The following is a 40,780-nucleotide window of genomic DNA, read 5'->3' as shown; positions in this document are numbered from 1 at the left end:
AGGAGTCAGTTTGGATATCGAAAATTATTGTACGTTAAGGTCGTTTTTTGACCTTCCTACTTTAGCTGGCCGCAGCCGACGAAACTTACCCGAAGCCGGTATCCGGTTGCTTTTCCAGATATAATCGCCTGTCAGATTGATGTGTTCCCAGCCTAGCGGGGACAAATGCGATAGCAGTTGCTCGTTGATCTTCATCCCTTTACGCTTCAGGGCATCGACCGCTCTTTCCATATAGACGGTATTCCACAGCGAGATAGCCGCCGTCAGCAGCGTCAGTCCGCTGGCGCGGTAGCTCTGATTTTCCGGTTTACGATCCCTGATTTCACCCAGACGGTGCAGGAATACCGCACGCGCCAGCGCGTTACGGGCTTCTCCTTTATTCAGTCCCGCTTGAACCCGCCGACGAAGTGCCGGATCGCGGAACCAGTCGAGCATAAACAGCGTTCGCTCAATACGGCCAATTTCCCTCAGTGCTTTGGCAAGTCCGTTTTGCTTGGGGTAGCTGGCAAGCTTTTTCAGCATCAGGGATGCCGTCACGGTTCCCTGCTTTATCGAGGTTGCCAGGCGCAGCACTTCACGCCAGTGAATTTCGATCTCTTTCAGATTCAGGCTGGTTGTTGATCTCAGTGATTGAAGCGCCGGGTATTGGTCTGCTTTCCCTTTGATAAACAGCTTCTTGTCGTGGAGATCCCTGATTCGTGGACAGAACGCAAAGCCCAGCAGATGCATCAGGGCAAAGACATGATCGGTGAAACCAGCGGTATCGGTGTAATGCTCCCTGATTTCCAGGTCGCTTTCGTGATACAGCAAACCATCGAGAACATGGGTTGAATCCCTGACCCGACTGATTATACAGGTGTAAAATGGACTGTATTGATCCGAAATATGGGTATAAAACTGACGTCCAGGCTCCTGCCCATATTTCGGGTTAACCTGCCCTGCGTAGCGGCCTGAGCTGCCTGTTCTGAAATTCTGTCCATCTGATGATGACGTTGTTCCGTCTCCCCAGAATGCCGCCAGTGGTCTTTTTCCCTGCGCATTTACCAGCTCAGCAAGAGCGGCTGAATAGGTTTCGTCGCGGATGTACCATGCCTGAATATCTTCGAGTGATGATTTGGTGCTGCCGGGGCAAGCTTCTGCCATTTTGGTCAGGCCAAGATTGATGCCATCCGCAAGAATTGTCGTAAGGAGCAGGCGGGTATCGGGACGGGTAATGTCATTTTTTATATGCGAAAAATGACGGGTAAACGTCGTCCAGCTGTTTACCTCGTCGAGAATTTCCGTGATTTTAGGTCGCGGTAGCATGCTGTAAACCAGTTCTGCCAGCGGTGAAACCTGTGCCGGAACGCAGTTATCCAGCGGAGAGACTTTTACGCCCTTGTCGGATATTTCCACATCGGGCAGTTCACCAAGGGCAGCCATAGCATTGACCTCTTCAAGTCTGGACTGAAGCAGAGTCATACGGCTGGCAATGTACTCATGATAATCAGCAGATACGGGCAGTGGCAGCGCCGGTGTGAGTTTGTCAAAGTCCCCTTCGGGAATGAGGTAATCATCAAAATTTTTGTAGCGGCGTGAGCCTTTAACCCAGATGTCCCCGGAGCGCAACGCTCCCTTAAGCTCGCTGAGCGCGCAAAATTCATAATACTGCCGGTCAATACCCGCAGGTGTAATCACCACCTTGCGCCAGCTTTCAGGGATAAATTCAAGCGGCGCAGTCGCCGGAACTTTACGTGACTGCTTCCGGTACATATCCTTGATCACAACCAGCGCATTAGCCAGAGGTTGTGCTGCCGGGGTTGCGACTAACTGTAAAGCGGACAACATGCGCGGGGCATATTTCCGTAATGTGCTGTATTTCTCAGTAATAATATGCAGCGGGTCAAAATTATTTTTTCTGGCGAGATGGCGTGTTTCCTCCAGACTGGCGACAAATTCAGGCCACGGGAGAATGTTTTCTATTGCGAGCCATGGATCGCCACCGGAGTCTCGGGCATCAGACAGCGCCTGACCAACATCGATGTACTGCCTCAGTTTGGACTGGATCAGCTTTCCGGTCTGCTGAAGGCGCTCAGCCTGTGTTCTTTTGGCTTTACTGAAAAGGCTGTTCAGCATTCGCTCATGCAGCTCAATCACTTCGTCTGTCAGTGTGGCTCTGGCTTCTTCCAGCACGCAGACCAGGATCGCATGACGGCGGGCTGCTGAAAATCGGGTCAAATCCCGGCTACTCATCTTTCGGCCTTCCCGCGCCAGTTTCAGCAACCGGTTCTGGTGAATGGTACGATCTATACCTTCAGGTAATGCCAGCGATTCAATGCTGCTGAGCCGATCAAGATGTTGCAGCACGTTCTTACCATTGATTTTACCCGGCGGTTGCAGAAGCCATGTCAGCCTGGAAGGCTGATTGTCCGATGACTCAAGTAAATGATCCAGGGCATCCCTGTGCGCCGGAGTTAACGGGGCATTCAGAGTCTGAAATACGACTTTATCTCCGCCAGCCATGGCCTCCGCACAGGTACGCTCCACGACATCAATCGCGGGAATTATCACGTTGTTCTGCCGAAGATAGACCAGTAACTCTTCGGCCAGGAGAATACCTTTATCGGTGCGCGTCGCCATCGACAACAGGTGCGTAATACAGTCCTGCTGTATTTTGCCGGTGAACGCCTTTACGCCAAGATAGCGGTACAGTTCGGTTAAATGCTCACGTCGGGTTGTATCTCTGCCGGAAAGGTAAGCAGGCCAGAGATCCCCCGCAAGCTTTAGCCTGCTGGCGATATGCTTCAGCAGCGCATCAGAGGGTGGGATTTTTTTATCCGGAGCAAAGCCGACATTTTTCAGGTAACAAAGAAGGACGGCAAAACCAAAACGGCTGGCCGGTTTACGGTGAACACTGATAAGTGCCAGATCATGCTCACTGAAATAGGCCATTCGGGTCAGAGTTAACTCATCATCTGGCAATGCCAATAATGATTCTCTTTCCGACAGAGAAAGAATCTGCCTCCTTGCCATATAGTTTCCCTCATAAATTATTCGATGCGGTATTTTTAACAAAAATGGTTATCGCATAAGGGTACACCCTGACGCCATAACCAAAACGTGACGGCACACGATGAATGACATAACCTATATGCGATAGATTAAATGCAATAACCTAAATGCGACAACGTGGTGAAAAAATGTTCATCAGAGCTTATTTGAGGGCATCGACGGAAGATCAGTTTGCCGATCGGGCAAAAGAGATGCTGGAGCAGTTTATTGAGGGGCGGGGACATAAAATAGCCAGTTACTACCGGGAGAACATCAGCGGGACAAAACTTGATCGCCCGGAACTGGGACGTTTACTGATGGACAGTCACCGCAATGATATTTTGCTGGTCGAGCAGATAGACCGCCTGACCCGACTGAGTAACAGCGACTGGATGACGCTGAAAAAGCAGATTGAACAACACGAGTTGCGGATTGTCAGTCTGGATGTGCCCACCTCATGGCAGGCGCTGTCAGATAAAGACCCTTCGCAGACTGACCCAATCACCCGCGCTGTGATAACCGCCATCAATAACATGCTTATCGACCTGATGGCCGCGATGTCGCATAAGGACTGGCTGAGCCGCCGACAGCGCCAGAAGCAGGGAATTGAGCGGGCGCATACATTGGGTAAATACCGTGGAAAGCAGGCCGATCATGAGCGGCATCAGAAAGTTCTGTACTACCGCCAGATTAAGAAATTGAGTATTCGTGAAACTGCAGATGCAACGGGCTACAGTGCTTCACAGGTTTGCCGGATACAAGCACTTTATAAAGATACTAAATCCTCCTGAAAGGTTGAATCACGTTGCTTATTTGCGGTCATGACCTAATAGTTAGGTCCTACAACCACTTTTAATTACTGGCGTTCTGATGAAGTCCACTTCGTGCCAGAAGAAGACGTTGCAAATTGAAGAGGGAAACTCCCTCTTTCCCTATGCCTTTATTTCTGAAGCCTCGCTGCTGCTTTGAAAGTTGCCTGCCGCCTTTTTTCAATAAATGGTGCAGCCTGTTCCTGTGCTTTTTTTAGCTGTTCTTCAGATGCTGTGCGGGGTGAGCCACAGGTAAAGGGAGGTGCGGGGTCGTATTCCATATGCAGCTGAATATTCTGAGCGATATCAGTTCCGTACATTTCTGACACGACGTTAAGAGCAAAATCTATACCTGAAGTCACTCCTGCGCCAGTTATACGGTTGCGGTCACGAACTACGCGCTCACTTACTGGCTCTGCACCTAACAAAGCGAGCTGATCCAGAGAAGCCCAGTGCGTAGTTGCTTTGTATCCCTTCAGAAGCCCTGCAGCTCCCAAAACAAGTGACCCAGTGCATACCGAAGTCACGAGCTTTGCTTGTTTACTTTGAGTACGGATAAACGAAAGGACTTCTTCGTCCTCCATCAGGTTTATCTGCCCTGGACCACCCGGGACACAAATTACATCCAGTTCGGGACATGCGTTGAATGTCGTAGTTGGCTGTATAGCCATACCACGATCAGAAACCACGAGGTCCAGGTTTTTCCAGATGAGATGAACCTTTGTGTTTGGCGCTCTTACGAAAACTTCATAAGGGCCGGTAAGATCAAGCTGAGTAAGAGCCGGAAACAGGAGCAGCCCGATTGATGTGCATGCAGAATCACTCATAAAAAATCCCTTTAACTTAAAAGGATATAATGTCTTTTCCTGCAACAAAGGCAACCATTTGTTTAGCGAATGGAAGTGCGCCTACTGAAGACTATGCTTAATCCAGCTGTATTTCAGTAGCGTTAAAAATTTTATTACCAGTCCGAACCAAGATGACTAATGGTAAAACGTCCGCTCCTCGCTCAAAGCTGCCTGTCAACGTGGTCGATCTCCCTTATCGCAGCCTGGCAGTACAAAAAACAACCTTAACGTACAATAATTTTCGATATCCAAACTGACCCCATCAAGGAGAATTTGGTAGCGGTGAAGCCTGATGCATTTTTTCCGTTTGCAGTAGCTCTTTATATCGGCGTGCCGGTCAACCCGGTTTTCTTCTATCTCCCCCTCAGAATGAACCAGCACATGACGGATTTGCTCCACCTTAAGCATATCCTCCCAGACTTCCCAGAGTATATCTCCCGGCTTCATATCGAACCCCGCTTCACGCCGTAGAAATCTCCGGTAGCTTTTAATGCAGACGTCACGAAAATACTTAGCGCTCATGTCTGCCGGAAGCAGCCTGTTGACCTCAATGCACAGTGTTTTTATCTGATGTTCAAAAAAGTTGTATAGCGCGATCACCATCGACTTACGGTGGATCGAGGGATATATGTCACCAAATTCCTGGAACTCACTGCTGAAGCTGCAAATGATCTCATCATGAGCACTTTCATCGTTTTTTTTCAGCAGGAGGCCTATATGGTTATCCACGTCTAATTTGCTTTTCTGTATATTTCCTTCCGCGTACTTATCATAATCAGCATAATTTAACAGGTCATTAGTTGTAAAATGACAGATGTGACAGAGAGTTGTGCCAAAGAAATCTATAATATTAGGATACATAAATTCCATATCTGGTTCCATCTTCAACTCCTGAGAAGCAAAGTAAATATCAGGCCATTAATCTAACTGAACAGAAATACAACCCTGTCCAGTCAGATAAAAACAGGCATGAAAATAAATAGGTAACCTCTTATTTTTAAGGGTAAAACACATCTATTACGCAGTCTCGGATAAAGCCAGGTTCGATGTGCCCGACTTCCATATGCATTGACTCCCCATCAATTCTGAAAGGTATATCCCTTCCTTCTTTAGTTGCAAACCCTCGCTTATTTAGCGGATAAAATAGTGCAATCCTGTATTCTGCCTCATGGATGAAGCAATGGGGCTTTACGAAAACAAGTTCATCGGGTAAGAAAGTTCCGGGAGGCGTCCCCGGATGATAGTAAATAATATCCTTACCCTGGAAGTAAATCCCAGGGAAGCGTTCTGACAAAAGCGCTAATCGCTCCTGTAGTTTTTCCACATCGAAGGCTATGCATATATCCGCCTGAAATTTATTATATAACTCATGATCATTTCCCCTACGCGTAAAACATACACAATAACAATGCCTTGGGAAAAGTGTAAAGTAAGGGTCTGATGTCATATTGTCGGGATTGATCTGAGTATCATTAATATGTATTGGGTAAAGATAACGATCTAAAGTGAATTTTTTCTCCATTTCATTATCACGCATCTCCTCATTTTCCATACGAGAGTAATGTGACAAATCACTGAGTCGTATCCCTTTTTCCCCTCTGATTACTGGCTTAAGAAACTTTTTCTTACCATACATATAACGAATATTCAAAGCTATTCACTCCTTTAAATAAAAGTAAAATTATCTTTAACTAATACCATTCAACTAGAGTATATCTTTTTTTAATTGATTCAAGATCATCGCCAAACATTGAAGATAACAATTGGAAGTCTGGTTCAATTGTTTTTATCAAAGTATCAGTATAGACCTGCCGATCATTATTATATCTAATAACATTTTTACCAGACATTAATTTTGAAGTGTCGATATTACTTTCAGCTATATCAGGGAACGCTCTTACAAAAGAATCCATTTCCCTAATAACATGGTCAACGAGAGATATTGTCAACTCTGTCAGATCAATTAACTGTAATATTTCTTTATCGGAAAGGCAGGATTGTAGAACCGCTTCAAAACTGATGCTATTTGTGCTTTGTTTATTTTTTATGTAGTCATGTGCTTTTTTTCTGGCTTCGTCATCCATAACATTTCTTTTATCAATTTGATATATAATAGTGTTGTAATTGGATATCATGGCACTCAACCTTGACAAGTTTCGCCAAGATTTACCTAACTCTAACTTGCTTGGCTTTTTCACTTCCTTCCTGAAAACCCTATAGATTATGAATCTTTTTATTTTTTCATGTCTCGAAAAGTTGCAGGTTTGCACTTCTTTAATAAATGAAAAATCCGAAAGATCCATTGTAAGTCGGCTAGCTTTGAAGAGAATTTCCGGGAATTCCCAAAATCTTAAATATGGATTTCCTGTATCAATATGTCTATAATTAGCCTTAATAGTGACTAAATTATTAAGTGATTCAATGACTAAGAACATTAGCCTCATTGAATTATTGAACTTCTCCTTCTCAGACTTGTTAACTTCCTGTTTATTATTTATGCGCATGGCTATAAAACCACCCATAATCGCAGAAAAGAAGGAGATTGCAACAGGAAACAAATAGTCTTTGAATGGATTTTCTTGTTGATTAGCTTCAATGATTGATTTAACTAACAGGAGCGATTCTTTGTCCATGATATGCACCTAACTATTTAATAAATTCCGAATTATGATAGTAGTGTTTCTCTGCTAGGTTAAAAAAATCTTGTCAGGTCTAAGCATAAAATACTAAGTCAATTGATGTTGTAACGACAATTCATTCAGGCGTAACTTCTCGCTCTGCTTCACCGCACAGCTAATTGTGCCACGACTACAGCCCATGATCGTTTGCACCTGGCTCCATGAGCTGCCACTGGCAAGGAGTTTATTGATTGCATCGTACCGTGACTGGTTAACCTGACGCCCCCTGTACTTCCCTTCCCTTCTGGCCTTCTCTATACCCTGCTTCTGACGCACTTTGCGTTGCTCATAGTCTCTGCGCGCTACAGCGGCCAGCATATCGAGCAACATGTCATTTATGGCCGCAAACATGCGGCTGTCAAAATCATTCGCTGAAGAAGAAAGCCAGGTTGTAGGCACGTTTACGGCCACAACGCGGATATCCTTCAGTCGAATCATTTTCTTGAGGCTGTTCCAGTCCTCTCCTGTGAGTCGAGAAAGCCGATCCACATCCTCTACCAGCATAATGTCGCCAGACTGGCAGTCTTTCAGCAGCCGGAACAGTTCCGGCCGTTCCAGCCGGGAACCTGATTCGTTTTCAATGTAGTAGTTGCAGATACTCAGGTTACGTTCAGTAGCAAAGCTGTTAATCGTATCCAGCGCACGGGTTGCGTCCTGTTCTGTCGTCGAGGCACGAAGATAAGCCCTGACAAAGCCTTTCGGTACTGTTTGAGTCGTCATAGCGAACCAGTTCGGTTTAAGTTAACTGACCATAGCTATACAGTACCCGTTTTGGATGGTTCGCGGTAGGTATACCGAAACAGAACCAGCAAAAGGTGCCATAACGTGACATGGTCACAACGCATTTAAAGATAAAGAAACAGTAAAGATGATGTAAAGATGCCAATGTCTTTACATTGTAAATCATACATAAAGATACAGTTATCTTTATAAGCGCTTTACGATATAAAGATTTCAGCGTATAAAGATGATGTAAAGACAAGAAAAACTTTACATCGTAAAGACATCATAAAGACAACATAAAGAGAGGGTGCGGAGATGGGAAAAGCTTTACTGGTAGTTTCTGATAAAGGTGGGGTAGGGAAAAGCACCTACGTAGCCAATACGGGTTCAATGCTGGTCAACAAAGCCAGGACAGTCATTATCCTGAAAACTGATAAAAATCCAGACCTGTTGAGCTGGAACGAGAAGAGAATCGCAAACGGTTTACCAGCCATCCACGTCAGTGAGGCATACGGTAACGTCAGCAACGAAATTAAACGCCTTAAAAAGCTTTGTGACGTACTTATAGTGGATTGCCCCGGCCATGACAGCCAGGAGTTCCGTAGCGCACTTACAGTGTCAGATATTGTGATAACACTGGTTAAGCCGTCCTCTGATTTTGAAAGTGAAACGCTTACGAGCGTGACTGAAAAAGTCCGCACGTCGCAGAAGACGAATTCAGGCCTACAACCGTGGGTATTGTTCACCAGAATCAACTCTGCAAAACCGCGACACCGAAAGGCCGCTATCGACCTGGACAAACTACTCCGGTCAGACAGCATCTGGATACAACCACTTAAGACCCGAATCTCTGAGCTAGATGTTTTTGAAAGTTCCTGTAATGAAGGGGCTGGTGTACATGACGTAAGCCGCGCATCGAGCCTTTCAACAGCCAAGGCACAGATCGAACTTGTGGCGCAGGAAATCGGAATTATTTAGCGCATAAAGGGGGTATCTTTACATTATAAAGATAGTATAAAGATGATATAATCTTTATCAGTTAAATTAGACGTTTATGAGGTATATAAAATGGCTTTAAAACTTAATCGTCCGGTAGTCCAGGAATCACAGGAACCAGCAACAAGTGCTGAAACAGCCCGGTTTATATCCGGCGCAACCAGGAAGCCAGCGGCAAGCAAAGCCAGGTTATTCAATTTTCGACTGTCAGATACCTTTGATGAAATATTGGAGACAGAGTCAGTGAGGACAGGCCAAAGCAGGACGACGATTCTTAAGGCAGCGCTGGCCGCCTATGACAGCCTAGAAGAAAACAAGAAAACTCACTGGATTATGGAATCCGCGAAGCTTTAGAGGGAGATATGAATTAAGGAATGATGTTAAGGATGACTCCCAGAAAAACAGAAGGTAACTTCTTGAAGGTAAGAAAAATTGAAAAAAATATCGAAAGCGACCCTAATTGCGGCCATCATAATTATAACTTTCGTTTTTATGGGACGGTTTGAAAACAACTATATGATGGTTTTCGGTTTCTTACTAGCTTTACTATCGGGTCTTGGAACAATCGCTCTAACTATGAGTGCCAAATTACAAGCTATTAGGGCAAATTTTCAACCGACTCCTGAACCACGAATAAATAAATCTTCCAGCTTTAGAAACACTACAAATATGCGTAATTATGCTAATGATTTCGAGAGGGATTTTGAGTCAATACGTCAAGATATTAAGAATCTGCAAGAGGATACCAAAAGAACGGATTCGGAAATACAAATACTGAGACTTCATATGCGGATGTGCTTTGACTCTATCAGATACCATGAAGAAATGACGTTGCCGAAGGCTTTAGCTGGTCAGACGGGGTGGATTGTCAGCACAACTCTTTTAACCCTACTAGGTACTGCCCTAACTACTCTGCCTGAACTGTTTTACAACGTCGCCAGAAGCCTGTATGCCTGGTTATGATTGATAGATATGATTTTTTAACATTACCAGCTAATCAATCCCATTGTTTTTAGTCAAATAAAGAAGTTAGTTCTTCAACAAGCAGTAAATCACTTAAAGCTCTTAAAGAAACCACACCAATACCAGAATCAACAAGTAAAGCTTCTCCCGACACCTCACCGAAGCCGATAACCATAATCGGCTTTCTCTCTTTTAAATCAAAAATGACCAAAGGCAGAATGACGCTATTAATCGAGTCGAATTCCTTGAAAAATTCTTCAGAACCATAATTACTCTCAGGAAAAAGAATTTCACTTAATCTCACGCCATAAAATACATGGTGTTTTTCTTTTAAGTTTCCCCTTAAAATATTAATTGCCTTAGCATATTTGTCTTCTATAAATTCTTTTACTCTGAACTTCATAATTTTCTCCAAAAAGAACCGACTGTAGGTCACCGGGCAAATGCCGGAAAAGGGCGCGATAGCGTCATTTTACGGCGTTTGCCCTATCCTGCATCGCAGGTAAAATAACTGGCATCCTACACGTTGCAAAACCCATGGTAAAAGGCAAAAGGAACGAACATAGCTGGTCATTTAGACTCATCATGGGTGGCCTCGATGCTTGCGTCTTTCGCGTCAGGAACCAGTAGGCGATACCACGGCATTTTATTGTTCAGCAGCTGCATGAGCGGAGCAGCGAACAGGCTCAACCCCCACAAAGTAACGATAACTGGTATCGTGAAATTGTGAGGCGTCCAGAACTGGTGTTCAAGGTGAAACCAGGTGATCACGCAGAACAGGCCACCAATCCAGAATATCGCTTTGCTAAACGCAGCAAGGATAGCCAGTGCAACAACAGAAATGAAATGCATGAATCCCGCTGCAAGGAAACGTAGATAAAACCAACTCCACTTAATGTACTTCAGAACCGGGTGACCCGCTTTAGCGTTCAGCCGCTCTTTACTCTGACTTGCTATTTCTCTTTTGAGTCTCTGGCGGTCTGCACCTTGGGGGAATTCATAAACTTTAGCCATAGTTTACCTCATTTTTTTGAAGGTACATTCCTGTCAAATTCCTCAAGGAATTTAATTTCTTCTTCTTGCATATTTGCATCTTCATTTATAGAAAAATCAAACTTCAGCATATGAGCCATTCTACCTTTCTTACCAACGACAGAAAAGCTAACTTTTTTTATTTCTGTCTTATCAGTTATTTCTTTTATACTTTTACTTATTACATCACGAACAAAAAAAGAATACTTCGGATATTTGTAAACTTTTTCATCCCCATCGATAACATAGAGTCCCATTTCATCTTTGAGTTCATCCACTGATATTTCGAAACTTCTTTTTGAAACATTTTGACTATAATGCTTTCTGATCACTTGATATAAATTAGTAGAATTTGTGCTATTCAAAAGAACAACGGATTTTAAAACCTGCGTAGTATATCTATTTTCTGAACCCATCAACTTTGAAAAGTACCGTTTCGCCGTGTTGGTAAACTTTATTTTTACAGTTGCTAAATTATCGTAATAAACGCAAAATTCAGTTAAATTTAAATCCATACGATCTGGAATTTTATTTTTAGATGACAAAATACCAAGCTCGTTAGCTAGATTTTTCAAATCATCTCGATTTAAAACTAAGGTTGTCGATGAAAGCACTTTAGCGCCTTCTTTTAAAGCAGCGTAAGCCGCATGTTTGTCTAAAGATGTAGCTTTTGAGAAAAAATCAGAATCAACTTCTAATATATCGTCGTCTAACATCTCTTTCGTATCAATCTGGCAAAGAGCAAGAAAAAGAACTCTCTTTGCAGAAAGAGAAAGAGATGAAAGAGTTACACCAACTTCATTTCTATGCCTGACTTTCGTCAGCTTAGTTACTATTTTCACGATAAGCCTCAATCAGATTTTGAATACATAATTATCTTACCCCCTCAAAGGTTGTATGACAACAAAACAATACAACCTTTAGTTAAAAATCGTCTCACCTTTTGATATGAATACACAAAGATCTTCATACCCAAAGATACTCGCAACCTACTGTTTTTAATCAGTACAATGAATCTGTGGATACCGTTAAAAATCCTCTCACCTTTACTTAAAAATCCTCTCACCTTTACTTAAAAATCGCCTCACCTTTACTTAAAAATCTTCTCACCTTACGTTAAAAATCCTCTCACCTTACGTTAAAAATCCTCTCACCTTTATAGAAATAAGTTCATTTATTTCATGAGCTTAAATCCCTATAAGTTTTTAAGATCTTAAGAAAAACAAGAAAAAAGAAGTTTTTAAATGCACATTACCTGTGGATAACCTCTCCCAAACCCGGAGGATAGATCCGGTTAGCCCCGGTAATCGAGGGCAGATCGTAAGTGTTCATATTTTAACCACTGAGAGTACGTGCTCAATGTTGGCAATGGTTCAATTCCGCTTCCTCGCTCACTAACTCGCTTCGCTCGGTCGTTCGGCTGCGGCGAGCGGTGCCATCGTAGATTTCAGGGATCTGATTAGATCCTTTTTTTAGATCGGTCTGTAAAACGCCCTCAAAGCTACTCAGCGCGTTTTTAAGCGTTTTTGCCTGGTAGCAAGAGGTGTCAGGCACGAAAAAGGCTTAGGAAGCGTTTCAGAGCGTCTGACATAACTCTACAATTCAGCGTGGCACAAACAGAATGCCATCAAAATTTATTCACTGGCGCAACTGGCCAGGCTGCTGGTGCTGGCATTTTAAGCCCAGCAACAGGCACCCATATGATGTTTTTGCTGGCAGATCATCAGACAGGGTTCCGGCAAGAAGGAACAGCAAAGCAAGCCGCCGAACAAGACTGAAACGTAAACACGATAATGTCTTTATAGTATCTTTACATCATCTTTATCTATCACAAGGTATTGAATTACCATCACATGATGGTATAATGATTTCGATGGCGGGGAATGTTTCCCGGCCTTGACCCAGTAGCCCAAACGGGCGGGAGTTAAAATGAACATTCAGGAAGCACTAAATATTTTTGGATTGTCAGGCGAATTGACTGAAAAGGATATCAAAGCAGCATACAGAAAAGCGGCTTTAAAATATCATCCTGACCGTAACGCGTTAGGGGCTGAGTTGATGAAAGCCGTTAACGCAGCTTACGATTTCCTGATAGCGAATATTGACAAAATAAATTCATATCAGAGCGCTGATAAAGAAGCGCATTACAACTACTGTGATGATTTGGAGCGTGTATTAAACGTGCTCACCGGATTATCAGGCTTAGTTTATGAAGTGATGGGTAACTGGATCTGGATTAGTGGCGAAACACGTGAACACAAAGACACGCTGAAAGAAATGGGCTGCAAATGGGCATCCAAGAAAAAACAGTGGTTTTACCGTCCAGAAGAACACAAAAGCCTCTGGAACCGTAAAGAACACAGTATCGATGAAATCCGTGAAATGTATGGAACAAACGGAAAACGTAAATCCACTGGCTGGAAGAAAGTAGAAAACAGGGTATAGCTGGGATGGGGGCAAAAGCCCCCATTACTGATAAAAATCCCCCCGGAGTTCATGCAATGAAAAACAAAATCATCACAGCAGAACGACTTAAAAAAATTTTGAAAAAAACAATGCATATCTGATCTCTCATGAGGTGGAAGATACGGTGAAACATTGCAACGATAACGGCGCAATGTTTCATTGTGGTCTGGACGCTGAAGGATGGGCTGAGCGCATTGCTAAAGCTGAAGCTTACCAGCAGGAATGCGAAGCACATTAAGCTGGCGATAACGACGTTCACTTTGATTAATTCGGATTTTCAAAAAACTGAATCAAAAACGAAACACAGGTAACGTTTTCTATGAAGAACTTTTTTGTCTCATATCAGCCTCTTTTCGATACGGTTGTTAGACTACTGGGAAACGGCTGGCGAATAAATCTTCTTGATGATTGCCAATACCGGATCAAACTGACTTCACCCCAGTACGAAAATTACTCTATTCATATTCGTATGGATAATCAGAGACTTTTAATTACAGGGAGCGTAAACAGCCGAACCTGGCGAAGTCAGGTATACTCATGCACTGTGTCACCACATCGAAATCCTGTGGATGTATCGGAAGACATAAAACGTAAAATTCTTGTGAATGCGAAACCTGATATTGAAAAAGCGCAGATGTACGAACGTAATCGACTGTCGGAACAGGAAAGAAAGCAGATTATTATGGGGATGCTTTCTAAGCTGGTTGAGTTAGAAAACTGGCATGGTACGTTAACGGGATTCAGAACCAGTAACGGATTAACGGGATGGGTGGCTGAACAGAACAATGGTTATGAAATGCTCGTCAGAGGGGCTGACCTGGATCAGCTGATAAAACTGGCAGGACTGATTAAACAGCTATAGGGGAGGGAGTATGAGAGAAATTCTCAGCGACAGAAAAAATAAAGGTAATATTACCTACAGAATAACCCTGTCAGACGATGCTGGCAGGGTTTCCTGCTTTGTTCAAAAGCTAATGAAGAAGAGATCTAAAGAGCCAGATAAAAAGGTGACAAAGAAAATCGTCAGAGAGCACTGTTTCAAAGCCGACGAAATTAATGATTTCAGATTAGTTTGCGATGATGAAATTATGTATGAGTTTTGTGTTGAATCATTAAAGAAGGTTGAAAATGATAGATAAACCTACACCAGCCCAGGTGAAAGATGCTCGGGTAAAAGCTGGTTTTACTCAGCAACAGGCAGCAGATCGTTTCGGTTTTACGTTATCAGCATGGCAGGCTAAGGAGACTGAAGGTAAAACAACAAGAGGACTAGCGGCGGGTTCATTTGAACTGCTACTGTTGTTGGCTGATGAGCACCCTGATTACAGGTTAATAAAGCGAGATTAAGATTTGAATTACCATCATTTGATGGTATACTGATTTTGTTGGTAGGGAATAATTCTTACCATAATCCAGTAGCCCACAAGGGCGGGAGAAAACATGAAAGTTTACGCTATCGATTTTCAGGCAGTCAACGCCATTAAAGAAATTATTACCTGCACCTCATTCATCCACGCAGAAACCCTCTTTCTCGCTGTCCATAACTTTGAAGAACAAAATCGCGGTCTGGGCTATATCGCTGTTTCCGTACGTGAAGAAGCTGCTGATGAACTTAGTGCGCTTAAATCACTTAAAGCAAACGTGCGGTTCTGGTTTATCGAATGTGGTCTGAATTCACACCAAATTATTGATCAGATTAACACCTGGTATAACTTTGCATTTACGCAAAAAGAACAGGATGAAGCCAAAAAGGAGGTTATCGGACAAATAAAAAAACGCAGATAGTCAGAATTTAGGTGGGTACCAGGCTGTTGACGCAGCCTGATACCCGGACACAAATTTTCGTAAGAGGAAAATTACATGTCAGAAAGAATGTTATCAGCGATACGTGCAGTTGAAAAGGGCGGTCATCCGGTGTTCCCGGTTATGCCCTTTTCAATGTTCCCCGTGTTTATGAAACTGCTCAATGAAACGTTGCAAGCAAGAGCAGGTAAACGTTCATGTGATCATGGCACGGAGGAAGCATGACAAAAAAGGAATTTATCAGATTTATTTCCGAGCATCATCAAAAGGGCGCTTTACGCTTTTCACTTGGTTTCAGTCCAGAAGGTGACATTCTGCTTTACTGGACAAAAGAAACGGGTCTGAGGGACTGGGAAGTATTGAGCAGTAACAGGGGAAAAAAACCCAGTAATGCAAACCGGAAGCGTATGAGCAACTTCAGACGCTGGCTTATTGATGCCCGTAAGGGCATTGAAGGCGTTTAACCGAAAAAAAAGGGATAACCGATCCATCACGCCGAAGCCCTCCCGTTACTTCGGGAGGTGCCTTCTTGAATGTTCCGCAGTACAGTGCTTGCGCCCCCTGACAGACCGCCCTTCATGCTCAATTATTACCGCAACGCAGAGGTTATTGGTCGAAGACAGCCTGTTGTTGCAGCCGCTCCAGACCTTCATTTTTTGCTTTTTATCCCATGCTGAAGGACAATTCAAAGGCAAAGCAGTTCTGATGCGATGCAGGATAGGGCAAACGCCGCAAAATGACGTCTGCGACGCCATTTTCCGCCATTTGCCCGTTGACCTACAGTCGGTTCTTGTTGGAGGAATCATGAAAAAAATTCAATTCAGACTGGAAGAAAAACAACATGATGATCTTATGGATTGTCTTAAAACGATTTATCCTGATGAACCGGGATTAACTGCTGCTAAAGGCATGAAGCTACTGGCTAATGCATTACTGAAAAGTAAAGCGAGTGATGAAGTTAAGATGCCAGTACAGGATGATATTCATTTTACCAAAACGACTGTTTATTTAACAGTCGGGCAAAGAGATAAAATAGAAAACTGCGCTAAGAAACATGGCTGGACTTTATCAAGAGAATGCAGGTATCGGATTCAAACTACCCTTGAAAACGAACTTGATTTTTTCGACCAAGAACTTCTGATGATGAATCGCTGCCGTAATGCGATTGATAAAATCGGGCGTAATTTCCATTATATAATACTCAATGATAAATCACGGGTTCTTGATAAAGACGGATTCTATCAGGATGCGCACCGTCTGAATACAGAGATTGTCAGTCTTAAAAACGAATTTGAAAATTACATTATTTTATGTAAAGGACGTACGGTTTCTAATAAGGTAGAAGTTTAAAATGGGTGTATCAGTTGATAAGGATTACAGGGTTAAGCGTAAGACTTCGGAATCTGGCCGTAAGTCATCTTTTGCGCATAAGGTAAAGAATGGTGGAAAAAATTATGAACGTAACGTTCAGGAACGTATCAACCGTAAAGGTGCGAGTAAGGAGGTTGTAGTAAAAATTTCCGGTGGTGCTGTCACCCGGCAGGGAATAAAAAACAGCATCGACTATATGAGTCGTGAATCTGAGTTGCCCGTTATGAATGAAAATGGTCAGTTGTGGAAGGGCGACGAGATAGGTGAAGCAAAAGAACATATGGTTGACCGTGCAAATGACCCGCAAAATCTTATGAACGAACAGGGTAAAGAAAATAAAAAAATCACCCAAAATATCGTTTTCTCACCGCCAGTTTCAGCGAAAGTTAAACCTGAAGATTTACTCGATTCCGTCAGAAAAACGATGCACAAAAAGTATCCCAACCATCGATTTGTTCTGAGCTATCATAACGACAAAAAAGACCATCCTCATGTGCATATCGTTTTTAGAATACGCGACAATGACGGAAAAAGAAGCGATATTAAGAAGAAAGATTTACGCGAAATCCGCACTGGATTTTGTGATGAGTTACGCATGAAAGGTTACGATGTAAAAGCCACGCACAGACAACAGCACGGCCTTAACCAGGCTATTAAAGATGCACATGCCAATGCCCCTAAACGCCAGAAAGGCGTTTTTGAAGTCGTGGATGTAGGTTTTGATCACTACCAGAACGATAAAACCAAACCGAAGCAGCATTTCATCAAGTTGAAAACTCTCAACAAGGGCATAGAAAAAACTTACTGGGGAGCCGATTTTGGAGAACTGTCTCAGCGTGAAAATGTGAAAAATGGTGACCTTGTTAAACTGAAAAAAGTGGGGCAGAAGGAAGTCAAGATACCTGCTATTGATAAGGATGGCATTCAGAAAGGATGGAAAAATGTGCATCGTAATGAGTGGCAGCTGGAGAACATTGGAGTAAAAGGTGTAGACAGAACGCCGTCAATCGTAAAAGAAAAGCAGTTGAACAGTCCTGATCAGATTCTGAAACAGCAGAAAAAGATGAGGCAATTTACTCAATCGAAGCAGGCTATGCAGGAAAATCAGATAAAGACGAAAATCGGCATTAAGTTTTAAAAGGGGTAATAAAGCTCCTAAGTTACTGATACTGATCGGTTTATTATATCATTGTTAAGGGTTCGTAATATTATCATCTAATTTCATTAATTTTAGTTAAGACGTCTAGAAATTAATCCTGTAGCGATCTTTTGATCTGATTTTTCTTAAATTGATAGAGTATAACGCTAGGTTTTGAGCTAATAAGCAGCATAAACGAACCGAGATATGGCGTTATTGCGATCTAAAGATCTGCTTATCCGTTTGAAAGCAGCACAAGTAGCTGGTAAAGTTTGTTTAAGTTAAAAATTGTCCTTTTCTTTATTCTCATATACTCCGGGGTTATCCGAGTCGAGAGAGCGCCTGAAAGGAAAATCAAATGAAATGGTATGTTTTGCAGTTTACTGCCACACGTTATGTGGCAGTTTTTAAACATCTTGAAAGTCTCAATCACTCCTATTACTGCCCAATGATTACTGAAAAGTATCGCCGCCCTGATAAGCAACTCTCCTTCAGAGAAAGGCTTGTACCTCTTTTTAGTGGTTATCTCTTTATCCAGGCAGATTTTGAAAGTTGCCATTCCACTACCATCACTTCAATTCCGTATCTTCAACGCTTCATTGCCTTTGGTGGTGAACCATTACCAGTACCAGACAATGTAGTCTGTAACATTCAGAAAGCAGAAAGAAATCAGCTTGTCTATGGTGAATCTCCCGAATTGATGGAAATCATGCTGATGGAGGAACCAAGGAAGAGAAGCATCGCTATGCTCAATTACATCACAGAGAAGAGCTTAACCCACAAAATGAAACGGAAACAAAATGACAGTGACAAGAAAGAAAACCTCAACAAAGCGCAAGCCTCAACGTAATACGTTGTATCTCCCTACTGAGGTTCGTGAAAAGGTAGAGAAAATCTCTGTTGAGATTAGCTATCGCAGAGGGAAACGTATTTCTGATTCAGGTTTTGTTCAATACCTCATAAAAACTTATTCACAACAGGCTACCGAAAGTCTCATTAACGGTGCTGACTACGATACTGACGAGTAGCCTTTCTGTATGACCTGTTCCGCGCTGTTCTGGCCGGGAGAATCCGATGTTATCTACTTCAGCTTTTCTCGCACTTGCTATGCAGTGCGCTACCAGCGTTCATCCTGATACCTCACATGAAGTAGCCAGGGTTGAATCTGGATACAACCCGTACGCCATAGCCGAGATTATCCCTAAAGATAAACGTAAGCCTGGTGACAACGGTGTTATCACTCATCTACCTAAAACGAAGGAGGAAGCATTAAAGATAATACAAAGAATTGAATCCATTAACAGACGCTTCTCTGTAGGACTCATGCAAATTACCAGTACTAATTTCATTAAGTACGGTGTTACTGCTGAAAATTTGTTAAGTCCGTGTCCTAACTTATCCGTTTTTGAAAAAATACTGGTTGACTGCTATCAACGTGGGGGAAGTCTAAAAAACGCACTCAGCTGTTATTATTCCGGCAACTTTGTAACCGGGAAGAAAGCTGAACCAACCTTCAACAATACAAGTTACACACAACGTATTGGTTATGACCGAACTGACCAGAAACAAAACTGGGTTGTTCCTTCGGTTAAAGAAGAGGTCAATAAGGAGAATGAGAAATCTACTTTACGTAAAAACAATCCTAATGAAATAACTGTATATCCCCAATATGCCATGCGTGGTGTTGTATCAAATGAAAAGGAAACAAACGATGTTGAAAATGAATAAAAGTTATTTAACGCTCGCTATTTTCACGGCAGCGTTGATGGTGTGTGTGTCCGAGCCTGCTTTTGCGGACGATGTATCAACCAAAACAACCGGGTTCTTTCAAAAGTTAATTGATTTTTTGACAGAACAACGTAAACCCGCCATTACGATCATTTGCCTCGGTATCGGTTATATTGCGTTGTTTTCACGTCAGCATATGGCATGGATTATTCCTCTAATTATCGGGATCATCATCTTTATCATTGCTCCTTACGTTCCTGACTGGCTGTCGTAAATCATAAGGGGCGTATGATGAGTACTCTTTTTAAAGGGCTGACACGCCCCGCTTTAATCCGCGGGCTGGGCGTACCGCTCTACCCATTCCTGGCCATGTGCCTTCTGTCTGTGTTGTTGGGTGTATGGGTACATGAAGCCATGTACTTCCTCATCCTGCCGGGATGGTACGCCATCCGGCGAGTAACACAGATTGATGAACGGTTCTTCGAGCTGCTTTACCTACGTTACCTGGTTAAAGGCCATCCACTTTCAAACAAGCGCTTTAACGCCGTTCATTATGCGGGGAGCAGGTATGACGAAGTTGATATATCCAAAGTGGACAATTTTATGAAACTAAAAGACCAGTCTTCACTTGAAGAACTTATCCCTTACTCCTCACACATCACTGACGACCTGATCGGTACCAAAAAACAAGACTTGCTTGCTACCTGGCAGATTGATGGTGCTTATTTCGAATGTGTTGATGACGAGGATTTAACGATTCTCACTGACCAGTTGAATACGCTCATACGCAGCTTTGAAGGAAAGGCCATTACCTTCTATACACACAGGATCAGGGTAAGAAAATATGTTCACACTTCATTTGTGAGCAAAGTACCATTCGTTAACAGGGTGATGAACGATTATTACGATTCTCTCTCTAAACCAGAGTATTTCGAAAATCGACTGTATTTGACCGTATGCTATAAGTCTTTCAACGTTGAAGATAAAGTGTCTCACTTCATTTCTAAAGATAAGAAAACCAAAAACTTCCTTGAAGAGCCTGTTAACGATATGAATGAGATATGCGGCAGGCTTGATACTTACCTGTCCCGCTTTCATTCCCGCCGCCTTAGCCTGTATGAAAGTAACGGTAAGGTTTATTCAGATCAGCTATCGCTATTCCAGTATCTGCTTGCTGGCAAGTGGCAAAAGGTCAGGGTGAGCAACAGCCCGTTTTATACCTACCTTGGTGGTAAAGATTTGTTCTTTGGTAATGATGCCGGACAAATCACCGCTTCCGAACATGGTCGTTATTTCAGATGCATCGAGATTAAGGACTATTTTCAGGAAACAGATGCAGGGATTTTTGATGCGCTGATGTATCTCCCTGTTGAGTATGTCTTTACATCGTCTTTCACTGCAATGGAAAAACAGGCTTCCATCAAGGCGCTTGACGATCAGATTGAAAAGCTTGAAATGACAGATGACGCGGCTAAATCTCAGCTTGCCGATCTTCGTGTTGCTCTTGATATGGTTTCCAGTGGCTACATTTCCTTCGGAAAGAGTCATCAGACATTAATCGTGTTTGCTGATACGCCGGAACGACTGGTTAAAGACACCAACATCGTAACAACGACTCTCGAAGACCTGGGGTTAATTCTCACCTATTCTACGCTGAGTCTTGGTGCGGCCTACTTTGCTCAGTTGCCAGGTAACTACACGCTGCGGCCACGCCTGAGCATGGTCAGCAGCCTGAATTTTGCCGAAATGGAAAGTTTTCATAATTTCTTCAACGGTAAAGAAAGCGGTAACACTTGGGGGAACTCGCTGATAACGCTGGGTGGTTCGGGTAATGACGTCTATCACCTGAATTATCATATGACTACCGAACATCAGAATTTCTTTGGTAAGAATCCCACGCTAGGCCATACGGAAATTCTCGGTACATCGAACGCGGGTAAAACCGTTCTGATGATGACGCAGGCTTTTGCTGCGCAGCAATTTGGTGAGCCGGATTCATTTCCCTCTAATCAAAGGGTCAGGAAAATGACCACTGTTTTTTTTGATAAAGACCGTGCCGGTGAAGTTGGGATTCGCGCTATGGGGGGCGAATATTTCCGGGTTAAAGAGGGGATGCCGACTGGTTGGAACCCTGCGGCCTTGCCACCTACCAAACGCAATATCGCCTTTGTAAAAGACATTATCAGGCTGATTTGCACGCTTAATGGTAACAAGCTTGAAGACTACCAGAACAACCTGATTTCAGATGCCGTGGAACGTCTGATGGCAAGGGAAGACCGTTCTTTCCCGGTCAGTAAACTTATCCCGCTTATTCTTGAGCCTGATGATACGCAATCGAAGCGACACGGCCTGAAATCACGTTTGAAAGCCTGGGCGCAGGGGGGAGAATATGGCTGGGTCATCGACAACGCCGCGGATACGTTTGATGTGGTTAACCTTGACGTGTTTGGGATAGACGGAACGGAATTTCTGGAAAATAAGGTTGTTGGTCCGGTTGCGTCCTTTTATCTGATTTATCGCGTGACCATGCTGGCTGATGGACGCCGACTCCTGATTTATATGGACGAATTCTGGCAGTGGCTGAATGACGAAGCATTTGAAGATTTTGTTTATAACAAACTCAAGACCGGACGTAAGCTCGATATGGTCCTGGTGGTTGCCACTCAGTCACCTGATGAGCTGATTAAAACCCCGATTGCAGCTGCGGTACGTGAGCAGTGCGCCACGCATATCTACTTGGCTAATCCGAAAGCTAAGCGTGTTGAATACGTTGAAGGGCTTCAGGTCAGGGAGCTTTATTTTGACAAAATCAAAGCTATCGACCCGCTGTCCCGTCAATTCATGGTGGTTAAAAATCCACAGCGTCAGGGCGATCAGGATGACTTTGCAGCCTTTGCAAAACTGAATCTTGGCAAAGCGGCTTATTACCTTCCGATTTTAAGCGCATCAGCGCCCCAGCTGGATATATTTGATGAAATCTGGAAAGAGGGGATGAAACCTGAAGACTGGATTGATACCTACCTTGAACGCGCCAACCGTGGACTTAATTAAGGTGATTAAGATGAAAAAACAAATTTTAGTTGTCGCGCTTTTATGCGCTCCTGTCAGCGTATTTGCGGCGTTAACCGGTGTGATAGTCCATGACGCCCAATCTTCGATTGATACCGCAGCACAGTGGGTAAAGGAGGGCAAACAGTGGGTAAGCCAACTGCAAGCCTATCAGGATGAGTTGTTAGCCAAAACAGGTGTTCGTGATGTTCAGGGACTGGTACAGGACGCGAAAGATATCAGCAGTGAACTGACTTCTGTTTATAACGAAGGAACCGATTTTTATGATGATTACATCAATGACCCTACCGGGGTCTTGTCTCCTAAAGCTCAGGCTTTGCTGGATAAATATAAAGTCGGTGAGACCTGCATTAATCAGGGGTACAGCGGTGACCTGATTAAGGGCTGTGAAGCCCGCTTTTTATCTGATTTGGCAACGGTAGAGTACGGGAACAATCTCCAGGATAACCTTACCAAAGACAATGAAAATATGAGCGGGCTGATTGACCAAGTGAAAGGTGCCAAAGACCCTAAAGCTACGGCTGATGCGACTAATGCTATTGCCCTCAACCAGTTGAAGTTTGAAAAACTGAAGTTTCAGTACGAAATGTATCGCGATAAGCAGCATGATCTTGCAGAATACAAGGGAAAGATGTCAGAGGCTGCATTCCATAAGAAGCAACTGGATTCAGTAACAAACGATACTCCAACTATTGATTACAAGTCGGAGTTTGAAAAACAGAACTATGAACTGAAATGAGGTGAGTTTTGAATAAATATAAAGAAACGTTTTTTTTAATCTTAGCTTTTCTATTGGCTGGTTGTGAGGATGTGAAGTCAGTGGATTGGTGGAAAGCTCATCCTCAAGACGCTGAAAAGAAAGTTGCTGAATGTAATAAATCAGGTGATGACACTGAAAACTGTAAAAATGCCAAAGATGGTTTCTTTAGGTACAAACAGTTAAAGGCTGTTGATCATCCTATCGATTATAAAGATGCCTTTGATAATATGCTTAACAAAGGTAAAAAATAAAAGGAGCCGCTATGGCAACTTCTAGATTTTTCCAAGCTGCTCATGATGTCATATCAAAAGTCCTCGACCAGTCATTGACTGGTCAGTTAGATAGTTTCTCCTCAATAGCATCCACGTTGGGTCAGTATGGTATATCAATATACGTTTTATGGTATGCCTATACTGTTGTGGTGAGAAAACAGAAAACTCCTGTTCCAGACTTCATTTGGAATGTATTCAGATTCTGGTTGATTTTGATTTTTGTCAGAAATACAGGTGGGTGGTTAGACAGTGCTAATGATGCAATTGATGGTCTTAAAACAACTTTTGCAGGTGGCGATCCCTGGTCATGGGTTGACCAGTTATGGAATAAAGTACAACAGGTGGCCGGATACCTTATGGATAAGGACACATCTACATATGTTAAGACTGAAGGTTCAATTGCTGCGTTGCTAACATATGCCGGAGGTATATGTGCCATGTTGCTTACTTCAATAGTGTATCTTTCGGCAGAGGTAACTTTGAAGGTTCTCGGCGTTACCGCTCCATTGTTTATTATGTGTCTCTCATTTGGTTTTTTGCGGCAGATGTTTAACAGCTGGCTTCAATTACTGTTCAGTTCATGTTTTATATTTCTTTTTTGCGGACTGGCAATTAAAGCCGGGATGACGTTTATGAATGGTATCCTTACTATATCTATAGCCAATGCAGATTCCCTGAATCTTATATCTACAGGTGCACAGGCTGGAGTGGCCGGGGCATTTATGGCCTGGATTATCTGGCAGGCTAAAACCTATGCCTCACAGCTCGCAGGGGTTGGGGTAGAAGGTGCCTTACAGGGGGCTGCTGCTATGGGAATAGGCGCTGGCACATTTGGCGCGGGTCGTATGGTAGGCGGTGCTCTTGGGATGGGTAAGAATGCTGGTCAGGGTGCATGGAAAGGACTTCGTCGTCAGCAGGGGGGGCTTGGACAATCACCGGGCGTTTCCGGCAAGGTGGGTAATCTGACCGGGCAGGGTATGAATATCGCGGCCAAAAAGTTGCGTAGTTCGGCAATCGAGTTGGCTAAGAAGAAATATGGGGGATAAATGATGAATATTCTCTTTTACTTCCTGATAGTAATGTTCCTCGCCATTGTAATGAGTTTTATCTACGCGTTCTATTAATCCCTCTCCATGCATTTAAAAGTTCATGTTTTAACAGCGTGATTACTCGTCTTTAAATGAAACTATTCAGGTGTAATATGAAATTACTTATCACTGCTATTGTGATGTTTTGTCTCGTCGGCTGTCAGTCAATACACAATCAACCTCCGGTTTCAGGAAAAACTGAACCCGTTAATTCAGCAGAGGTAATGCGCAATGGCATTTAAAATTCCGGAATTAAAACTACCCGGCTCCAATAAGAAAAAAGAAGTCACCGACTCATCAACCACCTTCGAAGAGAAAAACCACAGGCTGGAGGAGAAATTAAAACGCATTTATAAGTTTGGTGGTATTGCTGGCATGATTTGTGGGGTTCTGTCTCTTATCGCTCTCAATAGCGCATTGCCATTAAAAACAACAGTTGTTGATGTTGCGCTGATTGATAAAGCGACAGGCATCGCGCAGTGGGTCACTTCTGTTAAAAAAGAAAATCTCTCTGAAAACCAGGCAATAGCCGAATACTTTATTTCTGAGTATATTAAGAGAAGGGAGGGTTATAATTATTTCAGTCTTCAACACGATTATGATTATGTCATGTTGTACAGTGCTGAAAATGTCGCTGCTGATTACAATGCCTTAATCAACAGTGACAAGTCACCAAAGGTTATTTTCAACAAGGCAGAAAAGACAGCAGCCGTTCAGGACGATCCGTCAATTATTATCAGTCCTTCATCACGTAAGGACGATAAAGATATGGGTGCTTATATACGGTTCAGAAAAACGGTCAGAGATGTGGCAACCGGGCAGAGTAAAGATGAATACTGGAACATCCGTCTCACCTACCGAATTGAACCCGGCGTGGATATGAATTCAGGCGACAGGAAAACGAACCCGCTGAAGTTTGTCGTGACCAGCTACGTCCGCGATCAGGAAGTGAGAGGGTAAATAAATGAAAATGAATAAAAGAGCGTTGGTTATTGCCTTCCTGATGTCTGCTCAGGTCTGCCAGGCAGCCGTTGTACCATCGGGCAGCGGTTATGACCCGAGAAACCAGAACGTTAACTATAACCCTCAAAATACAACCGTTATTAACAGCGCTGTGGGTTATACAACCACACTCGTCTTTGATGATGACGAAACCGTTATCAGTGCCCGGACGGGATTCCCGCAGGGCTGGACTGTGAACAAAGAAGACAACCTTGTATACGTTGAAGTGAAGCCTGTTAAACAAACCGTGCAGAACAACAATACGGATGAGAACGGCAAACAGTCATCTGAAATTGTCAATGTTGCGCTTGATCCTGAAAACGACCTGGAGCGGTGGCGAACAAACCTTTTTGTCCGCACAACGAAAAGGAATTACAGCATGGAACTGAATGCGCGTACGTTCAGCCAGCCTAACAAAATTGCTTTTGTTGTGAACTATCAGTATCCGCAGGAAAAGCGCAAAGCTCAGGCCGATATCGAGAAGAAAAGGATTGAAGCCTTTAATAAACGTCAGCAGGAGCAGACGATTAACCGCGCACTTGAGAACAGTAAATCACCGCGTAACTGGGATTATACGCAACGGGTTGCCGAAGGCAGCCGGAGTATCAGTCCGGATTATGCCTATGACGATGGGCGCTATACATGGCTGGGATTCAGTCCACTTAAGAAAATCCCAAGCGTGACTGTCATGAACGGAGAGCAGGAAACTGCCACTAACCCTGTTGTTAAACACAGTAACAGCTACACCGTAGTGGGCATCCCGGTTGACCAGAAATTTGTTCTTCGTGTCGGAAAAATGGTTGTGGGAGTTGAGAATCAGGGCTTTGGTAAAGTCCGGCTTCCGGCTGGTGACACAGTCTCTCCAAAAGTTGAAAAAGAGGTGATCCAGTGAGCGAACAGGAAAATAAAACACCAACAGCGGTAGAAATCGAGCGTCAGCTACGCGAACAACGACAGAAAGAGTTAGAGCAGGCCACCCAGGATGAAACTGAAGCAGCCCCCGGCGAATCCACGACAAAATTGGGTATCGAGAAGCTGAAAAAATCCCGTAAAGGTCTGATTGTTATCATTGCTGCATTTGTTCTGCTTGCAGCTGGCCTGTCCGTGTATTACATCCCTTCAATTCTTCGCAGTATGTCCAGCAAGGATGAAAAGCCCGTAAGTAAACCTGTGGCGACAGGAACCGTTAAACGTGAAACGGGACTCAGTGATGACACTAACCCTTTCAACGAGGATCAGAAGCCACCACAGGGCAATGAAAAAAGCGGCAGCGGTAAAACAGATACCCCGCCAGAAAGCGTACAACACAATTACAGCCGGGCGCTGGATGTCTCCTACGGTGGTAGTAACACCGCTTCAGGAAGCAGCAGCACTTCTGGCACTAAGGCCAGCGAGTCAAAAGGCGAGGAAGCAGGCAGTACCAAACCTGAAGTGCAGCCCGTCAGTGCCGGCTCGTCCGTCCCGCTCTCCAAAATTACGCGAGTCCCTTACGATCCGAATCTGTTTATTCCTGAAATGACGTCCGTTCCGTGTTCGCTGGACAGACGGTTTGTCTCTGACCTGGCCGGGAAGCTGGTATGTACGATCAACACCGACATTTACAGCGCTAACGGCAACGTGAAACTGATAGAGAAAGGGACGGCCGCTTACCTGATTTATAAATCCGGGATGTTAAAGCACGGGCAAGGAGCTGTGTTTATTCAGGCTACGAAACTGCGAACCCGCCGTGAACCATTTATTGATATACCCCTGATTGATACACAGGCGACGGGGGCATTGGGTGAAGCGGGAGCATCAGGCTGGATTGATACTCACTTCGGTGACCGTTTTACAGGAGCGATGATGCTGGGAGTAATCCCTGACTTTGCCCAGGCGGCAAGTGGTGTAGCTAACAATAATAAAGATAATCAGACAGACTATACATCTAACAGCCGTCAGGCATTTGCTGGTCTTGCGCAAGAGGCCTTTTCTAATACGGTCAATATCCCGCCAACGTTATATAAAAATCAGGGAGAAATCATCAATCTCGTCGTTGGTCAGGATCTGGATTTCTCAGGTATTTACAAGTTAAGAATGTCTGGCAACCGGAGGTAGTATTGATAACCCTGGGTATAAAAGAGTTTTCAATGCTGTCAGGGATAAAGGAAAGCGAAATATACCATCATATTCTTGAAGGCAAAAAAAAGCATGGCGTTCCTTTCCCCAAACCCCTGAAGCAATTCAAAACGCATCGCTTTAAATACGATGATGTTATGACTTTTGTCAGAAAACAAAAAGGTAATGGTTATCAATGAAAGATGTGGAAAATAAACATATTATTTACGATATCATGAATGATTATTTCCATCACTGGCTGAATGATGTTGGGGGTTTAACTGAAATAGCAGTAAATCGACCGGATGAGTTATTTATTAAAGTCAGCGGGAAGTGGCAACAGCAGGAGCTTAAAATGAGTTACAGCGACTGCCTGTCATTTGCAGGCGCTATGTCTGATTTTCATGATGGTGGTTCCATTACACCAGAATTTCCGATGCGTTCTGCCACACTCCCCTTTGGCGAGCGAGTTCAAATCGTAATGCCTCCGGCTACGGATAAAGAAACTGTTTCAATCACTATCCGTAAGCCGTCAAGTGTGTTCATTAACCATGAAGATTTTGTAAAGCAGGGGTTTTACTCCAGGCTCAATGAAAGCAGAACGTTCAAAGAAAAAGAAGATATTCTTACAACTCTTTTCAATAAAAGTCGTTTCGATAAGTTCATCCCTGAATGCTTCAGGCAGGGTAAAACGATGGTTTTTTGTGCCGGAACAGGTGCCGGTAAAACAACTTTTGCAAACGCCTGTCTGGAATTTATACCGCATTATTTAAGAATAATTTCAATTGAAGATTCTGATGAGGCGAGATTCAGATTTCATAATAATCATGTGAAGCTTTATTACCCCGCCGAAGGAGAGAACAAAAATCTGACATCAGCTTCGCTCTTACGTTCCTGTTATCGAATGAATCCTGACAGGATTCTTACGACAGAGATCAGGGGCGCTGAAGCCTGGGACTTCATGAAAGCGGCGAGTTCAGGCCATGCCGGAAACCTGTCGACAGTACATGAGGGTAGTCCTGAAGATGCAATACTTGGGATTGTACAACGATGCTATATGAATCCTGAATGTCAAAACCTACCCTTCAATATCGTTTTAAGGCGTGTTCTGAGTAACATCGACGTTATCATGAGTATTAATTATTTCGACGATGAAGACAGGCGTTTCGCTTCAGGTATTTATTACCGTGATCTGCATTTTGAAGAGTATTTCAGAAAACTTAAGGAGTGATGATGTCTGTGAAACTTCCTGATAAAGCCCAGTGGGCATTTATCACTTTTGTTATGTGTCTCTTTACGTACTACTTCGCCTCTGTTGCCATCTACTTCTTCAACCACAAAACGCCATTATACATCTGGCGGCATTTTGATTCTTTATTGCTTTGGCAACTTATCACTGATGGTAGTATCCGATCTGATATAAGGTTCACAGTAATACCTTCAATACTATCCGGTCTGGTTGCTTCACTGGTTATCCCTGCATTCATTATATGGAAACTTAACAAAGACGCCTTTTTTCTTTATGGTGATGCTAAGTTTGCCAGTGATGATGATTTGAAAAATTCAAAATTACTCAAATGGGAAAGAGAGAATGAAGACGATATCCTTGTGGGGGAATACAAAGGAAAGTATCTGTGGTACACAGCTCCTGACTTTGTTTCACTGGGGGCAGGGACTCGCGCGGGTAAAGGTGCAGCAATTGGCATCCCTAATATGCTGGTTAGGAAGCATTCATTGATTGCCCTGGACCCGAAACAGGAACTCTGGAAAATCACCAGTAAGGTGCGTGAAATACTGCTGGGTAATAAAGTTTATCTTCTTGATCCCTTCAACAGTAAAACGCATCAGTTTAACCCGCTTTTTTATATTGATTTGAAAGTAGAGAGCGGAGCTAAAGACCTGCTGAAGCTGATTGAAATCCTGTTCCCGTCTTACGGGCTGACCGGTGCAGAAGCCCACTTTAATAACCTTGCCGGACAATACTGGACGGGGCTGGCAAAGCTTCTTCATTTCTTCATCAACCATGCCCCTGACTGGCTGGAGGAGTTTAATCTAAAACCTGTCTTTTCCATCGGTTCTGTAGTTGACCTATACAGCAACATTGACCGGGAAAATATTCTCAACAATCGTGAAGATTTTGAGGGAACTGAGGGACTGGACGATAACGCAATGTTTCATCTGCGGGATGCGCTGACCAAAATCAGGGAGTATCACGAAACGGAAGATGAACAGCGTTCCAGTATCGATGGTTCGTTCCGTAAGAAAATGAGTCTCTTTTATCTGCCAACTGTTCGTAAATGTACTGATGGTAATGATTTCGACCTCCGGCAGCTGCGCCGTGAAGATATAACGATTTATGTGGGCGTTAATGCTGAAGATATGTCACTGGCATATGACTTTCTCAATCTTTTCTTTAACTTCGTTGTTGAAGTCACTTTACGTGAGAATCCCGACTTTGACCCGACACTGAAACATGACTGTCTGATGTTCCTCGATGAGTTCCCTTCTATTGGTTATATGCCGATCATTAAAAAGGGTTCGGGGTACATTGCCGGGTTTAAGCTGAAACTACTGACTATTTACCAGAATATCAGTCAGCTGAATGAAATCTATGGTATCGAGGGTGCCAAGACGCTGATGAGTGCGCATCCATGCAGGATAATCTATGCAGTAAGTGAAGAAGATGATGCAAAGAAAATTTCAGAAAAGCTGGGCTATATAACGGCTAAATCGACGGGTTCAAGTAAAACTGACGGACTCACCGGACGTGGAAGCAGCTCTGAAAACGAAGCACAACGCGCACTGGTGTTACCGCAGGAACTGGGTACGCTGGCGTTCACGGAGGAATTTATTATTCTCAAAGGGGAATATCCGGTAAAAGCCAAAAAAGCGCTTTACTATCTTGATCCTTACTTCATGAACAGGCTGATGCTGGTAAGTCCTAAACTCTCTGCTCTGACTTCTAAAATCAACAATACAACGAACATATTTAATGCCAGAGGGCTTAAATATCCTTCCAAAGAAAAAATGCTTTCCCTTGGAGAGCTGGAATCTGAGGTTCTTTTATGAAAAAAGTAGCTTTAACATGTCTTTTATTCCTGTCTGCCTGTTCGTCTCCACCAGAACCACCGCAGGTAGACTGGGAAAAAAATCCGCAACCGATGAATTCGGCGCTAATGGACTGGGAACCGACATTTACGGTAACCAAGGCAGACAAAGTCAATTCATCATGGACGAAAGTAATCAGAAACTTTTCCCCGGAAAATCGCCTGTACAGTGATGACGTTTTTTATGCTGTGGCGCATTCGGATTCTGTGATTGTTGAAAGCAGTCGCGGGGATGATTTCTTTACTGCGAAAAACTGGCTGAGATCTAACGGTGCTTATGGCGTTATCCGGTACAGCTACAAGTCCGATAGCTTTGGTGTTAAAAAAGTCAGTATCTATCTTCAAAGAGGAATAACGAATTATGAAAACAAATAGACTTCTTTTAGTTCCTCTCCTTTTAAGTCTGATATCCGCCCCCGTATTTGCGAAAAAACACAATCACACTGACGGTCTGGATCAGACTGGCGACCCCTGTGAAGTCCTGACGTGCATGACGGGTAAGTTACAGGGAGATATGCAGGCGGGTTGCCAGCCGGTTAATCAGCGATTTTTTAACGTCAGGGTATTCACGCCGTATTACAACCCGGAAGCTACGGCAAGACTCAGGCAAACCATTCTGAATACGTGTGAAGGAGCAGTAATCAACAAAGATAACCTTGAGATGGTCATTGAGCGATACGGGCGATCATTTCAGGAATAACCATAACGCCGCTGGTTTCAGATTTTTAATCTGAGATTGGCGGGGTTGAACAACCGAAGGGCGTTAGTAATGAAAGAACTAATTTCGAGGTTCATGAATTATAATATTCAGTTTGTCACAGTAACCCAGGACTTAAGCAGTATGAAAAAAGTACGTGAGAATACAGGTAAATCTGTTTTGGAAAACAGCAATGTCCGTATAGTTCTCACATCAGATAAAACGGGTAATGAAGGAAAGAAGAATGAAACCGCGTAATTTATTATGTGTATTTGTTTTTTTAATGCCTGTTGCTGTTTTCGCTTCTGAAATCAAAGCAAAAGTTATCCGGGTTCTGGACGGGGACACCATCGAAGTGCTTCAGGAAAGTATTCCCGTCAGGGTCCGGCTGCTGAATATCGACGCACCGGAGAAGCAGCAGCCGTTTGGCAGATGGTCTGGAGAGCGACTTAAGGCGCTGATTGCATCACAGCCTGTCACCGTCACCTATGACCATAAAGACCGGTATGGGCGCGTTCTGGGGCGCGTAGTGGCCGCAGATGGCACTGAGGCTAACCGTTACATGGTTCAGCAGGGGGCTGCGTGGGTGTATGGGCGCTATAACACTGACACTTCCTTGCTGTCTTTGCAGCGGGAAGCCCAGGAGCAAAAACGTGGCCTGTGGGCTGAGAGCAATCCAGTACCGCCGTGGGAATGGCGGCACAGAGAAAGCAATTAATAAAGATTACGGAAAGGCGAAATAACTAAAAGTGAGGAGGCTACATGTTCGACGAAGAAAAACATCCCGTAAAACTTAAAGACTGGATTAGGCAACAGGAAATGGAGTTAAGGGATAAAGTATTTGATGATGGAAATGCTAAATACCTTAAGGTTCTTAATGAAATCAGTGTTAAAGAAGAAGCGTTTATCTCTAATAGTGATGACTTGTTAAACAAAGCAGTGGCTCACTCGGAAACCTTTAATTCCCTTAATGAAGATGACAGGGAATTTGTGGAAGAGCTTCTTTGTGACACTATTTTTCATATAGAAATAATCGATGATAAATGATCGTCTTGTTTTATAAATATTCCCGAATATCCCCACGCATTTAATCCTCTACTTACCAAATAAGATAAAGGACTCGTATGAAAATCGAATCCCTCAGAACGGTCTATGACCTTATGCATTACTGTCACATGCCTGTCTGGTGCCAGCGCGAAGTAAGAGATATGAAGGTTGGCGATACGTATCTTTTAGGACGACACAGAGAGAGTTATTTCTCTGATGACTTAAACGAAGACGTTGAGTTTGTTGGTGACTGCTGGATAGAAAAAGAGAGAGGTTTTTACAGGTTCAATGCCACCTGGACAATTCCTGCAAAACCTTCACGTGCTTTCGTTATGACTTCCGGAACTTTCAAAATTTTGAAAGGCGGTATCGTCCAGTTTGGCAATGATCTGGCTGCATTTCGCTCCTTTGCTCTTGTATCTCGTTATCTGAATCGCATGTTGATGAAAATGACCAAGGAAGAAAGGCACGTTTACTATTCAGCCGGGGCAAAACCCCTGCTTCGGGGAGTCTGCATTGATAAGGATTCAATCTGCAAGAAGCCGCGTTACATAAGGAATGGAGAATCACTAAGGCGAACATGGGTAAATTACAGTAATTACCTTCCTAATCATCCTCTTGAAGCCATTATCACCGCAGCCCTTGCTTTAAAGCAGATTTGAGAAAACCAGAAGGATAAAACTAATGTATCTACATATAGTTCCGAGCCTTTTTCACCTGATGGCAAACAAATTTCATTTAGAATCAATTAGCATTCCTGAGGTTGGTTTCAATATATCCGGTAGTGCATTATCCATTGGCAGGCCGTGGCCGAACAAAAACCTTTTGGTTGGGATGAGGAAAGGCAGAAAAGCTATCAATGGGCTTTTGCTGAAGACTGACAAAAAGCTTAAATGGTTTACTGCTGAATATAAATGGAACATTGAAAATATGGGGGTGATAAATCACCGTGTGACTTCATATATTGAGGACGATGATTTTGATCTTGTTTCACAAGATATCATGTTAAACCATGGTTTCGATAAGTGGGAACCTCGGATTCATTCAGCATATGAAAATATGCCTCCTGTAAAAATTCAACCAAAAATGGAATCTTTTATAACTAAGCCGGGTGCGGAATCACATGATCAATGGGTTGAATATGAGTGGGGGAATTTCCTCCAGTCCCGTGAGGAAAGCTTACTGCTGCATACTATTCAGTCAGAAAGGTTAAACACACAATTTTCTCTTTTTGAACGTCTCCCCTCTTTTGAAAATGTTATTGACCTGGATTAAGGTGTGCTATGAAACTTTATATTGCAGAAAAACCAGCCGTTGCTAAAGATATCGTTGAAGCCCTTAACGGCAACTTCTCTCGCAAAGATGGATATTTTGAATCATCTGGTGCGATTGTTTCTTGGTGTGTAGGGCATGTGGTTGAATCGATACCACCTGAAGCGTATGACCCGGCTTATAAAGCCTGGGCAATAGAAACACTGCCGCTTAAACTGTTCCCAATCCGATACCAGCCGAAAGAATCCACGGTTAAACAGGTTAGTGTCCTTAAAACGCTTATCAACCGTTCTGATATTAAAGCGGTCGTGCATTGCGGCGACCCGGATGATGAGGGGCAGCTGCTTGTTGAAGAAATCCTTCAGTTTGCAGGTAACAAAAACCCGGTTAAACGTGTCCTTATCAACGACAACACGCTCCCGGCAGTACAAAAGGCGCTGAACAACGAACGCGACAACGCCGAGTTTCAGGGACTGTACCGTAAAGCTCTGGCACGCAGTGCGGCCGATGCCATCTATGGGTTCAGTATGACGCGTGCCTATTCCGTGACGGCTCAGAAAAATGGCTTTAAAGGTACGCTGCCTGTCGGACGCGTGCAGACGCCAACGCTTGGACTTGTTGTCAGGCGCTGGAAAGCCAATAAAAGCCACAGCAAGAGCTTTTTCTACACGCTCGATGGAACCTTTGGTTTCGCTGGGGGTACGCTCCAGGCTCGTCTGAAGACGCCTGAAGACGCCCCGGTTGATGATAAAGGGCGTGTCATTCAGCGTACCTGGACTGATGAAGTGGCCGCAGCGGTATCAGGCAAAGAAGCCAGAGTGACAGCCGCTGCCGTGAAAGCACGGGAACGCGCCCCATCGCTTCCCTTTAACCTGAATAAGCTACAGCAGCAGATGAGTCGGCAGCATGGTCTTTCAGCAGCCCGGACGCTTGAGATCACTCAGCAACTCCGCGAAAAATACAAAGCCATTACCTATAACCGTTCTGACTGTTCGTATTTATCCGATGAGCAGTTTGCTGAAGCGCCTGATGTTGTCGCCGCGCTCAAGGCATCACCGGCCTTTGCTGATGCAGTGACAGACACCTCTGTAAAGAGCAAGGCGTTCGATTCATCGAAAGTTAAAGCGCATACAGGAATTATCCCGACCCAACGCGTCCCCGATATCAGCGCTATGACAGAAGATGAGCGAAATGTTTATCTGGCTGTTGCTAAACAGTACCTGATCCAGTTCATGCCGCCATATCGTTATGAAGAAGCAACGGCGTCCATTACTGTGAACGGTCACTTATTCACCTGCCGTGCGACAAAAGAAACTGATAAAGGCTGGGAAGCCTGGTTAAAACCTGGTAAGGAACAAAGCATTGATGAGGATGAACCTGAATCTTCATTTGATTCTGTCTCTACTCTTTCCGAAGATATGGGCGGGAAATGTGAATCGGCAACGGTAACCGAGAAAGAAACGACTCCCCCTAAGTTGTTTGATGAGGCGGGTTTACTCAGTGCCATGACGCGCATTGCCGATTTTGTGGAAAATCCTGAGATTAAAGCGCTCTTAAAAGAAAAAGATAAAGATGACAGTCAGGCTAACGGGTCAATTGGTACTGAAGCAACCCGCGCAACAATCATTGAAAATCTAAAAAAACGGCTGATTACTATCGAGAAAGGTAAACTCATTCCAACTGATACGGGTCTGGCGTTGTTTGACGCTTTACCCGATGTCGCGACTCAGCCGGATATGACCGCTCTCTGGTTCGCCAGACAGCAGCTAATTGAAAATGACGATCTCGATGTAGAACAGTTTATTAATGAACTCTATACCGACATCACGCGTCTGGTCAGCGACATCAGGATTGATAATCTTCCTGTAACAGAAACTGTGCAGGCAGGTCAGTCGGACAGGCTTTCGACGCCCTGCCCTTCGTGTGGCAAAGAGATAGTTATACGTCCCAAGATTTTTGCCTGTACCGGATGTGGCTTCAAAATTTGGGCTGAACTGTCCGGTAAGAAGCTATCTAAAGTACAGGTGGAAATGTTGATAAAAAAAGGTAAAACTGGCTTGATAAAAGGTTTTGTCAGCAAAGCCCAAAAAAAATATGACGCTATTGTTATCTTACAGGATAAATCAACAGGTAAACTTGGTTTCGAATTCGGAAAAAAATAACAACCGTGAAAACAAGACAAGACTGGCTTTACCAGTTAAGAAAGTGCCAGCACCGGGAAACGCTGGAAAAAATCATAGAAAAAAATGAACACTGCCTTACCGCAGATGAGCTGGTAACCTTTTATTCAGCTGCCGATCACCGACTGGCTGAGATAGTCATGGATAAACTGTTTGATAAAGTTCCAGCTTCGGTCTGGCAGTACGTAAAATAATCATCAAGAGAGGAAATATGAGCGACAACGAGACCTTTGAATCCGCACGTAAACTGCTGTTGAATATTCGTTCAGTACGTGTCTTTGCACGCGAAACGGAGTTCGAACAACTTCTTGAGATGCAGGAAAAACTGGGTGCAGTTATTGAAGAAAGACGTGAAGAAGCTGAACATGAAGCAGCTGCACGTCAGGAACGCGAGAAAAAACGTCAGGAATTACTTCAACTGATCGCCGGGGAAGGATTCTCTCCAGAGCAGTTACTTGGTCTTACGGATGAAGAGCCAAAATCGCGTAAAAGTAAATTGCCCAAAGCACCACCTAAATATCAGTTTGAAGAAAACGGCGAAGTTAAATTCTGGTCTGGCCGTGGCCGTTCGCCAAAACCTATCGCTGAAGCGTTGGAAGCAGGACGTAAGTTAGAAGATTTTCTTATTGAGAAAGTGCCGTCTGCCGCTGCTGGCAATTCGCAGTAACTTCATCTGTAAGCCCTCAGCCTTTCGCGGGGGGCTTTTAAGGAGAGAATCATGAGTACCCCCTATAAGCAAATTATCCCGGCCACCGACTGGTATTTTCGCCATGATAATGTTCCGGGTGAAAAGGCTGAAGCAACTCTCTATCAGCTGGCCGCCTGGGCATTAAAAGAGGATGGCGAAGTTGTCGGGCTGGTAACCGTTCGTGATATCGATAACGGACGTCCTAAGCTGGTAACACCGCCCCCGGTTACCGGAGATTACCTTCATAAAGATCAACTCAGCAATGAAGAAAAAGCATGGGCTAAAAGACGTTAATCCGTTTTCCTTTCAAGCCTCTGTTCCAGGGGCTTACCTGTTTCTGCCAGCAATTACACTTCCTGCAGCAGCATTGGTTAGCCAATAATGCCAGCAATAACGTCACCTCGATTTCAGCCGGCGATCAAGATTTGCCAGCAATAAATTTGCTTTCGTGACGTATGGGTTCTATAAATATGTATCGTTCAATACACAGGTTGTTTTATGAATCATGTTGATATTGCAGACGCATGGCGGCAAAAGAATCAGGAACATGCTGATTCAGGTGTTGTTCTCATTTGGGGAGGTGAAGTCTATGGCTGGAAGAATCTGCTCCGTGATGCCAGTCATGAACGACCGGGCGCAATCGCCGTTGATACCGCAGGCCATGTATTTATAGCAGAGGGCAGAAATGATTCTGACCATGCTAAATGCTGGGTTGTTTTTGAGGAGTCCTGATAATGCCAAGCGCAACGCAACGCGCCTACAGCGAATTACAGCAGGCATTTGATTTCTATAATCAGAAGTTATTCAACGGTGAGCTTCCCGACTGCCTGATTACGTTTCAGCGTGGTAAGAACACGATGGGGTATTTCAGCTTCAGACGTTTTGTTGCCGCTGACGACAATACCAGGATGATTGATGAGATAGCGCTTAACCCGGAATATTTTCCGTCTTACCCATTGATTGAAGTCATGCAAACGCTGGTTCACGAACAGTGCCACATGTGGCAGTTCCACTTTGGGAATCCTTCGCGCAAGACTTATCACAATGCGCAGTGGGCGGCCAAAATGGAAAGCATCGGGCTTATGCCCTCTTCTACGGGACATCCTGGCGGTGCAAAAGTCGGCCAGAAGATTAACGACTATCCGATCCCCGGCGGCCGCTTCCAGCTCGTTACGCTCGAACTGTTCCAGGGGCAGTTTGCACTTAGCTGGTTTGACCGATATCCGGTCAAAGTTGAACACCCTAAAGACCTTTCGTCAGTAATCGATCAATGGCGCGAAACGTTGACCCAGGCACACCAGAATGCAGGCTCAGGCATTGATATTGAAGCGGTGCTGTCAATGGCTTTGGTGCCATCTGTGACGGCGCACGGCGGGAGCGTGGATTCAGATGTTTTAGCCGGAAACGGTTCTCCCCCTGCCGTGGCATTCGAGGATAAGCCTAAACGCAACAAGGCAAAATATCAGTGTCCGGGTTGTGGTGCTGCTGTGTGGGGTAAAGCAGGAATGAATATCCATTGTGGAGACTGTGACCAGGCTTTAAGGGAAAGCTAAGTGCCAGCAAATTTTACCGTTCGCAGCTGCTGGCCACCGAAGTTTTGCCAGCAAATGTTTCGCCCGGTCGCGTGCCGGTACGCCAAAAATGACAGCAAAAGAGGTTTTCATGGGGAATTACACAATCAGGACTGATGACGATGAGGATCAGGTCATCAGAAAGGCGCAGGAGGCTACCGGCATGGCTTCTGCCAGTAAAGCTTTTATGGTTGCCATACAGGAGCTTCAGCACAACAGGGATACGATAACCGGACTCCGGCAGGAGTTGGCTCAGGAAAGAGCCCGAAGCAGGAAGATTGCCGCATCAGTACAGCAATTCCGTTTCAGCCTGAATACCATGTTCGAGCTGGCCGACAACGACGAAACGTAGAATCACTGGTTTTCCCCCAGGCGCTTCTGCTTAAAAAATCGGGACTAGCGCCCTTCATGCTCGATCAGATTTCACGTAGCTGACGTTGTTCAGACGCAAAAAAGCCCGACTGGTGAGATCGGGCTTTTTTGTTTTCCGGTTTTGAGTTGGTGCTCTGGCCGGAGGGGAACTATCTATACCTAACGAGTAAATAGTACGCGCTGAATTGCTTTCCTGCAAGCCTGAAGATGAATAACACGTTTGAGCCGATAAGTGTATAATCAGCGTGTTAGCTCTTTAGCTCTCCCCTCTTGCTCTCTCCGCTTTGCGGTATTGGACAAATTAAAAGCCCTGGCTAAAACATCAGGTGGTGCTGGTTTTAGTGCTCTGGCCGGAGGGGAACTGTCTATACCTAACCATGTAGAAACCGCTGTGACAGGCAGTGTATGAGCAAGCAGCGGTGTTCTCACTCCATTTATGGAGAAACGCATGGGAGCTTTTATTGATAAGGCAATCATGGTTCTGAGAGTGTTAATCGCACTCCTGGAACTGATCCGAACCTTCTTCTGAGGGTAGCGGAAACGTAATTAAGGCCGGGGGCATACCACCTCCGGCCTTTAATAAAAACACATTTTAGTTACAACATAATAAAGACTTGTCATTGCTCCTCACCTAACCATCCTGCCCCCTTTGATGTTTGAACACCATTCCATCAATGGCTATAGCTTTCCCGGCTACTGCCGATACTATATGTAGTGCCAGCGGGGGTGCGGACAGCCAACACCAGGGCGAACATTCCGTATCCTCCTCCCGGCAAGCAAATCACGGTTTTGTATGGCTGGACTTCAAACTCCTGAGTACGTTAGCAAAGTAACCGACTGATATGACACTTAAATGCTCTAATATTAGAAATATATAATTGTTAATTATAACGGCGGACTCATGAAAAAGTTTGATGTTTTGATTATTGCCTTTGGTTTTATTTCTCACTTCGCGTATTCAAATGACTTGTCAGCATCTGACGAGGCGGCCGTTGAAGTTGGCCAGTTTTTAAGCATGCCTGGTGTTGCGGTTGAGCTAGGTGCAGTACCCGGTCATGAAGGGGCCATTGCTCCCCTCATGCTGGGTGCGGCACGTAAATTCAACGACCAAGCTAAAGCTCACGGCGTGAACTGTGAGCAGGCAGGCCAGACGTATGGCTCTTTAATGAGCAAAATGAATGATGAGAACCCGACGCCTCATGGTGGCATTTTAGTTCGTCTTCTTTCAGCCTACCAATTGGCAGATTGCAAAGAGCGGATTTAGATCTAAGGAACAGAGTTTAAGGGCAATTTATTATGTCCATTTTATCCAATATATTAGTCAGTTACTTCGCTAAAGTACGTTTTCGCTCCGTTGGCCCTCAAACCCTCTTATCAGCGAATATAAAACATCCAGAATACGGCTATCAGTGAGAACATTACCGAAAGCTTTAAGGAAAGATCTACCCTCCTCTCTTCGGCTTTAATTATCTGATTCAGCGTATCTTGTTTGTTCTCAGCTGCCGATGTCATTCCATCTCCTAAAGCGTCTCATAGAGTCAAATTTGTTGTATCTGGTGCGTACATAAAAATGATTAGCCCAGACTATAAGCGCAAGGAAAAGCGGCACATATCTTAGAACATCAAAGGTTTCGGTTACGTCTTCCATATCCACTCCTTGAGACTGTTGTAACTAAATTGATGCAGTTTTGCTTTTAACCGCATTACTGATTGTGCCACGACTACAGCCCATGATCTTTTGAACCTGGCTCCATGAACTACAACTGGCAAGAAGCTTATTGATTGCATCGTACCGTGACTGGTTAACCTGACGCCCTTTGTACTACAGCGGGGTTTTGGATGCACCTGGAGGCAACGAGATATCGTACCGGCCATGTTTGTTTTCGTATCGTCTGATGAAAGCGTGAACGTGGTTATCCAGCTTTTCGAACAGGGTGATCAGCTCAGAAATCAGAGTTGCTACAAACCCGTTATCA

At 44.0% G+C, this 40,780-nt stretch carries 50 protein-coding genes and 1 pseudogene; 42 read left to right on the top strand and 9 right to left on the bottom strand.

Annotation, left to right across the window (positions count from 1 at the left end):
* Nucleotides 1–34: 34 nt before the first annotated feature.
* Nucleotides 35–3,012, bottom strand: a pseudogene (locus Q3V30_RS22615) (Tn3 family transposase).
* 167 nt (nt 3,013–3,179) lie between these two features.
* On the opposite strand from Q3V30_RS22615, the gene Q3V30_RS22610 reads away from it, so the two are divergent.
* Nucleotides 3,180–3,821 (top strand): recombinase family protein, encoded by a 642-nt coding sequence (locus Q3V30_RS22610; RefSeq protein ID WP_306213640.1) that lies wholly within the window; start codon nt 3,180–3,182, stop codon nt 3,819–3,821.
* A gap of 149 nt (nt 3,822–3,970) precedes the next feature.
* On the opposite strand, the gene Q3V30_RS22605 is transcribed toward Q3V30_RS22610, so the two are convergent.
* The 5 genes from Q3V30_RS22605 to Q3V30_RS22585 form a co-directional block, all read right to left on the bottom strand.
* Nucleotides 3,971–4,666: a DJ-1/PfpI family protein gene (locus tag Q3V30_RS22605; RefSeq protein WP_306213639.1), complete on the bottom strand. Its 696-nt coding sequence runs from the start codon at nt 4,664–4,666 to the stop codon at nt 3,971–3,973.
* A 195-nt stretch (nt 4,667–4,861) separates the two neighbouring features.
* Nucleotides 4,862–5,569, bottom strand: a complete 708-nt coding sequence (locus Q3V30_RS22600; protein ID WP_306213637.1) for a hypothetical protein — start codon at nt 5,567–5,569, stop codon at nt 4,862–4,864.
* Between the two features lie 115 nt (nt 5,570–5,684).
* Nucleotides 5,685–6,338, bottom strand: a complete 654-nt coding sequence (locus Q3V30_RS22595) for a hypothetical protein (protein WP_306213635.1) — start codon at nt 6,336–6,338, stop codon at nt 5,685–5,687.
* 40 nt (nt 6,339–6,378) lie between these two features.
* Complete coding sequence (locus tag Q3V30_RS22590) at nt 6,379–7,320, bottom strand: hypothetical protein (RefSeq protein ID WP_306213633.1); 942 nt, start codon at nt 7,318–7,320, stop codon at nt 6,379–6,381.
* A 93-nt stretch (nt 7,321–7,413) separates the two neighbouring features.
* Entirely contained in the window at nt 7,414–8,085 is a 672-nt protein-coding gene (locus tag Q3V30_RS22585) for a recombinase family protein (protein WP_306213632.1), read from the bottom strand.
* Between the two features lie 318 nt (nt 8,086–8,403).
* Between Q3V30_RS22585 and Q3V30_RS22580 the strand changes: the two genes are divergently transcribed.
* From Q3V30_RS22580 to Q3V30_RS22570, 3 genes are all read left to right on the top strand, one after another.
* On the top strand, nt 8,404–9,066 hold the full coding sequence (locus tag Q3V30_RS22580) for a nucleotide-binding protein (RefSeq protein ID WP_306213630.1): 663 nt from the start codon (nt 8,404–8,406) through the stop codon (nt 9,064–9,066).
* Nucleotides 9,067–9,156: 90 nt separating this feature from the next.
* Entirely contained in the window at nt 9,157–9,438 is a 282-nt protein-coding gene (locus tag Q3V30_RS22575; RefSeq protein WP_306213627.1) for a CopG family transcriptional regulator, read from the top strand.
* 78 nt (nt 9,439–9,516) lie between these two features.
* Nucleotides 9,517–10,047 (top strand): hypothetical protein, encoded by a 531-nt coding sequence (locus tag Q3V30_RS22570; protein ID WP_306213625.1) that lies wholly within the window; start codon nt 9,517–9,519, stop codon nt 10,045–10,047.
* Between the two features lie 49 nt (nt 10,048–10,096).
* Here Q3V30_RS22570 and ddp1 (Q3V30_RS22565) read toward each other — a convergent pair whose 3' ends face one another.
* The 3 genes from ddp1 (Q3V30_RS22565) to Q3V30_RS22555 form a co-directional block, all read right to left on the bottom strand.
* Nucleotides 10,097–10,450, bottom strand: coding sequence for a DNA distortion polypeptide 3 (gene ddp1, locus Q3V30_RS22565; protein ID WP_306213623.1), 354 nt, complete (start codon nt 10,448–10,450; stop codon nt 10,097–10,099).
* Between the two features lie 167 nt (nt 10,451–10,617).
* Complete coding sequence (locus tag Q3V30_RS22560) at nt 10,618–11,061, bottom strand: hypothetical protein (protein ID WP_306213621.1); 444 nt, start codon at nt 11,059–11,061, stop codon at nt 10,618–10,620.
* An 8-nt stretch (nt 11,062–11,069) separates the two neighbouring features.
* Nucleotides 11,070–11,933 (bottom strand): replication initiation protein, encoded by an 864-nt coding sequence (locus Q3V30_RS22555; protein ID WP_306213619.1) that lies wholly within the window; start codon nt 11,931–11,933, stop codon nt 11,070–11,072.
* Nucleotides 11,934–13,008: 1,075 nt separating this feature from the next.
* Between Q3V30_RS22555 and Q3V30_RS22550 the strand changes: the two genes are divergently transcribed.
* From Q3V30_RS22550 to Q3V30_RS22370, 38 genes are all read left to right on the top strand, one after another.
* On the top strand, nt 13,009–13,524 hold the full coding sequence (locus Q3V30_RS22550) for a J domain-containing protein (RefSeq protein ID WP_306213617.1): 516 nt from the start codon (nt 13,009–13,011) through the stop codon (nt 13,522–13,524).
* Between the two features lie 340 nt (nt 13,525–13,864).
* Complete coding sequence (locus Q3V30_RS22545) at nt 13,865–14,407, top strand: hypothetical protein (RefSeq protein WP_306213615.1); 543 nt, start codon at nt 13,865–13,867, stop codon at nt 14,405–14,407.
* A gap of 10 nt (nt 14,408–14,417) precedes the next feature.
* Nucleotides 14,418–14,684 carry a hypothetical protein gene (locus tag Q3V30_RS22540; RefSeq protein WP_306213613.1) on the top strand — a complete coding sequence of 89 codons (267 nt, stop codon included), beginning with the start codon at nt 14,418–14,420 and terminating at the stop codon, nt 14,682–14,684.
* Entirely contained in the window at nt 14,674–14,892 is a 219-nt protein-coding gene (locus Q3V30_RS22535) for a hypothetical protein (protein ID WP_306213611.1), read from the top strand. The genes Q3V30_RS22540 and Q3V30_RS22535 overlap by 11 nt, the downstream gene beginning before the upstream one ends.
* Nucleotides 14,893–14,985: 93 nt before the next feature.
* Nucleotides 14,986–15,330, top strand: coding sequence for a hypothetical protein (locus Q3V30_RS22530; protein ID WP_306213609.1), 345 nt, complete (start codon nt 14,986–14,988; stop codon nt 15,328–15,330).
* A 75-nt stretch (nt 15,331–15,405) separates the two neighbouring features.
* On the top strand, nt 15,406–15,573 hold the full coding sequence (locus Q3V30_RS22525; RefSeq protein ID WP_306213607.1) for a hypothetical protein: 168 nt from the start codon (nt 15,406–15,408) through the stop codon (nt 15,571–15,573).
* Nucleotides 15,570–15,812 (top strand): hypothetical protein, encoded by a 243-nt coding sequence (locus Q3V30_RS22520; protein ID WP_306213605.1) that lies wholly within the window; start codon nt 15,570–15,572, stop codon nt 15,810–15,812. Before Q3V30_RS22525 ends, Q3V30_RS22520 begins: the two co-directional genes overlap by 4 nt.
* A 340-nt stretch (nt 15,813–16,152) precedes the next feature.
* Nucleotides 16,153–16,698, top strand: a complete 546-nt coding sequence (gene ddp1, locus Q3V30_RS22515; protein WP_306213648.1) for a DNA distortion polypeptide 1 — start codon at nt 16,153–16,155, stop codon at nt 16,696–16,698.
* Nucleotide 16,699: 1 nt separating this feature from the next.
* Nucleotides 16,700–17,857: a MobP1 family relaxase gene (mobP1, locus tag Q3V30_RS22510; RefSeq protein ID WP_306213603.1), complete on the top strand. Its 1,158-nt coding sequence runs from the start codon at nt 16,700–16,702 to the stop codon at nt 17,855–17,857.
* 358 nt (nt 17,858–18,215) lie between these two features.
* Complete coding sequence (locus Q3V30_RS22505) at nt 18,216–18,707, top strand: transcription termination/antitermination NusG family protein (RefSeq protein ID WP_306213601.1); 492 nt, start codon at nt 18,216–18,218, stop codon at nt 18,705–18,707.
* A 224-nt stretch (nt 18,708–18,931) separates the two neighbouring features.
* Nucleotides 18,932–19,585 (top strand): lytic transglycosylase domain-containing protein, encoded by a 654-nt coding sequence (locus Q3V30_RS22500; RefSeq protein WP_306213599.1) that lies wholly within the window; start codon nt 18,932–18,934, stop codon nt 19,583–19,585.
* Complete coding sequence (locus Q3V30_RS22495) at nt 19,569–19,859, top strand: TrbC/VirB2 family protein (RefSeq protein ID WP_306213597.1); 291 nt, start codon at nt 19,569–19,571, stop codon at nt 19,857–19,859. Before Q3V30_RS22500 ends, Q3V30_RS22495 begins: the two co-directional genes overlap by 17 nt.
* Before the next feature lie 17 nt (nt 19,860–19,876).
* Nucleotides 19,877–22,636, top strand: a complete 2,760-nt coding sequence (locus Q3V30_RS22490; RefSeq protein WP_306213646.1) for a VirB4 family type IV secretion/conjugal transfer ATPase — start codon at nt 19,877–19,879, stop codon at nt 22,634–22,636.
* A 10-nt stretch (nt 22,637–22,646) separates the two neighbouring features.
* The gene (locus Q3V30_RS22485) at nt 22,647–23,393 is read left to right on the top strand and encodes a type IV secretion system protein (protein WP_306213595.1); all 747 of its coding nucleotides are present in this window, start codon (nt 22,647–22,649) and stop codon (nt 23,391–23,393) included.
* Nucleotides 23,394–23,401: 8 nt separating this feature from the next.
* Nucleotides 23,402–23,665, top strand: a complete 264-nt coding sequence (locus Q3V30_RS22480) for an EexN family lipoprotein (protein ID WP_306213593.1) — start codon at nt 23,402–23,404, stop codon at nt 23,663–23,665.
* 11 nt (nt 23,666–23,676) lie between these two features.
* Complete coding sequence (locus tag Q3V30_RS22475; protein ID WP_306213592.1) at nt 23,677–24,732, top strand: TrbL/VirB6 family protein; 1,056 nt, start codon at nt 23,677–23,679, stop codon at nt 24,730–24,732.
* A gap of 273 nt (nt 24,733–25,005) precedes the next feature.
* Nucleotides 25,006–25,734: a VirB8 family type IV secretion system protein gene (locus Q3V30_RS22470; RefSeq protein ID WP_306213590.1), complete on the top strand. Its 729-nt coding sequence runs from the start codon at nt 25,006–25,008 to the stop codon at nt 25,732–25,734.
* A 4-nt stretch (nt 25,735–25,738) separates the two neighbouring features.
* Nucleotides 25,739–26,668: a TrbG/VirB9 family P-type conjugative transfer protein gene (locus Q3V30_RS22465; RefSeq protein ID WP_306213588.1), complete on the top strand. Its 930-nt coding sequence runs from the start codon at nt 25,739–25,741 to the stop codon at nt 26,666–26,668.
* Nucleotides 26,665–27,870 carry a VirB10/TraB/TrbI family type IV secretion system protein gene (virB10, locus tag Q3V30_RS22460; RefSeq protein ID WP_306213586.1) on the top strand — a complete coding sequence of 402 codons (1,206 nt, stop codon included), beginning with the start codon at nt 26,665–26,667 and terminating at the stop codon, nt 27,868–27,870. Before Q3V30_RS22465 ends, virB10 begins: the two co-directional genes overlap by 4 nt.
* Before the next feature lie 2 nt (nt 27,871–27,872).
* Nucleotides 27,873–28,070: a DNA-binding protein gene (locus Q3V30_RS22455; RefSeq protein ID WP_306213584.1), complete on the top strand. Its 198-nt coding sequence runs from the start codon at nt 27,873–27,875 to the stop codon at nt 28,068–28,070.
* Nucleotides 28,067–29,101 (top strand): P-type DNA transfer ATPase VirB11, encoded by a 1,035-nt coding sequence (gene virB11, locus Q3V30_RS22450; protein WP_306213582.1) that lies wholly within the window; start codon nt 28,067–28,069, stop codon nt 29,099–29,101. The genes Q3V30_RS22455 and virB11 overlap by 4 nt, the downstream gene beginning before the upstream one ends.
* A 2-nt stretch (nt 29,102–29,103) precedes the next feature.
* Complete coding sequence (locus tag Q3V30_RS22445) at nt 29,104–30,939, top strand: type IV secretory system conjugative DNA transfer family protein (protein WP_306213580.1); 1,836 nt, start codon at nt 29,104–29,106, stop codon at nt 30,937–30,939.
* Nucleotides 30,936–31,352: a cag pathogenicity island Cag12 family protein gene (locus tag Q3V30_RS22440; RefSeq protein ID WP_306213578.1), complete on the top strand. Its 417-nt coding sequence runs from the start codon at nt 30,936–30,938 to the stop codon at nt 31,350–31,352. Before Q3V30_RS22445 ends, Q3V30_RS22440 begins: the two co-directional genes overlap by 4 nt.
* Nucleotides 31,339–31,677 carry a hypothetical protein gene (locus tag Q3V30_RS22435; RefSeq protein WP_306213576.1) on the top strand — a complete coding sequence of 113 codons (339 nt, stop codon included), beginning with the start codon at nt 31,339–31,341 and terminating at the stop codon, nt 31,675–31,677. Before Q3V30_RS22440 ends, Q3V30_RS22435 begins: the two co-directional genes overlap by 14 nt.
* Nucleotides 31,678–31,746: 69 nt before the next feature.
* Entirely contained in the window at nt 31,747–31,932 is a 186-nt protein-coding gene (locus tag Q3V30_RS22430) for a TraM recognition domain-containing protein (protein ID WP_306213574.1), read from the top strand.
* Nucleotides 31,919–32,392, top strand: coding sequence for a thermonuclease family protein (locus Q3V30_RS22425; RefSeq protein WP_306213572.1), 474 nt, complete (start codon nt 31,919–31,921; stop codon nt 32,390–32,392). The genes Q3V30_RS22430 and Q3V30_RS22425 overlap by 14 nt, the downstream gene beginning before the upstream one ends.
* A 44-nt stretch (nt 32,393–32,436) precedes the next feature.
* Complete coding sequence (locus Q3V30_RS22420; RefSeq protein ID WP_306213570.1) at nt 32,437–32,721, top strand: hypothetical protein; 285 nt, start codon at nt 32,437–32,439, stop codon at nt 32,719–32,721.
* Between the two features lie 77 nt (nt 32,722–32,798).
* Entirely contained in the window at nt 32,799–33,383 is a 585-nt protein-coding gene (locus tag Q3V30_RS22415) for a hypothetical protein (RefSeq protein WP_306213568.1), read from the top strand.
* A gap of 22 nt (nt 33,384–33,405) precedes the next feature.
* Nucleotides 33,406–33,996 (top strand): DUF6012 family protein, encoded by a 591-nt coding sequence (locus tag Q3V30_RS22410; protein WP_306213566.1) that lies wholly within the window; start codon nt 33,406–33,408, stop codon nt 33,994–33,996.
* Nucleotides 33,997–34,004: 8 nt separating this feature from the next.
* Nucleotides 34,005–36,155, top strand: a complete 2,151-nt coding sequence (locus Q3V30_RS22405) for a type IA DNA topoisomerase (RefSeq protein ID WP_306213564.1) — start codon at nt 34,005–34,007, stop codon at nt 36,153–36,155.
* 5 nt (nt 36,156–36,160) lie between these two features.
* Complete coding sequence (gene hha, locus Q3V30_RS22400; RefSeq protein WP_306213562.1) at nt 36,161–36,367, top strand: hemolysin expression modulator Hha; 207 nt, start codon at nt 36,161–36,163, stop codon at nt 36,365–36,367.
* 17 nt (nt 36,368–36,384) lie between these two features.
* Nucleotides 36,385–36,840, top strand: coding sequence for an H-NS histone family protein (locus Q3V30_RS22395; protein WP_306213560.1), 456 nt, complete (start codon nt 36,385–36,387; stop codon nt 36,838–36,840).
* 51 nt (nt 36,841–36,891) lie between these two features.
* On the top strand, nt 36,892–37,155 hold the full coding sequence (locus Q3V30_RS22390) for a methionyl-tRNA formyltransferase (protein ID WP_428979284.1): 264 nt from the start codon (nt 36,892–36,894) through the stop codon (nt 37,153–37,155).
* 204 nt (nt 37,156–37,359) lie between these two features.
* Nucleotides 37,360–37,593 (top strand): antirestriction protein ArdR, encoded by a 234-nt coding sequence (locus Q3V30_RS22385; RefSeq protein WP_306213557.1) that lies wholly within the window; start codon nt 37,360–37,362, stop codon nt 37,591–37,593.
* 2 nt (nt 37,594–37,595) lie between these two features.
* On the top strand, nt 37,596–38,414 hold the full coding sequence (locus Q3V30_RS22380; protein WP_306213556.1) for a SprT-like domain-containing protein: 819 nt from the start codon (nt 37,596–37,598) through the stop codon (nt 38,412–38,414).
* Between the two features lie 88 nt (nt 38,415–38,502).
* Nucleotides 38,503–38,784: a hypothetical protein gene (locus Q3V30_RS22375; protein ID WP_306213554.1), complete on the top strand. Its 282-nt coding sequence runs from the start codon at nt 38,503–38,505 to the stop codon at nt 38,782–38,784.
* Between the two features lie 456 nt (nt 38,785–39,240).
* Nucleotides 39,241–39,333 (top strand): damage-inducible type I toxin DinQ, encoded by a 93-nt coding sequence (gene dinQ / locus Q3V30_RS22805; RefSeq protein WP_428979283.1) that lies wholly within the window; start codon nt 39,241–39,243, stop codon nt 39,331–39,333.
* A gap of 372 nt (nt 39,334–39,705) precedes the next feature.
* A complete protein-coding gene (locus Q3V30_RS22370) occupies nt 39,706–40,068 on the top strand; it encodes a hypothetical protein (protein WP_306213552.1) in 363 nt (120 codons plus the stop codon).
* Nucleotides 40,069–40,780: the final 712 nt, after the last annotated feature.

This window comes from Erwinia pyri (assembly GCF_030758455.1).
Lineage (GTDB): Bacteria > Pseudomonadota > Gammaproteobacteria > Enterobacterales > Enterobacteriaceae > Erwinia > Erwinia pyri.
The sequence above is the reverse complement of the archived record's forward strand: the minus strand, read 5'-3'. Positions and strand labels throughout refer to the sequence as shown.

What these genes read in the sequence shown, in the direction of transcription:
- Q3V30_RS22610 (WP_306213640.1), top strand. Translation starts at nt 3,180, where the DNA reads ATGTTCATCAGAGCTTATTTGAGGGCATCGACGGAAGATCAGTTTGCC.
- Q3V30_RS22605 (WP_306213639.1), bottom strand. Translation starts at nt 4,666, where the DNA reads ATGAGTGATTCTGCATGCACATCAATCGGGCTGCTCCTGTTTCCGGCT.
- Q3V30_RS22600 (WP_306213637.1), bottom strand. Translation starts at nt 5,569, where the DNA reads ATGGAACCAGATATGGAATTTATGTATCCTAATATTATAGATTTCTTT.
- Q3V30_RS22590 (WP_306213633.1), bottom strand. Translation starts at nt 7,320, where the DNA reads ATGGACAAAGAATCGCTCCTGTTAGTTAAATCAATCATTGAAGCTAAT.
- Q3V30_RS22585 (WP_306213632.1), bottom strand. Translation starts at nt 8,085, where the DNA reads ATGACGACTCAAACAGTACCGAAAGGCTTTGTCAGGGCTTATCTTCGT.
- Q3V30_RS22580 (WP_306213630.1), top strand. Translation starts at nt 8,404, where the DNA reads ATGGGAAAAGCTTTACTGGTAGTTTCTGATAAAGGTGGGGTAGGGAAA.
- Q3V30_RS22575 (WP_306213627.1), top strand. Translation starts at nt 9,157, where the DNA reads ATGGCTTTAAAACTTAATCGTCCGGTAGTCCAGGAATCACAGGAACCA.
- ddp1 (WP_306213623.1), bottom strand. Translation starts at nt 10,450, where the DNA reads ATGAAGTTCAGAGTAAAAGAATTTATAGAAGACAAATATGCTAAGGCA.
- Q3V30_RS22560 (WP_306213621.1), bottom strand. Translation starts at nt 11,061, where the DNA reads ATGGCTAAAGTTTATGAATTCCCCCAAGGTGCAGACCGCCAGAGACTC.
- Q3V30_RS22550 (WP_306213617.1), top strand. Translation starts at nt 13,009, where the DNA reads ATGAACATTCAGGAAGCACTAAATATTTTTGGATTGTCAGGCGAATTG.
- Q3V30_RS22545 (WP_306213615.1), top strand. Translation starts at nt 13,865, where the DNA reads ATGAAGAACTTTTTTGTCTCATATCAGCCTCTTTTCGATACGGTTGTT.
- Q3V30_RS22540 (WP_306213613.1), top strand. Translation starts at nt 14,418, where the DNA reads ATGAGAGAAATTCTCAGCGACAGAAAAAATAAAGGTAATATTACCTAC.
- Q3V30_RS22535 (WP_306213611.1), top strand. Translation starts at nt 14,674, where the DNA reads ATGATAGATAAACCTACACCAGCCCAGGTGAAAGATGCTCGGGTAAAA.
- Q3V30_RS22530 (WP_306213609.1), top strand. Translation starts at nt 14,986, where the DNA reads ATGAAAGTTTACGCTATCGATTTTCAGGCAGTCAACGCCATTAAAGAA.
- Q3V30_RS22525 (WP_306213607.1), top strand. Translation starts at nt 15,406, where the DNA reads ATGTCAGAAAGAATGTTATCAGCGATACGTGCAGTTGAAAAGGGCGGT.
- Q3V30_RS22520 (WP_306213605.1), top strand. Translation starts at nt 15,570, where the DNA reads ATGACAAAAAAGGAATTTATCAGATTTATTTCCGAGCATCATCAAAAG.
- ddp1 (WP_306213648.1), top strand. Translation starts at nt 16,153, where the DNA reads ATGAAAAAAATTCAATTCAGACTGGAAGAAAAACAACATGATGATCTT.
- mobP1 (WP_306213603.1), top strand. Translation starts at nt 16,700, where the DNA reads ATGGGTGTATCAGTTGATAAGGATTACAGGGTTAAGCGTAAGACTTCG.
- Q3V30_RS22505 (WP_306213601.1), top strand. Translation starts at nt 18,216, where the DNA reads ATGAAATGGTATGTTTTGCAGTTTACTGCCACACGTTATGTGGCAGTT.
- Q3V30_RS22500 (WP_306213599.1), top strand. Translation starts at nt 18,932, where the DNA reads ATGTTATCTACTTCAGCTTTTCTCGCACTTGCTATGCAGTGCGCTACC.
- Q3V30_RS22495 (WP_306213597.1), top strand. Translation starts at nt 19,569, where the DNA reads ATGTTGAAAATGAATAAAAGTTATTTAACGCTCGCTATTTTCACGGCA.
- Q3V30_RS22490 (WP_306213646.1), top strand. Translation starts at nt 19,877, where the DNA reads ATGAGTACTCTTTTTAAAGGGCTGACACGCCCCGCTTTAATCCGCGGG.
- Q3V30_RS22485 (WP_306213595.1), top strand. Translation starts at nt 22,647, where the DNA reads ATGAAAAAACAAATTTTAGTTGTCGCGCTTTTATGCGCTCCTGTCAGC.
- Q3V30_RS22475 (WP_306213592.1), top strand. Translation starts at nt 23,677, where the DNA reads ATGGCAACTTCTAGATTTTTCCAAGCTGCTCATGATGTCATATCAAAA.
- Q3V30_RS22470 (WP_306213590.1), top strand. Translation starts at nt 25,006, where the DNA reads ATGGCATTTAAAATTCCGGAATTAAAACTACCCGGCTCCAATAAGAAA.
- Q3V30_RS22465 (WP_306213588.1), top strand. Translation starts at nt 25,739, where the DNA reads ATGAAAATGAATAAAAGAGCGTTGGTTATTGCCTTCCTGATGTCTGCT.
- virB11 (WP_306213582.1), top strand. Translation starts at nt 28,067, where the DNA reads ATGAAAGATGTGGAAAATAAACATATTATTTACGATATCATGAATGAT.
- Q3V30_RS22445 (WP_306213580.1), top strand. Translation starts at nt 29,104, where the DNA reads ATGTCTGTGAAACTTCCTGATAAAGCCCAGTGGGCATTTATCACTTTT.
- Q3V30_RS22440 (WP_306213578.1), top strand. Translation starts at nt 30,936, where the DNA reads ATGAAAAAAGTAGCTTTAACATGTCTTTTATTCCTGTCTGCCTGTTCG.
- Q3V30_RS22435 (WP_306213576.1), top strand. Translation starts at nt 31,339, where the DNA reads ATGAAAACAAATAGACTTCTTTTAGTTCCTCTCCTTTTAAGTCTGATA.
- Q3V30_RS22430 (WP_306213574.1), top strand. Translation starts at nt 31,747, where the DNA reads ATGAAAGAACTAATTTCGAGGTTCATGAATTATAATATTCAGTTTGTC.
- Q3V30_RS22425 (WP_306213572.1), top strand. Translation starts at nt 31,919, where the DNA reads ATGAAACCGCGTAATTTATTATGTGTATTTGTTTTTTTAATGCCTGTT.
- Q3V30_RS22420 (WP_306213570.1), top strand. Translation starts at nt 32,437, where the DNA reads ATGTTCGACGAAGAAAAACATCCCGTAAAACTTAAAGACTGGATTAGG.
- Q3V30_RS22415 (WP_306213568.1), top strand. Translation starts at nt 32,799, where the DNA reads ATGAAAATCGAATCCCTCAGAACGGTCTATGACCTTATGCATTACTGT.
- Q3V30_RS22410 (WP_306213566.1), top strand. Translation starts at nt 33,406, where the DNA reads ATGTATCTACATATAGTTCCGAGCCTTTTTCACCTGATGGCAAACAAA.
- Q3V30_RS22405 (WP_306213564.1), top strand. Translation starts at nt 34,005, where the DNA reads ATGAAACTTTATATTGCAGAAAAACCAGCCGTTGCTAAAGATATCGTT.
- Q3V30_RS22395 (WP_306213560.1), top strand. Translation starts at nt 36,385, where the DNA reads ATGAGCGACAACGAGACCTTTGAATCCGCACGTAAACTGCTGTTGAAT.
- Q3V30_RS22390 (WP_428979284.1), top strand. Translation starts at nt 36,892, where the DNA reads ATGAGTACCCCCTATAAGCAAATTATCCCGGCCACCGACTGGTATTTT.
- Q3V30_RS22385 (WP_306213557.1), top strand. Translation starts at nt 37,360, where the DNA reads ATGAATCATGTTGATATTGCAGACGCATGGCGGCAAAAGAATCAGGAA.
- Q3V30_RS22380 (WP_306213556.1), top strand. Translation starts at nt 37,596, where the DNA reads ATGCCAAGCGCAACGCAACGCGCCTACAGCGAATTACAGCAGGCATTT.
- Q3V30_RS22375 (WP_306213554.1), top strand. Translation starts at nt 38,503, where the DNA reads ATGACAGCAAAAGAGGTTTTCATGGGGAATTACACAATCAGGACTGAT.
- dinQ (WP_428979283.1), top strand. Translation starts at nt 39,241, where the DNA reads ATGGAGAAACGCATGGGAGCTTTTATTGATAAGGCAATCATGGTTCTG.
- Q3V30_RS22370 (WP_306213552.1), top strand. Translation starts at nt 39,706, where the DNA reads ATGAAAAAGTTTGATGTTTTGATTATTGCCTTTGGTTTTATTTCTCAC.